The organism is Prevotella sp. P4-51 (assembly GCF_002251455.1).
Taxonomy (GTDB): Bacteria; Bacteroidota; Bacteroidia; order Bacteroidales; family Bacteroidaceae; genus Prevotella.
This window is the reverse complement of the sequence record NZ_NPJM01000049.1, coordinates 115,344-172,156: the sequence shown is the minus strand read 5'-3', so window position 1 is coordinate 172,156 and position 56,813 is coordinate 115,344. Positions and strand designations below refer to the sequence as shown.

Here is a 56,813-nt window from a genome sequence, read left to right as displayed (position 1 = left end):
TAACATCATTATAAATAAGCCTTTCGGGAGCCAATTCCTGAAAGGTTTTTTTTTATTCTTCTATTGTCGAATAAGCGTCGCGCTTTGCCCCTATCTTCTTCGCTTCTCGTGACAATAATGCCTCGATGGCAATAATCTTGTTTTCAGGGTTTGAAATTGTTGTTGCCAATCGCGCAACCTGTGATGCTAACCTTGATTTCCTGATTTCATGCTTTGCATTTACTTTATAACTGCCCACGGCATACTTTGATGTCTTTACGGTCATTGGCTTGCAGGCTTGCATGGTGTCGGCTATAGCCATATCCAGTCCAGTGGCAGGGGAAAAGCAAGCGAAGTCGGTCTTGCGCCGTCCACTATTTAGCATTTTAGTTGATACGTTTGAATATTAATTAGTTTTTTGTTTTGTTGTTATCTTCAAATATAGTAATTTTGCATGAAGAATTAATATATATCTTTATGTATAGAACAAAAACATGTGGCGAACTTCGTCTTGCCGATAATGGAGTCGAAGTTACCTTGGCTGGTTGGGTGCAGAAAGTACGCAAGATGGGTGGTATGACCTTTGTCGATTTGCGTGACCGTTATGGTATAACCCAGCTTGTTTTCAACGAATCTGTTAATGCTGCTTTGTGTGAGCAGGCCAATCGCTTGGGTCGTGAATACTGCATCCAGGCTAAGGGTGTTGTCGGTGAACGACAGAGCAAAAATGATAAGATTGCTACGGGTGATATCGAAATCCTCGTGTCTGAGCTTACTGTGCTTAGCCCCAGTGCTGTGCCTCCCTTCACCATCGAGGACAATACCGACGGTGGCGACGACCTGCGTATGAAGTACCGCTATCTCGACCTTCGACGCAATGTGGTGCGTAGCAATCTGGAGCTGCGTCACCGTATGACGATACTTATCCGCAACTTCCTCGATGCACAGCAGTTCATAGAGGTTGAAACTCCAATACTTATCGGTTCTACTCCTGAAGGCGCCCGCGACTTCGTGGTTCCCTCTCGTATGAATCCCGGTCAGTTCTATGCTCTCCCTCAGAGCCCTCAGACCCTGAAGCAGCTCCTTATGGTTGCAGGCTTCGACCGCTATTTCCAGATAGCCAAGTGCTTCCGCGACGAGGACCTGCGTGCCGACCGTCAGCCCGAGTTTACTCAGGTCGATTGTGAGATGAGTTTCGTAGACCAGGAAGATGTTATCTCTCTGTTCGAGGATATGTGCCGCATGCTGTTCAAGGAGGTTAGAGGTGTAGACCTTCCCGCCAAGTTGCAGCAGATGACATGGCATGAGGCCATGCGCCGCTTCGGTTCCGACAAGCCCGACCTGCGTTTCGGCATGGAATTTGTCGAGCTCAAGGATGTATTTGATGGCAAGGCAGACTTTGCCGTGTTCAACGAGGCTGCCTATATCGGTGCGATTTGTGTGCCCGGTTGTGCCAACTACACCCGCAAGCAGCTTGACGAACTCACCAACTTCGTAAAGCGTCCTCAGGTGGGTGCAAAGGGTCTTGTGTACATCAAGTACAACGAAGATGGCTCGGTAAAGAGCTCTGTAGACAAGTTCTATGGCGCAGAAGTGTTGGCAGAAGTCAAGGAAAAGACCGGTGCCAAGGATGGCGATTTGGTTCTGATACTGAGCGGCAGTCCTGCCAACAAGGTGCGCACACAGCTCTGCGCACTCCGTCTTGAGATGGGTGAGCGTCTTGGCTTGCGCGACAAGAATAAGTTTGAGTGTCTGTGGATAGTAGACTTCCCACTCTTTGAGTGGTCAGAAGAGGAGCAGCGTCTCATGGCAACCCACCATCCCTTCACGATGCCCAACCCTGATGATATTCCTCTCTTGGATGAACATCCCGAGCGCGTGCGTGCCAAGGCTTATGACTTCATCTGCAATGGTATCGAAGTCGGTGGCGGTTCGCTCCGTATCCATGACTCCAACCTTCAGGAGAAGATGTTCAAGATATTGGGCTTTACCAAGGAGAGTGCAGAGGCTCAGTTCGGCTTCCTGATGAACGCCTTCAAGTATGGTGCACCTCCCCACGCTGGTCTCGCTTTCGGTCTCGACCGCTTCGTCTCTATCATGGCTGGTCTCGATTCTATCCGCGATTGTATCGCCTTCCCCAAGAACAATTCTGGACGTGACGTGATGCTCGATGCGCCTTCCCAGCTGGCTTCCAAACAGTTGGAAGAACTTAAAATCTCCGTTGATTTGAGTCAAGATTGATAAAATAAAATTACAAAAGTTCTCGATTTTGTCATATTTTCGTACATATATTTGCTGGCAAGTCGATAAATTGTTATCTTTGCATTACAAAAAGTTACAAGATAGAAAGATTGAATGACGTAAGGTTAAATATTTACTAAATTATGACAGAAAAGAAAACAACAAAAGCTGTTGCAACCAAGAAGACTGCAACGACAAAAAAATCAACAGTTAAGAAGGTTGCTTCGAAGAGTGTAGTTGTACTGACAGCAGAGAACGTAGGTTTCAAGGCTGGTGATGTATATCAGGCTCTTGCAACAGCAGAGAAGGCGCTGACAATAGCAGAGATTGCCAAGTTGGCCAACATTACAGAGGATGAAGTCCTCGTAGGAATGGGATGGCTTTTCAAGGAAGGCAAAATCAAAGACGAGGACAACAAGGTTGCTCTTGCATAAATTTAAGTATATGAAGAAAGGGTCACACTTACTTTCAGTTAAGTGTGACCTTTTTTAATGATTTCACATGAATTACGAGAAAGTAATCATAGACCTTTTGTTTGCAGCCGGAGAGGATGGGCTTGCTGTCAAGGACATCTCACGCTATGTCTTCAATGCAAACAATTCCTTTTTTCAGCCTCTCGATTATAATCTCGTCCACAAACAGGTTTCCTCTTATCTCATACGCAACTCCAAAAAGACCGATTCTGTCATCAGAAAAGGTACGCAAAGAGGAACGTATTGTCTGAATCTCAATTCTGAAGTGTTCCGACAGTTGCAATTGCAGTTTGACGAACTCCAGCAAGAAGAAACCTCACCTGCCTCCGAAGAAGACACGTCGCTGTCTCTATTTTAGAAAATATTCACCCTTTTCTTTTTCCATTTGAAATTATTTTCATACATTTGTAAAGTTATACTAAATATGAAAATAATGAGTAAGAGTAGCAATCACCTTGTGATTATGGCTGGTGGCGTGGGTAGCAGATTCTGGCCAATGAGTACATCCGAGAGACCTAAACAGTTTATCGACGTGTTAGGTGTTGGCAAATCATTGCTTCAACTCACTTACGAACGTTTCAGTGGTTTCTCCCCAGAGAACATTTGGGTGGTTACCAATCAGAAATATGTAGAGCTGGTGCATCAGCAGCTTCCTGAAATCCCCTATGGGAATATCCTGCAAGAGCCATGTAGGCGAAATACAGCTCCGTGTATAGCCTATGTGAGCTGGCGCATCAAGTCAAAGGACCCCAAGGCCAATGTGGTGGTTACTCCCAGTGACCATATCGTGACCGATGTCGAAGAGTTCCGCCGCATCATCAAGCTCTGCATGGACTTCACCCAGGATTCTGATGCCATCGTAACCTTGGGCATGAAGCCCAATCGTCCGGAGACGGGTTATGGCTATATCAAGGCCGACCTGAGTGTCAGTTCTTTGCGTCAGAAGAAAATTTTCCGTGTTGACAAGTTCAAGGAGAAACCCAATCTTGAAACCGCTCAGGAATATATCAAAGAGAGCGACTACTTCTGGAATGCCGGTATCTTTATCTGGAGTGTCAGCACTATCGTCAACGCATTCAGAGTGTATCAGCCCGCAATAGCCAAGATATTTGAGAACCTGATGCCAGTCTACGGAACCGTAGATGAGCAGCAGATGATTAATGCAGTCTATCCAGAGTGCGAGAACATCTCTGTAGACTACGCCATCATGGAGCGTGTGGAGGAAATCTTCGTCTGCCCGGCCGACTTCGGTTGGAGTGACTTGGGCACGTGGGGAAGTCTGCAGATGCAGACCAAGCACGACCTCTATGGAAATACGCTCATTGGCGAGAAGATTGAGATGTATGAAAGTCACAACTGTGTGGTGCATACCTTGCAGCAGAAGCAAGTGGTTATCCAGGGGTTGGACAACTATATCGTAGCAGAGAAAGATGGTGTGCTGTTGATTTGTAAATTGTCAGAAGAACAGCGCATCCGCCAGTTTAGCGGCGAAGGATAATCAGGGCAGATACAGAGGCTTGATAAAATAGAAAAAGCATCAATCCAAGCGGGATTGATGCTTTTTCTATAGTTGATAGTGCTTATTTTCTTTTCTTAAGAAGCCATTTGGCGACGAAGTATACGATGGCAATGCCCACAAGGGCGATGATGCCCAACTTAATATACTCTCCATATTCCATAATCTTGTCGTTGAGTTCCTGCTCGGGAACCACAGAGTGCAGATACCATCCCAGCAGTGCCAGGATGCAGTTCCACAGACCGGCGCCGATGGTGGTGTAAAGGATGAACTTCCAGAATTTCATCTTGGAAAGACCGGCGGGGATAGAGATAAGGTGTCGTATGCCAGGGAGCAGTCTGCCGGTAAGTGTGGCGATGACTCCGTGGTCGTAGAAAAACTTCTCGCTCTTCTCTACCTTTTGCTGATTGAGCAGGCACATGCGTCCCCACTTGCTGTTGGCAAAGCGATAGATGATTGGACGCCCCAAGTAATAACCTGCAAAGTAATTGATAGTAGCACCGCAGTCGGCACCTATCGTTGCAAACAGTATGACAAGAAATACATTGAGGTTTCCTCCGGCTGCATGATAAGCTGCGGGCGATACAACCAGCTCTGACGGTACGGGGATAACGGTGCTCTCCAGCAACATCAGGAAGAATATCGTTCCGTAATTCAGGTTGCCTAATAGTGATGATAACCAGTTCATTTTATAAATTTGTTTTTGATGAATTCGTATAAATCAGTAAATGGTATATTGGGGTGCAGTATGTTGGAAAATACGATAGAGACTTCAGCAGGATTGACCTCGCATCCCTTGCGGAGGGCGTAGAGGAATTCATCCGCGCGTCCCATCTTGGCACAGCAGGCTGCGTAGTAAGCCCAGCCGTCGATGGGGTTGTCATCCTGGTTTTCTATCGTGATGCGCCTGAGGGCGTCGTAGGTCAGATCATACTCCCCATTGTCATAGCAGGCTGTGCCTATCTGATAGATGATGAAGGGGTCATTGTCGGACAGGGTAATGGCCGTCTCAAATTGCCGTAATCCTTCATCGGTTTCTCCAGCGTCCATATAGATATACCCCTTGATGACATGGAGGTCGGCGATATTGTTTTTGGCAGTGTTGATGCAGTCCTCAATGACCAAGAGAGCTTTGTCTCTTAGCCCCATAGAAGACAGGAGCAGTGCTTTCTGCTTGGAAATATCTATAAACAGCGAACGGTCACTATTTGCGAGAAGGATAGCCTTGTTGTAATGAATCAAAGCCTCTTCGAGATTGTTCATCTTGACGTAAGTTGAACCGATAAGTGACTCTACATATCCGTCATTGGGACGCAAAGCGCTGTAGCGATGATAGAAATCAAGCGCATCAGCAAGTTGGCCTAACGTGAATTGGCAGTTGGCCTTTGCCAACAAGGCATCTTCGCACTGGGAGTCAATCGCAAGGGCGAATTCGCTGCTTTGCAGGGCTTCAGAGATTTTTCCATTAAGATACTGGGAAGCCGTAAGCTGCGTCCAGTAATAAGCGGAGTAGGGGTCTTGGTCCACCAGCTGCATGTATAGCTCCTCTGCTTGGCTATACTCTTGGTTGAGTAGGTAGCAACGCGCCGATGTCTCGCGGTAGTCTTTACCTGATTTGTCGTCGATAAGCTCTATCCATTTCCGGGCACAGTCAAGAGCGTCGTAGTCCAAGAACAAATTGACTACGTCATAAACATAATCGGCTCTTTCGCGAGGAGATAAGTCGTCAACGCCCATGCGGAGATACTCGTCAGCCTCTTCGGGTTTGCCTTCATGGATAAGGATTTCGGCATGTAGATATTTGTAATCATAGTCAGACGTGTCTATGATTTGTTGGGCGTAATACTTAGCCTTTTCTACGTCGTTTTCTCTCAGAAGAGCGTATCGGGAACGGAAAAGGAGCGGCTCTACAGCACTGGGGAAAGTGTAGATCGCCCTGTCAATGGTGCTGAGCGCCTTCTCGTCACATTCGTGGTACTGGTAGTACTCGGCAATGTCCGTCAGGTCTTCTGGGTCAAGATAGAAAGGTTCTCCCTGACTCGTAGATTTCTCATAACGGTCAAGGAGAACCTTGAATTTGTCGGTTTTAAAATAAAGCTCTTTATTAAAATCGATCATTTACTTCTTGTTCTGTTTTGCCCAAGCATCCTTCAAGCCCACGGTCTTGTTGAATACAGGATGCTCTGCTGTCGTGTCGGCATCGGCCATGAAATAACCTATGCGCTGGAATTGCAGAAACTCTCCCGGCTGTTTGTTGGCTGCATATTCCTCTACGTAGCAATTGGTGCGTACGCGCAGAGAGTCTGGGTTGAGCAGCTCGTGGAAGTCGCGCTCGTCGGCAGAGGGGTTCTCTACAAAGAAGAGGCGGTCGTACTCTCTTACCTCTGCCTGGATGCAGTGATCGGCGCTAACCCAGTGGAGTGTACCCTTAACCTTGCGGTTGGCACCTTCCAATCCGCTCTTGCTAAGTGGGTCGTACTCTGCAAAGATTTCAGTGATATTGCCCTCTGCGTCCTTCTCACAGCCGGTGCATTTTACGATATATGCGTTCTTGAGACGTACCTCCTTGCCAGGAGTCATTCTGAAGAACTTCTTGGGAGCATCCTCCATGAAGTCTTCACGCTCAATCCACAGGTGCTTGGAGAAAGTGATGTTGTGTGTACCTTCCTCGATGTTCTCGGGATTGTTGACTGCTTCCATCTCTTCCTGCATGTCGTCAGGATAGTTGGTAATGGTCAGCTTGACGGGATCCAATACGGCAGAGACACGAGTGGACTTCTTGTTGAGGTCATCGCGAACAGCTGCCTCAAGCAAAGCGACGTCATTAAGGGCATCAAACTTGGTGTAACCGATTGAGTCTATGAAGTTGCGTATACTCTCAGGAGAGTAACCGCGACGGCGCATACCACAGACAGTAGGCATACGAGGGTCATCCCAACCATTTACGAGATGCTCGTCAACCAGGGTGTGCAGCTTGCGCTTGCTCATTACGGTATAGGTAAGGTTGAGACGGTTGAACTCAATCTGGCGTGGACGGTTGTCCTGCAGGTTGTCGTCGCTGCCGTCTTTCTCTTTGAGGAAGTCGATGAACTTGTCGTACAGAGGGCGATGGGGAACAAACTCAAGTGTACAGATGGAGTGGGTAACGCCCTCAAAGTAGTCGCTCTGACCATGAGCAAAGTCATACATGGGGTAGCAATACCACTTGGTGCCAGTGCGGTGGTGGGGAGTATGGATGATGCGATACATAATGGGGTCGCGGAAGTGCATATTGGGATTGGCCATGTCTAGTTTGGCACGCAATACCATGCTGCCTTCAGTGGCTTCTGGCGTATTCATGAACTCGAACAGACGGAGGTTTTCCTCTACGGGACGGTCGCGATATGGGCTGGCGATACCTGGGGTTGTAGGAGTGCCTTTCTGCTGGGCAATCTGCTCAGAGGACTGCTCGTCAACGTATGCCAAGCCTTTCTTTATCATCCAAACAGCAAATTCCCACAGCTTCTCAAAATAGTCGGAAGCGTAATAGATGTTGCCCCAATGGAAACCTAACCATTCAATGTCGTGGAGGATATTCTCAACGTATTCATTGTTCTCTTTGCTGGGGTTGGTGTCATCAAAACGGAGGTTGCAGACACCATTGTACTTCTCGGCGACACCAAAGTCCATGCAGATGGCTTTGGCGTGACCTATATGCAGATATCCGTTAGGCTCAGGGGGGAAACGAGTCTGGATACGGCCTCCGTTCTTACCTTCGGCCAAGTCCTGCTCGACGAGTTGTTCAACGAAACTTAAGCTCTTCTTCTCTTCAACTATATTTTCTTCTTTAGTTGTCATAGTGATAATTGTTTAATTTAATGCAAAGATACTGCAATTCAAGCATAATACAAAGGGTTCGACTTATTTTTTCATCCCTGCGGCTATACATATTTATATATAAGTGGCTGCGATGCTTTCTTTCTGGCGTCTGATGCATCTATGGCTTGTTAGCGCAGCCTGGGCGCGTCCCTTTATGCTCATTCATGTAATATATATCCCTGTCTGAAAGGTATTTCTTATTCAGACAGGGATATGAGAGGAAACTTCTGACATGATAATGTCTGCGTTTCGATTGGATTTAGTCTGTTTTTAATAGCTTCTGGCAATCAGCACACGGCACTTGCTGGGTTTGCCGGTAACCATATCCACGCCCGGAGTCTGCTCGTAATCGAAGGGCACGCAGCGTATGGTTGCCTGGGTGTCTTCCTTGATTTTGGCCTCGGTCTCGGCAGTGCCGTCCCAGTGGCTGAGGAAGAAGCCGCCATCTTTCACGCGGGTCTTGAACTCCTCATAGTCGTCACATACATATACGTGGGCGTCGCGGAATGTCTTGGCCTTGAGGAAGATGTGCTCCTGAATGTCCTCGAGCAACTGCATCACGTGTTCTACAATGCCGTCAAAGCTGACGGTCGCCTTTTCAAGTGTGTCGCGACGCATAACCTCGATAGTATTTTCTTCGTAGTCGCGTCCACCCATAACCAGACGCACGGGCACACCCTTCAATTCGTAGTCGGCAAACTTGAAGCCAGGGCGCTTGTTGTCGGAGTCATCATACTTGACGCTGACACCGAGTTCTCTCAACTTATTGATAACGGGGCTCAGCTTATCACTGATGGCCTGCAGCTGTTCGCCGCCTTTGCTGATAGGTATGATAACCACCTGGATAGGAGCGAGCTTCGGAGGAAGTACCAATCCGTTGTCGTCGCTGTGGGTCATGATGAGCGCACCGATAAGGCGGGTAGACACACCCCAGGAGGTAGCCCATACATACTCAGGCTTGTTATCCTTGTTCAGGAAGGTAACGTCAAACGACTTGGCGAAGTTCTGACCAAGGAAGTGGCTGGTTCCGCTCTGCAAAGCCTTGCCGTCCTGCATCATTGCTTCGATGGTATAGGTGTCCAATGCGCCTGCAAAGCGCTCGGTTTCGCTCTTTACGCCCTGGAATACAGGTACGCCCATCCACTTTTCTGCGAACTCGGCATATACATGCAGCATCTTCTGAGCCTCTTCTTCGGCCTCTTGGCGAGTGGCGTGGGCTGTATGTCCTTCTTGCCACAAGAATTCCGATGTGCGCAGGAATGGACGCGTGCGCATCTCCCATCTCATCACGTTACACCATTGGTTGCACATCAATGGTAAGTCACGGTAAGAGTGAATCCAGTTCTTGTAAGTATTCCAGATGATGGTCTCAGAGGTAGGACGGATGATGAGTTCTTCCTCCAGCTTGGCGTTGGGGTCCAATACTACGCTGTTTCCGTCGTCGCTTGACTTGAGTCGATAGTGGGTAACAACCGCACACTCTTTGGCGAATCCCTTTACGTGTTCAGCCTCACGAGAGAGGAATGATTTGGGGATAAGCAGAGGGAAGTAGGCATTCTGGGCACCAGTCTCTTTGAACATCTTGTCGAGCTGGGCCTGCATCTTCTCCCATATAGCATAGCCATATGGCTTGATAACCATACATCCGCGTACCGCTGATTGTTCTGCCAAATCGGCTTTTACCACTAAGTCATTGTACCACTGACTGTAATTGTCTGCTCTCTTGGTGAGCTCCTTCAGTTCTTTAGCCATTTTATATCTTTTGTTTGTTTCTTTGTGCTTGGGGTGCATCAGGTCAGACTTGTGCTGATTACCTTGATGCGCCTGATTATTGCCTCAAATGTATTTATATTCAACAATATTGTGCAAAATTACGAAAAAAACTCCTCAAAACGCATAGAAATTTAGAAAATCATTATATCTTTGCAGTAAATAATATAAGGTGGAAGGTCGCAGTGCGACTTTTTGATACCAGAAGTGATAAACAAATGTGTGGTCCATAAGGACTGATATGCTAAGACAAGGATAATAATTAAAATTGATGACAAGATGAGACTCAAGATTACAGCACTTTTATTGTGTGTACTTACTGTGCTTGGATGTGAGACCAAGCAGGGAACCGGAACTCTCGTTGGAACAGGTGGTGGTGCCGTGTTGGGTGCCATTATCGGTAAGATAGCTGGCAATACTGCCGTTGGTGCTGCCATTGGTGGAGTTGTTGGTGCAGGAGCCGGTGCAATCATTGGCCGACATATGGACAAGGTGGCCGAGCAGGCCAAGGCCCAGGTGGAAAATGCCAAGGTTGAGCAGGTGACCGACAAGAACGGTCTTTCCGCCGTCAAGGTGACTTTTGACAGTGGCATTCTGTTTGCTACCAATAAGTCTGACCTCAACGCCACATCCAAGAACGAGTTGGCAAAGTTCTCTAACGTGCTGAAGCAGAACACCGACTGCTATGTAGATATCTATGGACACACCGACTCTACAGGCAACGATGGTATCAATATCCCTCTTTCCAATTCTCGTGCACAGAGTGTGGCCACTTATCTGAGACAGTGCGGAATCAGCGATGCCCAGATGAAGAAGGTTGAAGGCTACGGCAGTTCTCAGCCCGTTGCCGACAACTCTACAGCCAGCGGACGCCAGCTCAATCGCCGTGTAGAGATTTATCTGTATGCTTCACAGGCAATGGTAGATTCTGCCAACGCCGGTAAACTCAATTAAATCAACATTATTATTAAGATAAGGGCACACCGGTTATGGGTTGTGCCCCTTTTTTTACTCACCAATGAAAATTCTGTTTAAGTACATCCGATGGATTGCCGGTCTGTTCTTCGCCTCCACCATCCTTGCGGTCGTTTTCTACCGTTTCGTTCCCGTCTATCTTACACCTCTAATGATAATAAGGTGCGTTGAAACCGGAACATTGACGATACACCATCACTGGGTGCCGTTGGACGAAATGTCTCCCCATATGCCTGTGGCGGTTATGGCCAGCGAAGACGGCCGTTTTCTGCTGCATCATGGCTTCGATTTCGATGCCATCGAGAAGGCTGCCGTCCATAATATGACCAACAAGCACGGTCGCAAGCACGGAGCAAGCACTATCACTCAGCAGACGGCCAAGAACGTCTTTTTATGGCCGGGAAGAAGCTGGGTGAGAAAAGGTTTCGAGGTCTATTTCACGGCTTTGATAGAATTGCTGTGGAGCAAGCAGCGCATTATGGAGGTCTACCTCAACTCCATAGAGATGGGCAGCTCCATCTATGGTCTGGATGCGTGTGCCGAGTACAACTTTGGCAAGACCGCGAGCGAGTTGACGCGCTCCGAATGTGCCCTCATCGCAGCCACATTGCCCAATCCGCGCAAGTTTAGTTCCAAATATCCGAGTGCATATATGCGTAAACGGCAATCCAGGATTAAGCACGAGATGCGGTATATACCCTCGTTTCCCAAAGAGGGCGAAGACTACAATCCGCAGACAAGTTCGGGTGGAATCTATTCTACCAAATAACTGAATTACATCATACTTATGGATAATCTTCTTGACAGTCTCAATGACAGCCAGCGCGAAGCGGTGGTTTACAGCGATGGTCCCTCATTGGTAATAGCTGGTGCAGGTTCGGGCAAGACACGTGTGCTCACCTACAAGATAGCGTATCTCCTGCAGCAGGGCTACGAGCCGTGGAGCATATTGGCTCTGACTTTTACCAATAAGGCTGCGCGTGAGATGAAAGAACGTATTGGCGCCTTGGTGGGTGCCGATAGGGCCAGGTATCTGAATATGGGAACTTTCCACTCTGTCTTTGCCCATATTCTGCGCCGCGAGGCAGAAGCCATCGGCTTCCAGCCCAACTTTACCATCTATGATACCAAGGACTCGCAGAGCCTGGTGAAAGCCATAGTCAAGGAAATGAAGCTGGATGATAAGCAATATGCCCCCGCGACCATCTTTTCCGCAATTTCAAGGGCCAAGAACCGCTTGATATTGCCCAAGCAATATGCCGACGATACCGAGTTGCGCGACAGGGACAAGTTTGCCAAAGTAGACCAGACTTATCAGATTTACGCTGCATATCAGGACCGTTTGCGCCAGGCCAACGCCATGGATTTCGACGATTTGCTCATCCATACCTACCTCTTGTTCAAAAACAACGAGGATATCTGCCGACGCTACGCCGACAGGTTCAGGTACGTGCTGGTTGACGAGTATCAGGATACCAATTCGGTGCAACAGCAGATAGTGCTGCTGCTCACCAGCGAGAACCAGAAGATATGCGTAGTGGGCGACGACTACCAGAGTATCTATGCCTTCCGAGGTGCACAGATTGACAATATACTTAATTTCCAGCGTATTTACAAAGACGTGCATATCTTCAAGTTGGAGCGCAACTACCGTTCGACGCCCGAGATAGTGAATGCAGCCAACAGTCTGATGAAGCACAATCAGCATCAGATTGACAAGGACGTCTTCAGCAGCAACGACAATGGCGACAAGGTCACTTATCGCCAGCTCTACAGTGATAGGGAAGAGGCTGCCGTGGTGGCCAAGACCATACGCAGCATTATGCGTGACGAGGGGTGTGACTACCGCGATTTTGCCATCCTGTATCGCACCAATTCGCAGAGCCGCATCTTCGAGGAGGAATTCCGTAACCACAATATGCCTTATCGTGTCGTGGGTAGTACCGAGTTTTTCCAACGCAAGGAAATCAAGGACGTCATCGCCTATTACCGTGTGGTAGTCAACCCTGACGATGAAGAAGCTGTCAAGCGTATCATCAATTATCCGACTCGCGGCATAGGCAATACCACGTTGCAGAAAATTATCTCTTGTGCCCAGAGTTATGGTGTGAGTCTTTGGACTGTGCTGGGCAATCCGTTCGCTTATCAACTTGATGTCAACCGGGGCACAATGGCCAAGCTCGGCGCTTTTGTCCAGCTTATCGAGGGCTTTATGGAGCACCTCGCCGATAAGGATGCCTATGAGTTGGGTGATATGATTGTAAGGCAGAGCGGCGTGTTCGATGACCTCTACCGTTCTACCGACATAGAAAGCCGCTCGCGTCAGGAGAATCTTGAAGAGTTGCTTGGCAGCATCAATGAGTTTGTCGCGTCGAGAAAGGAGGAAGGCCTGGACGACCGCGTGTCTTTGGCTGATTTCCTACAGCAGGTGTCGCTACAGACCGATGCCGATACCGACGACAACGATGATGACCGCATCAGTCTGATGACCATCCATGCCGCCAAGGGCTTGGAGTTTGCCACCGTCTTTGTCGTGGGCCTTGAGGAGAAACTGTTTCCCAGTCTGCGCTCGTCCAACTCGTTGAAGGAACTGGAGGAAGAGCGACGGCTGCTCTATGTCGCCATCACCCGTGCGCGGAAGCATTGCTATCTTTCCAGTGCCAAGAACCGCTGGATGTATTCACAGATGGAGATGACAACGCCCAGCCGCTTCATCCGCGACATATCGAGCGAGTTTCTTGATGTGGTCTCGTCGAGCCGAGGTGACTCTGGTGGCGGCGCTGCCTATCAGGGTCATGCCCGTAGTGGTTATGGTCGTAGGGATGATGATTCCTGGCAGAACTCCCGTCCGGTGGGAGGGCAGTTTGTGGCAGATCGGAAACCCAAGATTACCCGTCCGCATCAGCCCGAGACAGCTGTAGACCCCTTCTCCGAGGGCTTCAAGCAGAGGTATGTGGCGCGTGGCGGCAATCTGCGTCGACTCTCGTCGGCTCTGTCCAATGGCGGTCGAACCGTGGCCCCATCGGGTACTCCCCAGTCTGCCCCCGCGGCTCCCGATTGTGCTCTCAGCGTGGGCACAGTCATAGAGCATCAGCGTTTTGGCGTTGGTCGTGTCGTCCAGATTGATGGCACTGGCGAGAATACCAAGGCCACAGTAGATTTTGAGAACACGGGGCGCAAGCAGCTTCTGCTCAAGTTTGCCCGATATACCATCAAGTCATAATATGTATAATAACCAAATAAGCCTAAAGACTTTCGTCTTCAGGCTTATTTGGTTTATTGCTTAGCATGGGCAAGTGCTTCTTCTTGCGAAGCCATGCTTGTTTTCTTTTCTCGTATTCCTCTCGATGACGTTCCAGGAAGTTGTCAGCCATTCTTATTTGAATTTAGAGTAGATGATGCTTATCTTGACTGGCGAGTCTGCACCGTCTGTACCCTTGACCAGTCGTGTGCTGGTCAGCGACATGTCGTGTACCACGCTGGCTATCGTCTGTCCGCCTGTGGTGGCATCTGTTCTGTACGCAATCGACACCGGTATCAGCACCACCTTGTTCCAGTCGGCATTGTTGCGGTTCTGGTTGAGATGATTGATGAGGCCCGAGATGTTGTTGAACGTATAAGAGTTGGTAGACGATGTGTAAGTGGCCAGGAACGTCGACTTGTAGTCCACAATCTTGTTGTTCTCAAAGAAGGAGCGCATCTCCGACTTGGGAATGATGAGCAGTGTGGTCGGAGCACCAAGCGCATACTTGCTGGTAGTGGTGTTGTTGATGCGCTTCAGCGTAATCTTGGCAGAAGAGATATACTCTTTGTCGTGACCGGCGAATATCTGGTCTATGGGCAGGGTCATCTCGGTGAAGATTCCGGCAGGCGACTTCAGATAGGTGCAGCTGTTGTCGTTGGCCAGCTGTGCGATGTTCTGGCTGTTGGTGATGGTCGAAGTCTGCAGCACCTCTTCGGTACCGGCAAACGATACGACGCCTTTCATTACACTGTCGTTGTATACGTATTGGAAATATAGATTGAGCTGGCTGCTGCCGATATAGGCCATCGAGCCGAGACCACCGGTATTCTCAAAGAAGAAGCCGGGCACCACATTGTGGATGAACGTATAGTCGTTCTTGAAGTCGGCGGGATTGGCAAAGTACTTTCTCAGAATGTAGGTACCATAATTCTTGTATTGGTTGCCGTTGCGGTCGGTGTATTTGTCGTTGAGCAATACACGGATGTTGGTCTGGTAGTACTTGTTGTTTCTGATGCTGTCTACCTCACTCTGGTCGTAGATAGTATAGGGTCTGCTTACCGAATAAGCATTGGACGCGATGAGACCTTCGTTGTGGGGATTATAGTCAGAGTAGTAGTTCTTACCCTCGTTCATAGGCTTGTCCATTTCGTAGACACGCATCTTCATCGGTGTGATGGAGTCGCCGTAATAGCCTGAAGGGAACAGTCGGATTTCACAAGAGTCGGCAATGATTTCGCCGTTCTCAAGACTGCGGATGCTGTCTTTCTTGGGGAAGGAGAAACCTTCGAGGCAGTTGAACTGTATCATGCAGTCGCCGGTAACGTAGGAGCCGGTTTCGGGGTCTCTTACTTTTCCCAGGTATGCAGTGATGTTGCGCGAAAGTACCGAGCCGGCAAGTACCGAGCGGGTAGAAACAGAGAAGGTATCGGTCTTGATTGCAATGTCGGCGCCGCCGATGATGGTTTGGCCGATGTCGTCGGTGGTGTTGTCACAAGCGACGAATGTAATCAGCGAAATGAGCAGACCGAGAGTATATCCAATTTTTTTCATTGATTGTTACATGTAATTAGATGAGTGTGTCGAAGAAGTCAGTATATGCCTTGGCATAGTCTTCTCCGGGATAGCGGAGCAGGGGACGCTGCTTGTCCTCTGCATATTTGATGAGCGACTCGGTGATAGGTGTCTGGCCCTCGATTACTCCGTCGGAATAGTCGATGGCGAGTTTGCCTAACTCAATCAGGTCAAAGTGGTCATCGTATGGCTTCAGCAGTTCTTCGTTGGCCTCCTTGAACTCGAGGGTCTTCTTGAAGTGCTCGCCGAGTATGTTTTTGAGATCGTTGGGATACAAAGCCATGGCAACCTTGGTATTGGCGAAGGTGGGCTCGTCGTGGTAGGCGGTCTTCACATAGAAGGGAATGACGGCCGACATCCATCCCTGACAAACGATGAGGTCGGGCGACCAGCGGAGCTTCTTGACAGTCTCCAGCACACCACGGGCAAAGAAGATGGCACGCTGACCATTGTCGGTGTATTCATTGCCGCTTTCGTCCATGGCCATCTGGCGCTTGGCGAAATAGTCTTCGTTGTCAATGAAGTATACCTGTATTCTTGAAGTGGGTATTGACGCAACCTTTATAATCAGTGGATGGTCGGTGTCGTCGATGACCAAATTCATTCCAGACAGTCTGATAACCTCGTGGAGCTGGCCACGGCGCTCATTGATGACGCCCCACTTGGGCATAAATGTGCGTATCTCAAAGCCGGCGTCTTGAGTCATGCGAGGTAAGTCGCGGCCAATGACTGACATTGCGGACTCGGGGAGGTAAGGATTGATTTCCTGGTTGACGAATAGTACTTTCTTTGCCATAATATGTGTATTAATGCATTTTATGTGTTTCCACATTTGGCTGCAAAGGTACGAAAAAAAAACGGGAATAGACCCTTTTTCTTCTAAAATCAAACAAAAGCAACCCTAAAATTGGTTAATTTTCAGTTAATTGCTTGCTTTGGGCCGTTTTTGGTCGTTTCTGGAACATCAATTATAGTCGTGCGCTCCGCCTTTGCTTTCGGCATGGGAATTGTGTCAGTCAGTGCAAGCAGAGGCATCACTTCTGTGCCGGAATCCGGCGATTTTAGCGTCGTGAAGGCAGAGTGCTACTCCGAAGGACATAGCGTAGCGTCGTCAGCGGATGGCAGCTCTGCGAAAGGTCGTACAGGCAACATGCTCCTGATGGCTTTATAGTTTATTTCAAACTGTGATATGGTCATTTCGCGCTTTGCAATCATTGTTTCCAAACACGATTTCTCTATTTCCAACTTCGCTTCTTCTTTATACTTGATCGCTGTCATGATAGACTTTTCCGCCAGGCTTTCATGGTCGTCCTTCTATGCCTCGTCTATTGTGGCGAAATCTGCCGCACGCTTCATTGCGATGCTGTCTTTCTCGCCATAGTCTCTGGTTGTCGTGACGGTTTAGAGAAATGGCTTCAGGCTTCTCATAACCAATGATATTGCTATTGTCAATATAATCACGGAGTTTCTGAAAATAAATGAAAAAAGGCATGGACAGTCTGCTGACTCTCCATGCCTCTTGGCGGTAGTATTGTTGTTCTATTATTCTACGACAACCAGTGCGTCTTCTTCCAGTACGGCCTGTCCGGGCTTCACGCAGATGGCAGTAACCTTACCGTCGGCCTCGGCCTCGATGTTGTTGGCCATCTTCATAGCCTCAAGCACTACCAGTGTGTCACCGGCTTTTACTTCCTGACCCACCTCTACGCAAATCTGAGTGATGGTGCCAGGCAGTGGGGCCTTGATTGCATTGGAAGTGTTCACGTTGGTAGCTGCGGGTGCGTCGTCGGCAGCTGCCTCTACGGGCTGTCCCAGCACTACCTTCTTCTTCTCAGGCTCGGCTTCCTTCTCTATCTGTACCTTATAGCTCTCGCCGTTTACGGTAATGTCAGCCACATTGTTCTCGTCTATAGCGGCAATGGTAACTTCGTACTCTTTGCCTTCTATGGTATATTTGAATTCTTTCATTTTGTCTGTTATGGTTTTGGTGTTACACCTAAGAACTTCGCATTCCACAAAGTGTGACGTGGCTTGATGGTAATGATACCTGGCTCCTTGTCATGCACGTTGTTGCCGCTGTATTCATAGAGTGCCATGGCGATGGCTGCATAAGCATTTTTGTCCATATTCGTTTCTCCTTTGATTACATTGGCATACAGCCATGTTTCTTTGCTGGTAATGACTGCTTCTTGGTAGCCAGCTGAGCCAGACCGCGGCATATACGGAAGCGGGTGTTACGAGGCTCAATCACATCATCAATGTAACCATACTGGGCTGCCTGATACGGATTGGCAAACATCTCTGTGTATTCCTCTTCCTTCTCGGCCAAGAATGCGTTTACATCCTCGCCTGCCTCCTTCTTGGCTTTGGCCTCGCGGGCGCACAATACGGCTACTGCACCGCTGGCACCCATTACGGCTATCTCTGATGAAGGCCATGCGAAATTGAGGTCAGCACGCAGCTGCTTGCAACCCATTACGATGTGCGAACCACCATAGCTCTTGCGCAGTGTGATGGTAATCTTTGGCACTGTAGCTTCGCCGTAAGCGTAGAGCAACTGTGCTCCGTGCAGAATTACTGCATTATACTCCTGTCCTGTACCAGGAAGGAAACCGGGTACGTCTACCAGTGATACGATTGGAATGTTGAATGCGTCGCAGAAACGTACAAAGCGTGCACCCTTACGAGAAGCGTTTACATCGAGCACGCCAGCGTATGCAGAAGGCTGGTTGGCTACGATACCCACGCTCTGGCCGTTGAAGCGAGCAAAGCCGGTGATGATGTTCTTGGCGAACTTGGGCTGAACCTCAAAGAAATCTCCGTTGTCGGTAATGGCTGTGATGACCTTGTACATGTCGTAGGCCTGGTTGGGGTCCTCGGGGATAATCTCGTTGAGCAGGTCGGCCTTGCGGTCAATGGGGTCGTCGCACTCGCATCTAGGTGCTTCTTCCATGTTATTGGAAGGAATGTAAGATAGCAGTGTCTTAATCATATCCATGCACTCCTCCTCGGTCTTTGCGGTAAAGGTGGTCACACCGCTCTTGGTGGCATGTACGCTGGCACCTCCCAGATGCTCGGCGTCAATGTCCTCGCCTGTAACGGTCTTTACTACCTTCGGGCCGGTAAGGAACATATAGCTGGTCTGCTCCTTCATGATGATGAAGTCGGTAAGAGCGGGTGAATATACGGCTCCACCGGCGCAGGGACCAAGGATGGCGCTAATCTGGGGAACTACTCCTGATGCAAGGATGTTGCGCTCGAAAATCTCGCCATATCCGGCAAGCGCGCAGATACCCTCCTGGATGCGGGCGCCACCAGAGTCGTTCATGCAGATAACGGGGGCTCCCATAGTCATAGCCATATCCATCACCTTGCAAATCTTCTGTGCCATGGTCTCAGAGAGAGAACCGCCATTTACAGTGAAGTCCTGTGCATATACATACACCAAGCGACCGTCGATGGTTCCGCTTCCCGCAACCACGCCATCGCCCATATACTGCTTCTTGTCCATGCCGAAGTTGTGGCATCTGTGGAGCTTGAACATATCGTACTCCTCGAAGCTGCCTTCATCCAAGAGCATGTCTATACGCTCACGAGCTGTATATTTGCCACGTGCATGCTGCTTTTCGATTGCCTTTTCGCCACCTCCAAGACGTGCTTGCTCGCGCTTCGCAATCAGCTCTTTGATCTTTTCTACTTGTTTACTCATAATCGAATATCTTATGTTTTCTATTGTCTAAACTCGTGCAAAGTTACTAATAAACATTCAAATCAGAGAAAAAAAACATATTTTAATTCATTCCGTGGTTATTTTCTCTTATGATGAACGAGGTAAGGTTGGAGATAAGTGACGTATTCGCTTTCAAAGTTAGGAGTCAAGATGCCGTTACCGATGGCTTGCTCTATCTCATGGATGCTCCAGTATCTACCTCCGTCGAGCTCGTCGCGGTCAGGGACAATCGTGCCGCGATAATGGCACAAATAGACGTTGACCAACTCGTATTCGGTCGTGCTTTCGTATGCGTAGCGGGTGACGAACTCCGGCACAAAGTCGCTTATACCTATCTCTTCTTTTACCTCTCTGCGTAGGGCGTCTTCGATGTGTTCGCCCAAGTCAACATGACCTCCGCATGCGGTGTCCCATTTTCCAGGCTGGATATCCTTCCATTCGGGACGGCGCTGGAGGTATATGTCCCCGTTGTCATTGATTACGTGCAGATGGACCACTGGGTGGAGTATCTTGCAGCCATCGTGGGCGTGGCCTCTGGATATGGTGCCGAGGAAGTGGCCTTCTTCGTCAACGATGGGGAACAGTTCGTATCGATTGTCTTTCATTGTCGTGTCTCAGAGCTTGTCAAAGAAAGTGAACATGCCATCGAACGCACGACCGATGTCAACCTTGCGGTCGAAGATGCCAAAGAACGCACTGCCGCTGCCACTCATCTGTGCATAGATGGCTCCCTCCTGATACAGGCGTTGCTTGATGTCGGCAAGTTCGGGATGCAGGGCAAACAGCGGTTTCTCAAAATCGTTTGTGAGTTCGTCGCGCCAAGTCTCGATGGGCTGTCTGACAATGTCGCGACAACACTTGGCTGGCATTTGTGGGACAATGTGGGCAAAGGCTTCCTTCGTAGAGATGGCAATGTCTGGTTTGACGATACCTATGTAGTAGGTTTCAAGCGCATCCCATGGCCCGTCGGTCGGTTCGAGTATCTCTCCGATACCCGTGGCATACGACGGCTCGGCTGTGATGAAGAATGCGCAGTCGGCACCCAATCTGGCTGCATAGCGCTCCATCTCTGCGTTGCCCATATTCAACCTGAACCGCTCGTCCAGCAGACGTATCATGTAAGCAGCATCGCTCGAGCCACCTCCAAGTCCTGCCTGAGATGGTATCTGTTTGAAGAGGTGGGCGTGGATGCGTGGAAGGTCGTAGTCCTGGGCAATCAGATTGTATGCCTTGACTACCAGATTGTTTTGCTCGTTACAGGCAACGGGGATACCATAGATTTTGAGGTCGCATGCAGTGTCTATGGGAAATTCGTCATCCATGCGTTTGATTTCCAAGGTATCGGTGAGCTTAGTTGGGTAGAACACCGTCTGGAGCTCATGATACCCGTCGCTCCGCTTGTTTACAATATTGAGACCAAGATTAATCTTGGCGCAGGGGAATGTAATCATATCGCAATCATAATTATTAGCGTTGCAAATTTAGTTAAAAATAATTATTCGTACGCTTGATATGAGGAAAAAAGTGTTGATGGATACCCTAAAAAGTCATTTCTCCACCTCTTGCCCAGCATCCTCTGTGTATGTAATGGCGCTTATGAGGAGAGGGGATGTCAAAGAAAAGCCGCAATGTACGACCAGGGTACATTGCGGACATAATCTTGCGGCAGCCGAGGACTGCCCCCGGACTATAGAGCGGTCAACGCTCGCACTCGGGGCTATAAATCGCTACTTTTATCACGCCCTCTTCCTTGTTTTCGAATATCCGGTACGCCTCTTCTATCTCGCCGAGGGGGAAGCGATGAGTGATAAGCGGCGTGGTATCAATCTTGCCTTGCTCGATGAGACGGAGTATCTCTTCGCAGTCGCATCCGTCTACGCCACCGGTCTTGAAGGTGAGGTTTTTGCCATACATATCAGGTAGGGGCAGGGTCTGAGGTTCGTCGTAGAGTGCCACGACAGTGACAATGGCATTGGGACGAGCGCATTTCCAAGCCAGCGCGAAGGTATTCTTGCCTCCAGCCACTTCCAGCACTCTGTCGGCGCCACCGTTGTCGCTATGGACTCTGACGAAGTCCTCGCAGTCTTCGGGAACGGTAAGCAGCACATCGGGGTAATGCTCCTTAACAAAGGCGAGGCGCTCTTCCGACTTGTCGCACACGATGATGCGCTTGGGGTGCTTGAGCATGACGCAGAGCAGTGTGCAGATACCGGTTGGGCCGGCTCCGATGATGAGCACGGTGTCGTCTTCGGATATTTCGCTGATACGTGCAGCCCAGAAGCCAGTGGCAAGTATGTCGCCAGTGAATAATGCCTGTTCGTCTGATACGCCATCCAGAATACGGTTTAGCCCTTGGTCGGCCAGCGGAACGCGTACATATTCGGTCTGTCCGCCATCTATCCTGCATCCCAAGGCCCAACCGCCATTGGGTGAGGTGCAGTTGTTCACGTAGCCATGCTTGCAGTAGAAACACTCACCGCAGAACGTCTCTACGTTGACCGTGACGCGGTCGCCGACCTTTACTTTGTTCACATCCTTGCCCACATCCTCGACCACTCCCACCATCTCGTGGCCTACGGTGATGCCCGGAACGGCTCTCGGCACGCTACCGTGCTTGATGTGGAGGTCGCTGGTGCAGATGCTGCTCAGCGTTACTCTCACCAGAGCGTCGGTAGACTCCTGTATCGATGGTTTCGGTTTCTCGGTCAGGGCAAATCTGCCTTTTTCGATATATGTATATGCTTTCATTATTTAGTAGATGTTTGAGTTATCTGTTCTTCTATGTTGGTGGCATGGGTCTACAGCTCTCTGCTATACCTATTCATATATAGTAGCCACAATCCGTCGCGGCCCACCATAGTCTCTGAACTCGCAGAGATAGATGCCCTGCCACGTACCGAGGTTGAGCCTTCCGTCGGTGATGGGGATGCTGAGGCTGACGCCAAAGAGCGAACTCTTGGCATGGGCCGGCATGTCGTCGGCACCCTCCAGCACATGGTCGTAGTAAGGCTCGTTCTCCCTGACGATGTGGTTCATGATTTTCTCCATATCCGAGCGCACGTCGGGGTCGGCATTCTCATTGATACTTAGTGCGCAGGAGGTGTGCTTGACAAAGAGATTGAGCAGCCCAGCCTTGGGGAGCGGCTTGGGCAGCCTGTCGATGATTTCGCGGGTCACGAGGTGACATCCGCGGTGCTTGGCGGCGAGCGCAAATTCCACTTGTTGTATCATTACTATTCGCCCTCCACTTTGCATGATACGAAGTGCATGTCTCTTTCAGCCTTCTCGCGAGGGAAGGAGAAGTAGGTGCAAGTGGCTTCGGTGCAGATGTTGCCGGCTGAGTCGGTGAGCGTCGCGTCAATGACGACGATGTTGCGCCTCTGCTCGCGTATGTGAGCCCTGATGGTAAGCTCCGTGTCGTCTGTCGATATCGGCCGCTTGTAGCGGGTTTCCATTTTCGATGTCACACCGGTGGTCTGCAGCTTGCGCATGACTACCCAGCCGCATACTTCGTCGAGCAGCAACGCCTGTATGCCTCCATGCAGGGTGTTGAGCCACCCCTGATAGTTGGCTGATGGCTTCCACTTGCTTATGATGTCCTCTCCGTCCTCATAGAAACAGAGGTGTACGCCGAAGGGATTGTCTGGGGCACAGCCGATGCAGTTGTAGCCTTCCATACCCGTCCATGGGTTTATAATCTTCTTGATGTCCATAATGCTTTTTGTTAGAGTTGGTGACAGCGCCATTGTCTCAGCCGCTCGCATGACATGCAATATGCCCTCAAGGGTTTCGTTTGCCTTTCCGCTGCGCACGTTTGCGTTCGTCGAGATGGCTGCTCTCCTGTTTCCGCTCGCTTATGCTGCCACGGCGACGGACTTGGTCATGACGAAGGCTAACTCGCCATGCCCATTCAGGCAGACGATGACAGAAACCACCACCGACCGCCATCGCCGGACGATGCTACTCGGCGGCATTGATAGCGTCAAGTATCTGCTCGGCGTGTATCTTGGTCTTGATTTCCTTGGGAGTGAAAATCTTTTCGATGATGCCTTCTTCGTTTACGAGATACGTAGTACGCAGGATGCCGATGGTGTGGCGGCCACAAGCTACCTTCTCGCCCCAACAGCCGAGCTGCTGCAGCAGGGTGGTCTCAGTGTCGGCAATGAGAGGGAACTGCAGGCCGTGGGCATCGGCAAACTTCTTCTGGAGAGCTTGTTTGTCCTTGCTTATGCCGATAATCTCGTAGCCGGCGGCAGCCAGCTCTTCCTTGTGCGCTTGCAGCGAACAGGCTTCGGCTGTGCATCCGCTGGTGTTGGCTTTGGGATAGCTGTAAAGCACTATCTTGCGACCGCGATAGTCGCTCGCTTTAATTTCGTGTCCGTCTTGGTCTATGCCAAGAATCTCTGGAATTTTATCTCCTATAGTCATGGTTGTGGTGTATTGGGTTATAGTTCTCTGACGAAATGGGGGAAGGCCTCGTCGCCCATGTGGGGCGCGTATTCGAATCCTTCGTAACTGAATGTGGTCAATTCTGCAGGGCTGACCAGTTGGTTGTTCGCTATGTATCTTACCATTGCTCCACGGCACGACTTGGCCCACACGGCCTGCATCTTGAGACGGCCGTCTCGCTGTCGCACATAGAACAAGGGATGGATGACTCTTACCTCCTGGCAGACTCTCTTCCAGTCGAACAGATGCTCATATTCTTCGGTCGAGAGGTGTATCAGAATACCGTCGTCCCTCTTCACGCTGTCTATGATCACCTCTGTCAGCCTGTCTTTCCAAAACTGATTGACCGGCTTGTCATTGGTGGCATCTAATGATACACAATGCTCCATGCGATAGGGCACGATACCATCCATGGGACGAAGTATGCCATAGAGAAAGCATGTTATCCAGAGGTGTTTCTGCGCATATATCAGCGCTTCTTCGCCCAGTGAGGCAGCTCTGAGGTGCTTGTATGCCTGCCCGTTGTAGGCAAGTATCGCTGGGAGCTTGGTCGCCCTGGCATAGGCGTGATATCGCTTCAGGTTTTCGGCAGCTATCTTGTGGCTGCAGTCCAGTTGGCGTGCCAGTTCGTCCACGTCCATTCTCGCCATTTCGGCAGCCAGAGTGTCGGCGGTCGATTGGAAGAGTGGGGTAGTGAGAGGTGGTCTCTCCGCCTTATCAAACATGATTTTTGCATTGGCCAATAGTATCTGCATATTCTCTCGCGTGTTCTTTGGATTTTATTTGGGTATGCCCGAAGTCAGCCATACAGGGCTGCAAGTCATCGGTGCATGCACCGAAACTTCGTTCGTCAATACCTTTTTACAAAATTCTAAAAAATCCTTGAAATATGCAAGCAATATGGCCAAAAACTTGACCTATACCATGAAAGATGTATTCTGCGCCGTAAGGCAATTCCAGTCACAGCGCCGCCAATTCTATAGTATAGTCATCGTAAAATCAGTTTCATGATGCGAAACAATGAATTCAGACCCGGAACAGATTATTTCAAAGCCTGAAAGAAATAATTCCAACCCCCATTTCCCCACAAAAGCCATCGCGGTAAGTTTGGTTTAGTTTGGCAATAATTTATGGGTGATAAAAGACAATATGAGTTGGCATTTGCTTGGCGTCACAAGTATGGCTGCGTGAATGACTCTCGACGCTCCAACTCCAGTAGTTTCTTCTTGGCATCCAGTCCGCCGGCATAACCGGTCAGAGTATGGTTGCATCCGATTACTCTATGGCAAGGAACGAGGAAGGAGATGGCATTGGCTCCGATGGCCTGTGCCACCGCTCTCACGGCATTCGGTTGACCGATGCCTACAGCAATGTCCTTGTAGCTTCTGGTCTCTCCGTAAGGAATGTAGGGCAGTGACAGCCACACTCGCTTCTGAAACTCGGTTCCGCAGAGATGCAATGGGATGTCAAAGGTCATGCGGCTTCCTGTGAAGTATTCATCCAGTTGCCCCATGGCCCGTTGTATAACATCCGAACTGCGTCTTGTAAATTCTACACGCATCATCCGCATGACTCGTCTCATATTGCGCTCAGAACAAGGCATGTCGTTCCAGTCGCATAGGCACAATTCATCATCAACAGAAGCCAATACCATCTCTCCGCAAGGCGACTTATAATACTGTAAACAGGATACGCCTTTTTTCATATTAGTCATTTTATAGTTGTAGTTGGCTGCTAATAGTCTCAATGTACTCAAATAACGGAAAATATCAGCTAATCTTGATTTTATCATGTTAAAAAATGTTGGTATTCTAATCTGGCGATTAGCGATAAGCTGTAACGTTTACTTTGCTAAAAATCAAAAGTTGACGTACGATAATTGTAGTAATCAGCAACGAAAACATGCGTATAGCCATCATATTGACTCCACACGCAAGCTGCAGCAACGCAGAACAGATGGTCACCAGTGTTTCGCGGAAAGCCAAGCAGTCGCGTTTTATTAGTCATAGAAACGGCTTTGGTGGAAACCAGACACTTTTCGTGTAGATTTAACTACTGTTTATTTTAACTCCAGTATACGATAGAGTGAAGGCGGGCTTCTGGTTTACTACACAGATCGGTACTGCGTTTCTACTGCTCTGGGCTGTGGTCCTTGTCATCTTCATCGAAGGCTTGTCTGTTTATAATGTAGGCTTGATGACATTCGGTCTTTCTTCTTCTTGCAAGGCATAGTTGAATAAACCATATTCGGCTCTTGTTACGTGTGTCGGCAGGGTAATCTATAGCCTTAGCCATATTACCTCAAGAAATATGGCTCCACATAGGTATGTGCATATACGCTATCAGGGCAATCTGTATCAAAAGAATGACAGGAATGCCATATTTGAATTTCTTGTGCATCGTCTTATGGCGCCAAACTCGCATGGCGATCCATGCTCCGATGCTTCCACCGAGGACAGCCAGCATCAAAAGTGTGGCTTCCGAAATGCGCCACATCGCTTTCTTGGCCTCGTATTTGTCAATGCCGTATACTATGAACGTAACAGCATTGATGGCAAGAAGATAGTAGGAGAGGCAACTATGCAAAGTGTTCATTATAGTATTCAGAAAACTCTATGAGTATTTTGGTGGCAAGAGGAGCGTACCAGGTCTTCACTTCCTGTTCTGTAGGAGTGTGGCCGCCAGGAAAGTGGAAGGCGTTGCTGTAGTGCTCCAGAAAAAGAGGCGAGAAGTTAGCCAGTGTGTCCTTCTCACCAAAAAGTCCCCACACACGATTCTTGTAATATGGGTTGCAATGGGCAAACTGTATGGCTTCCAGCTCAGCAAACTCCGCAATTAGCGCCTCGTCAATCACCAGTCGCTGATTGCCGTCTCTTCGTGGCGCCTTGTATTCATGCTCGCCGATGCGCTCTTTCAGAAACTCCGTCATCTTGAAATGTGGGTTGCCGAGTAGGGCAGGGATGTCCACCACAGGTGCAAGCATCTGCGCAAGAAAAGCTCCGCAGCTGTTGCCCAAAAGCAAGTCGGGCTGCTCCCGGTCGATAATGGTGCTGATCGCTTTCAATGCCTCCCTGGGATGGAGTGGCAAGTCGGGAGTCAGCACCACCGCCTTCCCCACGAAAGCCTCTTGCAGGGCTTTCGCCATCGGGCAACTGCCTGTGGCAAAGAAACCGTGTAAGAATAGTATTTTCTTCATGCCCAAATCTTTAATTCCGACCATCTATAAATGCTTGAAAATGCAAATGCTGTGTGACTCTACTTGCCGATGCAGAGCATCTAACACATTGATAATCAGATATGAACACAATACAGGAACAGAGTTTGAACCGTTGTTAGAAACGGTGTTTTTGCTTCTGCAAATCGCTGATTCTCAACGCAATATGCCGTAGTGTTCCTATTTGTTTTCTCATGTTTTCACGTCCTACTTTCTAATACAAAGCGTGTAACAATCTGACTATCAGTGTATATAGTGTATAACGGTCGGTAATTGAGCCGTTGGTCATACTCTCTGTACTTCCCTGTTAATCCTTTGAATATCAGCGGTTTGCTATTTCGCCATGATTTGACCTTCCATTGGGGAGATGTCTTCTAATTAACATTTTCTACTTTCCGATGCAGGAAATAAACATCGCTGATTATCAGACAGTTAGTTGTTAAACGGTAGAAAACTGCGAAAACGCTCAAAATAATTTTCAAAAATCGCATTTTTAACGTAATTAACATTTGTTAAGGTGACAAAAGCCCCAGGTAGGCTCAAAATCGGCAAAAACATTGAGTTTAAGCTGCTTTTGAAGGGATGTGTCACCTTTCTTAAACTATAGGATAAGTTCTTTTGTTCTTTCATTCGGTTGAATATTTCGTTAAATATTGATATTTTATGCTCAATATATTGTGGCGAAAAAAGTAAGCGTTTTACACCCTATGACTTGTCCGTCTGGATGAATCGAGCAGATATTTCAGAGAACTGAGTGAACATATCATGGAGAATTTCATGGGGTGTTATGCTTCGATATATTTACCTGGCTCAAATGATTCATTCTCCCCATGAAATACATACCCCAACTGATTGGACACACATTTGGTATTGCCTATCTCGACATCCACGTTGTAGTGGGAGTGGCCATATATCCAGTAATCGATGCCGCTATCCTTGATGTAGTCTTCCAGTTCAACCGTGAAAGCTCCGTTAGCTTGGCTATCGGCAAACTTGGGGCATTGCATCTGGAAGGATGGGACATGATGGGTTACGACTATTTTTCTTCTGGCCTTGCTGCTTGATACAGCGTTCTTCAGGAAAGTCAGGCACCTTTCATGTTCGCGGTTGAAATCAGCAAAGGTGAGAATATCGCCATTGAAGATGATACGCCGGAAGTCGCTTACCACTTGTTCCGTATAATATGCCTCCTTCAGGGGAATCCTGGCCCACAATGTGGTTATGATGAAGTCAATGTCACCTATACTCACCATGGCGTTATAATAGCTATGGACATTAGGACGTATTTCAAGGCAATAGCCATCGTTCAGCTTTGCGATGTCGTAGAACTTGTAGAACTCATGGTTGCCCATACAGGCTATTACCTGCTGGTAGTTCTCCGATGCCCAGTCCCAGAAGGGATGTTTGGTATAGTTGTCATCCCCCAAGTAGCCGATGTCGCCAGCCAGAACGAGAATGTCCCCTGTCACTTGCAGGGGATTCTCCTTCAGGTATCGCCAGTTGTCGGCAAACTCCAGATGGAGGTCAGATGCATACTGTATCTTCATGACTGTTCTATGGCAAATAATCCATCTAATTGTTCAAGCAGAGCCTCGATGAACGAAGGATCCTGGTCAAGAGCCTTTGCAAGAGGCTCTGAGAGGTCATCCCAATCATTTCTGATTGAGGCGACAAATTCTTTTATGCAAGCGACGATTGGTTCTGGAGCCGTAATCTGACTGTCTTCCATGATGACCACGTTCTTCAGCACATCTGAACGATGCTTCTTGATGTCCTTGCTGTTGACATGCTTGCCATTGGTCTTGTCCTGCAAAAGATTGAGGTAGGCACGTGATTTTAGGGCGATGAGGGCAGCCGAGTCAGCATGGCGAAGCCCGTTGGTCAGTTTGCTGTGGTCGATGGTGAAGTGATAGAAATCATCATCCATGATGATGGCACTCAGGCTTGACGTTTCCTCGTCCACTGGCAGCGGTTCAATGGTCAGTCCCTTTGGCTCGCCAAGAATGTCTGGATGCCTAGACAGCAGTTCAATCATTTCGGGATAGTCAGGCTTGCCATTGACAAAGCGGTATAGCTCGTACTTAGGAACTTCCCCTTCAGACTGCTTGCGCTTTTCAGGGCGATAACCGCCTTCACGCACGAACTGCCAGAAGTGTTCGGCAAAGTCAGCAGTCATCTTTTCGACAATGACAATCATATCAATGTCGTGGGTTGCACGAGGACGTACTGCCGTCCCGGACATAGCGATGTCACAAGCCGTGCCACCGATGATAACGTAGTTCTCTGAGTAAGCTTCAAATGCTTCGCGGAATTTCTCTAATCCTTCCATTCTATATCATTAATTAAACGTTCAACTTCACCTTCCACTCGTGGGTCTGTATCCTCACGGAGTGAAACGGCCAATGATAGTCTGTCCACCCATTCGGTTCTTGTACCAATCTTGGTGACAGGCGGGTATTTCCATGCCTCAATGATGATGTTGCCGTCGAACTCATTAGGACGTACCAAGGTTCCAGAATTCCTGAAGTCACGGAGCTGTTTGACAGTCATCATAATGATTCTTTCCGGGTCAGGGTTGAGCCATGTATAATGTGCCAGGGCATTGATGCCACATGCAGGGTAGTGTTCATCTGAAAGCAGGTCATCACAGAAGATGCGTTCTTCAACAGGATTGATGAGGACGGATTGAGCCTGTTCCCACAGATCCTTCCCCATCTTATCGAAATGTATGACTTTCCGCTTGGAACCATCGGCTACCTTCTGGCACAGTCCCAGGTCTTCAAGGCAAGTAATGCCAAGCGTAATGCTTGCATATGAATAAGGCATCTTGTCTTGTAAGTCTCGTGCTGCCAGTCCTTCGATACTTTCTATCTGTAAATGGTAGAGCAGCAGGTATTGGGCTACTGGTGTCAGAACCTTTGCCTGTTTGGTCTTGCGAATACGCTCGTTAGCCAGAAGCATCGGCAGGTGAACGTATTTGTCAGATGCGATGAAATAAACATCCTTATCGATGAGCCTTTGCCGTTCATAGGCCGGACATGTCGGCAGCAAGAATACCGTGGGACGCTGTAACAACGAAGTAAGATTGCTGGCTGTGACAGATAGACTGCGTGGCGAAGCAATCTTGCCTTTGGGTTCTGCGAAAAGTAGTGACATTCCATGGAACTCGCCATCGTAGAACTTGTATGCAAGAGAGTCCCCGATGGTAACACCTTTCATCTGCGCTTTGTTTCGTTCTTGCAGCTGTAAGGGTCGTCCTAATATGACTATATCTTTCGTTTTAACCATTCTGCTTCATTTTAATATACCATTAAAACGATGCAAAAGTATTAAAAGAATCTTATATAACCAAAGGTTTTCCCATTTATTTTGCTTTGTGCATCAAAAATCGGATATTTTATGTTTTGAATGACTCTATAATCGCAACTTTTTCCTGTTTAGACCTCCGCCTCGTCCTCTACAACCTTGCCGAAATCACCGGCAAAGGACAAAGAACCCCACACAAAAATCTAAACAACATCTTTTCATTCAAAATTGCGTAAAAGGATGTATCGATGAGTAGCGGCGTTGAATAACAGTAAGTTACGATGATACAAGTCAATAATAGCATGTAGCGATAATGTAGCAATATGTAGCAAAGTGTAGCTATAGCTATTAAATGTAAATGGTGAATCCATGGTGATTTGATGGTGGAATGTATGGTGAAACGAATCACCATGCTTCCACCATAGGCGTTAATGTTAAAATAAAGGCCCGGTTTGTTAAATTTGACTTGGCAGAAATCGTTTTGTTTTTTGCCAAGAGTAAAACACGAAACTTGTTTGAGGTGAGTTGTCCTGGCAAATGTAAGCAGCCCTTCGAGTCATTTGCGATGTTCGAAGGGCTTTGGTTTATGCAGACTTCTTTCCAATCAGTCTGTTAAACTCGCTGGCATAGAATACCCCAACAAGGTATTGCTCCAGCTGCTCCAGAGGCAGATAGTCGGTGCATCTTGTCCCGAACTCTCCTGGCTTCTCTACCACATATACAGCATACCTTGCCCCACGTCGGGCATCGGCTGCACGGAGTATGGCTTTAGGGTTCAGCTGAGTAACCCATTGCTCAATCATTGTTTTTCTCTGCTTGTTGGTCATATCGCCTAATATTTAGTTAGATACCATTCGTTGATATTCCAGACCTCAATATCATAGTTGGTTTCATAGCCTTGCGTCTGGTAGGCAAACTCCAGTTCCTTGCGGAGCCTGCGCTTTGCCTCGGCTTCTAACACACGCTTTGAGGTCTTTTCAATCTCGTCCTCGTCAAAGAACTCATCCAGCTCTATGCGGTGGTTCTTCACGATGGCATTCACGGCAGCCCATTTGCTGGTGAACACACCTGCACATTCCCGATGGTTTGTGCTGTGCCATGCGTCAGTCTCGTAAACAACAAATATCTGTCTCATATTGCTTGTGTATTATTGGGAATAGGCAGCTCCCTTGCCACCTATTCCCGAAGTCGTTTAATCTCCAATCTCCGAAGTGATGAAGTCCATGTGTCCGGCAAAGATGTCATCTGCCTCAATCTCATGCTCATTTCCCCGGTCGTTCTTCTCGTCACCTATGATGGTGAGACCTCCATCCTTGTTCGCTCTGACGGAAAGGATTACCACGTCACAAGGCTCGTCATAGTCATAGGCTGCTACGATGGGACATTCACCCTCGAAGTGCCATTCATAGCCATCATCCACCTTCTCGCCATGAAGTTTAAGTGCTGCTGCAAGTTCTTCCTGCTCACGGTGCTTCACCTCCTGCACACTGTCATAGATGGAAAAGTCCTTCAGACGTCCGCTACGTGTGACGTGAACTTCTTCGCCGTTCTCCTTGTCGGTGTCATACTTATGGAACTGCACTGGCACAAAGTCGATGGGTGCTGCCATCCAAGAAATGTTGTTCAACGAATAGCCGTGCTTGGAAAGGAACAATTCTATTTCGTCCTCCAGCATGTGGTCGGCTACGTTCAAAACCTCGATGCGCACGTTGGCGCTGTTCATTACGATAATCTTCATAATCTGATATGTTTAAGGGTTATACATTAGTATTTATCATAGAGCCGTGAGAGGAATGCTTGCAGTTCTGCGTCCTCAATCTCTGCAAGGGTGCAAGGCTTGAAATCCTTGTCCTGCTCAATCCTCAAAGTGCCAAGTCCGTACTCGCTTGCATCATAGGTGATACTTGCCATTTCGGTTGCAGACTGGTAGCCGTATTCCGTCTCTTGCAGTCCAGTAACGATGCCATAGAGCGTGAAGTCATTGCCTTCCTGCTGTCCTTCCATGATGTACCAGCGGATATTGCCAAGGTAAAACACTGCGATGCAAAGAGCATCCTTCTTCTTCGCGTCCTGAGAATACAGGGGATAACTGCTCAGAGCCTCTGTCAGCTCTGGAGTAATCAGTCGGTTGTTGAATTGCGTTGTTGCCATATTGCTTGAAATTTTTATTTCCCTTTTATCAAAGCCTTTCGGCTGTGTAGCGGGAAGATTTTTCTGCTTTCAGAAGTGCGGATAGGGCAAATAAGGCAAGACTGTCGTGAAGAATACTCTTTAAGCAATATTTGCCTAAAGGAAGATTGTTCACGGAACACGCCTTGCAGTTTGCAAAATCCAAGGTAACTTCGCAGAAAAATGATTCCCCAGCTATACAAAGCCGATATGATAAATCGAAAGAAAATGGTAATGGAACTGAACGGCTGAATTGCAGGATGCAAATTTAGTCATACATGAATGACGGTGGGTAGCGGCAACGGTACGGCTGCCAGATGAACGTCAAAGCGAGTGAACAAAGACCATTTCGGAAAGGCCATCAAACTGAGCTGGCGAAGAATGTAGTCAGCCCTGTGGATGCCAGGGAGAAAGGTCTCTGTCCTCTCGCCGTTCATCCGTTCCGCTATCGTGCCATCGGCTCAATAGCAGAACCAGTCCTGCCGTTCCGCTTTCGGGTGGGCGTAGTTCTTTGATACCCTGAGGGCAGAAGCGAAGAATGAGGTCAATGGCATAGCAGGGCAAACAAAAGACGAATGGACGGGATTCAGATGAAGAGCATGTACTCCAACGGAGATCATCCTCGACTGATGACGCCTGTCGTTTCGTGTTTGTCCATCCCTCAGAAGGTGTCCTCAGTCAGTGCAGCCCTGCTTCACCGACTGAGGACGCTTTCTGAGGGATATGTGCCATGAGAGGAGAATGAAAAAGTCCTGCCTGGTTGGGCAGGACTCGCTGGCTTCAGCACAGTACGATGGTAGCCCAATCTATTGGTTTTCCTTCCTGCTTCATTTTTTCAATCAGAGCCTTAATTTGATCCTTTTTCTTGTCTGTCACACTATCCATAATCATAAAGAATTGTGGGCAGGTGGTTCTTGCTCTGGCAAGCGACCAGAGGTCGAGCGAGTCTGCCCGTTGCCTTTAGAATTTCTTGTTGACGTATTTCTCAAATTCAATGTCATTGAGTTTGAAGAACTCCTCTGCCGGTACATAGCAGTAGAACTTGTCTTCATCGGGGCTGCCTTCCTCTATATGTGCTTCAAAAACCTCTTCGGTCGTCACCTTGACTTCGGCATTCAGCTCCTTGATGAAGACGTTTCGATACAAGATGTTGCTTCCGTCAATCATCATGCCCAGCAGCGTCGGACCTTCTTCGAGGCACTTCATTTCCTCGAATACCAGTTCCACCAGTTTGCCTTGCTTCTCCCTCTGCAGGGAAGTGTAGATGATGTCACCCTCCATTTCCTTGCTGGAGATATGAACCATCAGACGATGCTCCGCTTTGTCATAGTAGATGCTCTCCACGTCAATAGCCATATCACCGAAATAGAGCGTTCCTATCTCCACCATGTCATAGTGGTTGATGACCTCTTGAATGAACCGCTCCCTGCGGGTGTCAAGAACTTCATCCGTGAGGTTGTTAAGAGCCTCGTGTTTTTCCAAGAGTCTTTTATACTCTTTGTTTTCAGTCTTTTGCTTTGCCATAATGATTAGAATTTATGGGCAGATGGTTAGTCTGCCCGTTACCTTTTACTTTGTCTGGAAGCACACTCTGCCTTTCCTGCGAAGTTGCAGCACAAGGTGATACTCCTTGTTCAAGTCTGCCAGCTTCTGTAGTTTCTGCCGGGTGTCCTCCGTGTTCTCCATCAGAGAAGCGTAAATCAGATTTCCGACTTGTCTTCCCTCGTTAACGTCAAAAGCCTTGAAGCCTTTGCATCCGTCAAACTTTGCATATACGATGTGCCAATCCATATTCACCTTTATTAGTCTACAAATTCAAATTCATCCCTATAGCAGGTTATTTCTGCTCCACTGCCTAATACGATGCAGGTGTACTGATAGCCATGATAGCCACCGTCTATGCTATCCAAATCCACGCTGATGTCCCAATATCCACGATAGGGAACAAATAGCCTTGCGTATCTCATTGCATCCTCCTTTCTTTGTTAGAATGGCATGTCCTTCTCGTCAGGTGCTGGAGCGTCCAGCGGTGGCTGGGGTGTGTTCTTCGCCTTAGCTCCTTTCTTGGCAGCCTTCTTCGGGTTGTCGTTCTGCTCCTCTTTCTTCCCTGCATTGACGAAAGCGATGCTGTCCGCATTGATGGAGATTTGTGTGTGGCTCTCGCCTTGGCGGTCTTTCCACTGGGATGTGGAGATAGTTCCCTCCACGAGAATGAGCCTTCCCTTGGTGAGATATTCAGCCAGACGGACATGGTTCTCTCTGCTGCTGCGTACCCTTACCCATGTAGTGATGTTCTGACCTTTGGAGTAATCATCAACGGCTATGTCAACCGCCATGAATGTTCCGTGCGTTCCTGTGATGACCTGGCAATCCTTGCCGATGCGTCCGATAGTGTGCGTGTAAAGCATAATCTAAAATGTTTGATGGTGAATAATCGAATGAAATCTAACTCTTTTCTTTTCCCTTTAATCAGGAAATCTGCTTTGCAGAGGGAAGAAGAAGGCTCACTTGGCCTTCTTCTTTGAAGTTTTCTTCTCCTCCGCAGGAGCTTCTTCCTCCTTGTCGGGAGTCTCATAGAACTTGGTGGCTACCAGCAGCACTCGCTGATGCTTGACACCTTCTTGATCGCTCCATTCCTCAGGCTTGAAGTAACCTTCCACGGTGAGCATTGCACCCTTGGTGAGCTTGTCGAATGACTCGGCGTTCTCGTTCTTACGCCATGCTTCCACGTTGACGAAAGCCGATACGCGGTTGTTCTCTTCGCCGTTCTTCTCGTTACGGCCGATAGCCAGTGAGAAACGTGCTACTGAAGCGGTTGTGAACTGACGGATTTCTGCATCCTTACCTACGAAACCTGTTACTGCGAAATTGTTCTCGATCTTTTTCATTGTTTTGAATTTTTAGAAGTGAAACATTTATTTTTTACGTTGCTATCAGAGTTGGCAAGGGAAGTATGGGAATGCAAGGAATTACCGAATTATTTCACCCTTGGGCCAGAAAAGTTTTTATTGGCTGGGACAGACAGCAAAAAGTTTTTGAAAAAATTCAGGGAATAAGGCACCTGGTACTTGCAGAATACGGCTTGCACTAACTTTGCGACGGAAAAAGTAAGTGTGACTCGCTTCGCCCGGAAAAGTCATCGATGAGGAAGTCGGAATAAGAACAATTCAGTGACAGATACGAAAAGGAGGATGCCCGGCTGTCCAACGCTCAGACAGGGGACGTTATGGCCATCGGACGGAGAAGGACACGGAATGAGCTGCGTATCATTCCGCTATAAGCAGGGAGCATATATAGAACGATGAATGTCCATTGGCAGGTAAAGGGGCTGTGACGTGGAATGAAATAAATGGAGGAATGGGAAAGAGATTGAGAATGTAGTAAAAGCAGTTTGTAAGGTATCAGGATGTGGACTACTACAGGGATGGAAAGGAGATTTTTTGAAAAGCAGAAGAAGGGTAAGTGAGCCATCATTCAAGAATGATAAGAAAAAGGGGATAACAGTGAGATACAATTCTTGTCTTTTGTGAAAAGGTGTAATAACTGGTAGTATTTGAAGAAATGAGACTTTTTTTTTGTTAATCTGATGAAGATTTTTCTGGACATTGATGGTTGTTACGAGATAATTTATTAAATTTGCATCAAAATTTAATTTTATTGTCCATGGAGAATTTAAATAGACTTAAAGCGGTACTCGCAGACGCTGGTCAAACCAACAAGTGGTTAGCAGAGCAGCTGGGCAAAGATCCAGTGACCATTTCGAAGTGGTGTACGAATACCACTCAGCCTGACTTGCAGACGTTATCTAGAATATCTGATTTATTGAATATCGATATTCGTGAACTTTTAGTTAGCAGGAATCAACCTGTTCAACCTCTAACGAAAGATATTAAATAATTTAAATAACATAATTTACTATGGGTAAATCAATTGGTATTGACCTCGGAACCACCAATTCCGTTGTAGCATTTAAGGATGCTACTGTGAGAGTTATTGCAACAGGCCCAAATAATGAGGACCTATGTCGTTCATGTGTAGCCATTGACAAAAGCGGAAGCTTTACTGTCGGTAATGCACCTTACAAGAATTGGAGAAGATATGCTCCTAATATTGTAGTGTCTGCAAAGCGTCTTATGGGAGCTTCAATTTCTGACCCTCAGGTACAAAAGATGAAAGCTGATAAGGACATGTATCCTTATGGAATTTCAAAGATGTCTGGAGGAACAGACGAGTCTGTTGTTGTCATTATGAATGGTAAGGAGTACACTCCTGAACAAATCAGTGCAGAGATTCTTCGCCAGTTAAAGAATGATGCTTCCGTGAAGCTTGGCGGTGATGTTACCCATGCAGTTATTACTGTTCCTGCTTATTTTAATGAAAAACAAAAATCAGCCACTCGTAAAGCTGCTGAATTAGCTGGTTTGAAAGTTCAAAGATTGCTGGCTGAGCCAACTGCTGCGGCTATTTCATATGGTGCTGACAAGATGGCTGCTGATGAAGATAAAATCTTCCTCGTTTATGACTTTGGAGGTGGTACATTTGACTTGTCAATTTTGGTTGCTTCTGGGGGCAACTTCATAGAGTCCGGTACAGGTGGTGATCGTTGGCTCGGCGGTGATGACATTGACCGTTTAATATCAGAATATGTTCTTTCTGAGGCCGGAAAAGCTAACAATGTAGACATTCATAAGCTTATAGAAGAACTTCCTGAAAGGAAAAAATATGCTTTCCAGGGTGAACTTAAAGACAATGTGGAGAGTGTTAAGAAAGCTCTCAGTCAGTCAGAGTCTGCAACAATCTCTATATTCGATCAATTAGAAGATGAGGATGGTTCGCCAATTGATATTGAGGTGAAGTTGACACGCGAAAAATTCGAAAGCATGATTCGTCCTCTTGTTCAACGCACCCTGGATTTGATTGATGATCTTCTGGAGAAGACGGCTTATCCAATAGACACGATTGACAATATTCTTTTGGTTGGTGGTTCTTCATGCATACCTCTCGTAAGGAAGATGCTTTGTGATAAGTATGGAAAGGATAAAATCCTCTCTTCTGAGAAACCTATGCTTGCAATTGCAGAAGGTGCTGCTATTTTATCGCATTCTCTTGGTACTGAAGTTGAGTGTCCACATTGTGGCAAAGCTATTCCTGCTGGTACTTCAGAATGTCCTCATTGCCATCAGTCTTTAGAGGCCATCCAACAGGTTTCTGTTGAAGAAGGAGGTGTTCAAGTAAGTCACACTACCAAGCATAAGTCATTCATCCAAGTATCAGATGATGCTGATAATATTCAGTATGAGAAGATTATTGACGAGAATACTCCATTGCCTTGTGAAGAAAACCGTAAATTCTACACATTGGTAGAGAATCAAAAAATTGTCGGTGTTAAACTGTTTAGTGATGCCGAAAATGATCAGATGGAGAAATTGGGCACAGGTTACTTTACTATCCCTGAAAACCTTCCGGTTCACAGTGAGCTGCAATTCACTTTCAGCTTAAATGAAGATGAAAACATGAATGTTAGGGTAAGGGTTCCTGCAACAGGTAAGACAACAAATGTTGTTTTGAGTAGAGGAGCTTTGGACGCTCATTGCCTTGAAGCTGTAGCTCCTGCTTTTGACAGGGTAATGAACGACCCGAATATCAGTGATTCAAAGAAAGCTGATTTCGTAGATAAGTTGCAGAAGGTTATTGACACTATATCTTCTTGCAACTATTCTCCAGAGAGTAGTGAATGGCAGAAGATAGAGGATTCTTTGAAGTCTGCAAGCCAAGTTGCAACAACCAAGGATGAAGATATTCCCGTACAGTTGATAATCGCCCAGATACAATTAGAGAATTTTGGTCGCTTTATCAAAGACGAAGATAAAACTGCAATGCGTAGAGAACTTGACCGCTACAAGAACGCTTCTTCACCAATGGAGAAAAACGATGCTGTAAACAAGTTGGATGACCTGACAGAGAAGTATGGATTGTTTACTCATGGATTCTTGCTAAATATAGCCGGCCATGACCAGGATGATCCAGTACGCGCTAATAAAGCTTTGGTTGCATTCAATCAGTTTATGGCTGCACTCAATGAAGGAAATGTACAGCGAGCAAGAGACATTCTCTCTGCAAATGAACATTTAATTGGTAATATAAATCTGCCTGCTACTGGTGCTACCACGGGCATAGGTGTTGGATAATATTATGGCTGAAAATACAAAATGTCCTGTGTGTGGGAAAACTGGTATTCCAGATTTCCTTAATGAAGATGTAAAGTGTCCTTGTTGCGGAAGCGATTTAAGCATATATCGTGTGATTGAACAGATTCCCGAAGAAGGACATAAAACAAATATATGGAAACCTATCTCCGCAGTCGCTATTATAGCGGCTGCGGGATTGGGCGTAATGCTTTTAACTCAAAAGCCCTCTGTCCCGTCGTCCGTAACAGAAGAATTGTCTCAATTAAAGGATTCTGTTGAGGTCTTAAATACCCAGTTGGCTCAGAGTAAGACTGTAAGTGAGCAACCAAGTTCTAACTATAAGTATGTTGTGCTGCGAGGTGATTCATATTGGTCTGTAAGTAAAAAGTTCTATGGAACGGGAACCCGTGCAGATGAAATTGCCAAGCAAAATAACAGAACTATTGAAACTCCATTAAATGTTGGTGATACTTTGATAATAAAATAAAATGGGATTAATAAGCTGGATAAAAGGCAAATACTATGATAGTCGCTTGGATAAGGCAGACCGTCTGGTATCAGAAAATAGCTTAGACCAGGCCGAAGAAATATACCGGTCTCTTTTAGGCAATCAGGATCTTGCAATAGTCCATCTGGCCGACATGTTTGTTTCACATTCACAAGGCGTGGAAGGAAAGTTGAAGGCCCTTAAAGACATTGTCGATTTACAAGGTTACTCAAATGAGCAGAATAGGCAAGACTATGAGAGGTGTCTGACTACTCACTTGAATAACATAGAATCATTCGCTAATGATAGATTTAGGGGTCAAAGCTATCATGATGCGGTTTTGTTGATTGATGCAATTCAGACATATCGGAAAAATAATCGTGCTTATGATGAGAAACGTCATAGATACCATGCTTATCTGGCTTTTTCTAAATCTCAGCAAACTTCTTCTTATGACCTGCTAATCAATGAAACAATTGCCGAATTGAATCAGTATGAGCAGAGCCGTACATCAGATATAAGGGCATTTGTTGATTTGTTGAAGTCTAAGAATCGATATTCTCGCATCATAAAGCTATTGATACCTTTCTTGTCTTTGGATAAAGACTTTAAAAAGCTTGCGATTGATGGTGTCGTAAATGTCGTTTTAAAGAAGGACGATGATGTAAAGATTCCAAAGAAAATATCTGAGTTCTGTTCTGATTCGTCGTTGTGCAATGATGCTGCTAATGAACTGGTTTCATTGTCGGCTTCCTCTGCAAAGAAATCAGATTATAAGACTTCTGTTTTATTTGATTCTTTTGCATCTGAATATTTCTCATCAGACAATCAGTTTAACAATACAAGGTGTGTTCATGTACTTGAAGAATTAAGTGCCAGGGCAAATGCTACAGAAATAAAGCAGTTGCTTAAAATGGCTAAAGACTTGAAGCTTACTGACGCTCAGATTGATTCTTTAAAAATGCGAATAGCAAAGATTGCAGAAAAGGCTGATCCTGAGTCTGCAATCAATATTTGCCGTTTGTTTATTTCTGAGAAAACATTTGACTTTATCTACATCAATCAAGCTGAAAACCTTATTTCAAATGGTAATCAGTCAAAGATTAATGAAAGTGAGCTGAAACAGCTTATTCATGATAATACAGATGAAGATACCATTGTAGATGTACTGTCTCCATTTGTTGGTATATCGTCGTTTGAAAAACTATTCTATGATTCTGCTATATCTAAGATAAAAAGACATAAGAGTATGTCTTTCTTGGAAAAATACTGGGATGTCAAAGAAAGTACTCTCTTTTTTGCCAATTTGATTTCACCATCTTCGGATATTGCGAAAGAAGTAGTCAAGTTTGTTTCGGATAAGCATAAGAAGTTTTTGCATACAAAAGAATTAAGGACGGCATTCAGCAAGTCACTGGATTCTTTGAATGACAATGCTTATGCATATACGGCCTCTGAGTATTTGATTCAAAAAAAGTGCGACGTGAATAGTTATTATGTAACTGTTTCACTTAATGAATCTAAGAATAAGAAATCGCCTGATGCACTATCCATTATCAATCATTCAATATCTGTTTTATCTGATAAACAGTTGTTTGAGAGGAAAAAACAGATAATTCGGCAGTTGATAAAAGAACAGGATTTTGAGCTTTCTGAGAAAGAAGCAAAATCACTGGTGGGTGTTGATAATGAAGCAGAAACACTACTTGCAGAAGTTTATTGTAATAAAGGTAAATATACATCCGAAACTTCGGAGAAAAAAGAGTGCTATTATCTCGTTTTAGGTCTATGTGAAGATGGTAAGGTCGATTCGTCTTTCAAGTCATCAAAAGAAGATGCTTTAAAGGAACTTGTCCTCCTTTCCAGAAATGCTTATGATGGTGGCAAAGAACAAGAAGCGTATGAAATCTTAGATAGAATAAAAGGTTATCAGACGTATTGGCTGCCACTTTTCATAGAATTGCGTAACCGCGACTTTTCTAAAGTTAGTTCCCTGGGGCAAAAAATAAAGTTTGAGGAAGATACTATTTCTCAAATTTCAGAAAGTATAGAGAAGACAAAAGACATTAAGGATTCTTCATATTATGCACTGTGGGACAGCTATATAGATTTGCTGTACAATAAAGCAAAGGCACAGCCAAAGGAAAAGGCAATTGACAGCTTTATTAAAGTAAGAACCTTATTAAACGCCCAGTGCAATTCGGATTATGCGAAAGAAAAAGTTGACATTTTAACGAAAGATATTGTTAAGTTAGAATGGTCTTGTGCCACCGAACTGGAGTCTGATATTGAATACGAAAAGGCGATTGCACTCTATGAAACCATTAAATCAGAGAATCTTCCTTCATATAAAGGTCGCGCCGAATTGCGTTCTCTAATTTGTAATGTCAAATCGGGTACTATCGACTCGTCAAAGGAGCAGCGTATAGTCAATGCGTTGGATTTGAAATCGCATGAATCGCTTAAGGATGATTTGGCTTACCGCTATGCTTGTTATTTGTTACAGTCTACTCGGCCAGCTGATGCAGAAAAACTGTTGAAGAAGTATCTTCCTAATGAAACGTCTCTCTTGGCTTTATGTGAAAATATTTACATAAAGGAGTCCGAGAAGTATCTTTTAGAGTTCAATAAGAAGATAAAGTCTGTTATTGAAGGGACAATGACGGTCGCAGAGGCAACCTCTTTCTTACAAGAGATTGACCAATATAAGACTAAAATATCTAGTAAGTTGACTGATACCTCTTCAAAATTCAACTCTTACAAGAGCAAATTGGAGTCATATATATTAAGGGGAATGTTTAATGAGGAACAGTATGACAAGGCTTTCGACAAGCTCATAGCAATGTACCCTGCATATATTGAGAATGACAACCAGTTCCGTAATGTTGCCATTGCAGCTTTAGGTGTCGTCGAGTCGGGAAAAGCTAAGGAGAAAATGCTGAAATATGCTATATCAATTTGGCTTTCTGCTGTATATACCGACAGGTTGTTTGTGAAGAGTTTGGATTATACTTCTTGGGATGATGATTTCACCTTTACCCTTCAAGGCAGTTTAGGTCAAACAAGTGATTATGATTATGACAATCTGCCAGATAACATTAATTTTGATGATCCGGTAGATAATCACAATATTGCCATTAAGGATGTTCAAGTTTCATTGTCTTCTAGAATGGAAACTTTCATTCGTGACAATTATCCTAAATATGAGCAGTTCTTCACTGATGAAAAGGAAGCTTTGGATGATTTGATGGAACTTAACTTGGATCAGGACTGTATTACGGCATCACCATATTTGGCAAATCAGTTGTCAACTGTCAGAAAATCCATAAAGGAGGCTTTGGACTATGATATAGCGCAAGGTTATGATAATGAAGAAAACGCTTTAGACCTTGGTGTGAGATACGGATTTTCGGGTAATGATTATTCTTCTTATAGTGATGCTCAACAGAAAGTTGAAAAATGCAAGTCTGCTATGTCCGGGAGTGTTACGACTATCCGTTCTGCTTTTTCTTCTTTGCCTCAGATTAAGAATTACTCCAAGTTGTATGCCTCATTAAAGTCTTTTGCTTCAAGTCGCATGAATGAAGATATTAAGTCCAAAATGGATTATAAGAAATTCATTGATGTGTACGAGATTGTCTGTAAGTCGTTCAATGAAGCTCCATTGTCCTTGGCTTTCTCCAATTATGCAAATGGCGAAATCGTTCAACGCTTGAACGATGACAGGATGCAATTACGCGATGGTGTTGGGTATATGGTTCGTGTTTACACAATTGCTCCGTCAAGCATTCAGGTAAAACAGAACTTGGAAGGTATGTTAGCGGCATTGGCAGTCCAGGCTGAACAAAATAACAGTAGTGCTGATAGAACTGCTGTTGATAATGCAGTAAGAAATACAGGCAATGCCTTTAAGTCTGCAGTTGAAGATGCTCGTGTTCAAGCTACTCTTTCTGTTATTGTCGACAAGGTTAATAGTGGCTCTATGTCGAAAGACAAAGCTTTAAAAGAGGTTTATGAACTTTATGAGAAGAATCCAAATAATGACCGTATTTGTCAAAATTTGGTTACTTTGTGCGATATGTGCATCATGGAGTATGTAATTGCTGATAAATGGGGAGTCTCTTCTGTAAAGTCAATTCTTGATTCACTTAACAATAATAAGAGTGCTGCATTTAATAGACACAAGGATAAATTGGCTCAGTCATATTCCAATATTTGGAACCAACTCGATATAGATAACCGTATGCTTCTAATGGGACGAAGCGTTCCAGGAAAATCTCTTAATGAAAAAGGTTGGGCACTTAAAGCCGGACTGGATTATTATAAAAAACTAGGCGATGTACGCAGCTCTAGTTCTAGTAGACTTAGCGGGCTTGCTGGTCTTGGTCTTTTTGATGATCTTGATCTCCCATTCTAACGTAATAAAAGTGTAAGTATGAAGAATCCATATAAAGTATTAGGGTTAAAGCAAGATGCTAGTAACTCAGACATTGTTAAATCGCAAATTAAAGCTCTGAAGTCGAAAAAATATACGATGAAAGAGATAACCGAAGCACAGGCGACCCTCAGAAAGCCAGCCCAGCGATTGGCCGCAGACTTTACTTTCCCGATTTTGGATGAAGAGAAAGTAATTCCGTTAGCGTCTTCTGTTAAAAGTGAAGAGGTTAATTTAGAAGCGTTGGATTTGAATAAGTATAACTCGTTAAAATAGAATCCTATGAGTGTAAGAAGTGAAATAGCTAATAAAGTTTCTGAACTATCAAGAGAGAATCTTACATTAAGAAATCAACTTGAAGAGTTTGAAAAAAGTCAAGATAAGAGAATTGACGAGATTTTCTGTGAGTTTTTGACTGTCCTGGACACGTTCGAAAGAGCAGAACAAACTATTAAAGAGCGTGAATTGGACAAGGATGAGACTACAAAGAAAGCTATCAATAGACTTCTTAATGCAAAGAAAAAAGCATTGGGAGTTTTGGAGAAATTTAATGTGCAGAAAATTGAATTCGAGAATAATAAATCCATTGAGGAACTATGTGAAGTAGCAGATACTGAACCGGATCCTGGTAGAGAGACTGGTGATATAGTATCTATAGAAAAGCAAGGCTATACAAGACAGGGACATTTGATTCGTCCTGCTGAAGTTATTATTGTAAAAAATTAGAAATCGTTATTATGTTCCTATTCAAGAAAAACGACAACATCGGAAAGTATGTAGTTGTCTTCCCGCATAAGGAAGGCAGCTATGCTCAGACATATCGTGTTAAGGATGAAAATGGAAAAGTAAAGTTCCTGAAATTGATTTTCATGGAGGAACTTGAAGTGTATCAGTATGACAAGGATGGGCAAGTTATCGAGGTTGAGTTAGCCAGTAGTCTAAATCACATGAATTTATGTTCATTTGTTGACTCTGGAAAGCTTGAAAGGGACGGTCATCAATTGTTGTATGTTGTCACCGAGTATGTCAAGGGAGAGAATCTTAATGACAGATTGTATAGAGGTGGAACCCTTAGCCCGATGGAGATCCGACAGGTTATGTCTGCACTCCTCTCTGCCATCAACTTTATCCACACTCTTGAACGTCCGGTGATTCATAATGAAATAACCGTTGAGAACATAATGCTTGATACTGTGGGTAATCTAAATAACCTTAAGCTCATAGATTTTGGTGCAGCAAGATATGCCGATTTAAAGCCTGATACAAAATCTTGGCATGGTCAGAACTTATATTATGTAGCCTCAGAACGCTTCTTTGGTGATGGTAGTGTTCGTTCTGATTTGTTCTCTGCAGGAGTTGTACTTTACAAGCTTATTTTCGGAATTATGCCTTGGGAAACAAATCTTGCAGGATTAACCTTGCAAGAACAGGTTCAGGCTATAGTGGAAAAACGAAATGGGCCTTTATCATTACCAAATATACAAATAATGGAGATGGATAATGATCTGTTGAAAGTTATGGTCAAGGCATTAGCTCCAGATCCAAACCAACGTTTTGCATCTGCCAAGGAGTTCTTGGATGCAATAGAACGTAAGATTGAAATCGATGCCCCGCCTATTTCTATGACTCGTGTAAATCAGACAGAAGAGAAAAGCAAGATTCAACCAAAGCATGGTAATGGGTTCGCTGATGTTGCTGGTATGAATGAGATAAAATCTATCATGCAGAAGAAGATTATAAACATCTTGAAAGACCCACAGAAAGCGGAACGCTTCAAGATACAAATTCCAAATGGAATGCTGCTTTATGGCCCTCCTGGATGCGGAAAATCTTTTATTGCTGAGAAATTTGCTGAAGAAGCAGGCTACAATTATGTGTTTGTCAAGTCATCTGACCTTGCAAGCATATACGTACATGGTTCACAGGAAAAGATAGGTGCTTTATTTGATGAAGCAAGGAAAAATGCGCCCACGATACTGAATTTTGACGAATTTGAAGCCTTGGTTCCAAATCGTAGTAAAATCAATAATTCAAGTGAATCAGGAGAGGTGAATGAATTCCTTTCGCAAATGAACAATTGTGGCAAAGACCGTATATTTGTGATTGCCAGTTCAAATCGTCCAGATTTGATAGATCCGGCAATTCTTCGTAAAGGACGTATGGATAAAGTTATCTTTATTCCTGTTCCAGATAAAGAAGCCAGACAGGGAATCTTTAAAATCCACATGAAGGATCGACCAGCATCAGACGATATTGACTATGCTCGTCTTGCAGATATGACAGAAAACTTCGTGGCTTCTGATATAGCATATATAGTCAACGATGCTGCGACCAGAGCTTTTGAGGATGATGTGGATATTACTCAGTCTCTTCTCGAAGAGGTTATCAAAGAGAATAATCCATCAGTCAGTTCAAGTGATTTGCAATCTTATGAACAGATGAGAAAGAAGATGGAGTCTTCTGGTGTTGAGCCAGAGCGTCGCCGAATCGGATTTGTTCAGTAGTATAAGTCTCGTATAAAAATAATAGATGTATTATGAGTAAACTGGTTAAAATCGCTATAGAATGTCCTAAGTGCTCTCATCAGTACTCGGGTGATTTCTTTAGGACTATATGGGGAGAGAATGAGGCGAACCGCAGTATGGTAATGGAAGACAGAATCAATATTGCGAAATGCCCATCATGTGGCCACCAATTCCATTTGCCTTTGGCAATGATGTATGTAGATGTGCAGAAAGGTTTTGCTGTATGGTGGGAACCTAACCATGATCCAGGTATTGATTCTGACTCTGCTTCTTATGCAAAAATGTTTGGTGTAAACAGTTATTATGCAAAAGCTCCTAGAATATCTGATTGGGAAGAGTTTAAACGTGTCGTTAAAGAGTATGACGATGGAATTAGAGTTGGCAGTCCGATAGAGAAGATGGACTTCAAAGCATTAAAAGGAACGATGAATCAATCAAAGAAAAGCGGATGTGCTGGAATCTTGCTTGCATTGATTATAGTATCTGGAGCTCTTGTTTTATTGTAAAATCATTAATAGAATAAAAAGTTGTTAGACACTTTAAGTTTTAATCAAAAGAAGGCTCTTGCTCATGTTGGACTGAGTATATTGAGTATTTCATATGGTGGAAGAATCAAAACCAATGAGCCTGATGTATTCGCTTTGTTTGTGGATTTTTTCTATGTTGACTCACAAGAAGAAATTCTTCCAATCCTTCAAGACATAATAGCAATGAGTCAAGAGGAGGCAACGGAGATAGCTAAACAGTTGAGTAATCGCGAGAAGGATGAGTTCCGTACTTATATGGTAGATGCAGCAGGTGGGGATAGTAGAAGACTCCTTGCCCTGGCTACTTTCATGCAAAATATTGGATTTAATTCAAGCTATTTTGATTAGTAAAGATATGATGAGACTGATTTCAAACGGTGAACCGTATGTCTATACTCACCGCTGCACGGGGAGTGAGAATAGAGGCGATATAATGACAATGGAGGGCGTACATCGCTTCCTAGTTGAAACTCTATATGAGAGTTTTCTTCATTGCGGCTCCAAAATAAAAAAAGTTGAGGATTCTTGGAAATATCGTAGTGTAGAAAAGACAGGAATCTTTCAAGGGTTGTTCTCTTCGCTTAAACAACAACCTGATCTGTTTTATAGAATGGATGGTGACTCTCATGACACATGGTTTTACGTTATGCCCAGCAGGGATGACATATCTCTAATTGATATGAAATTTCTTGGAAAATCCGTGGAAAAACGTGGGATTCTACCAGTTTTGGTTGTAGGTGATTTGTGGTGTTTTGACACCAATGGCCAAAAGAATATCTGTGGCGCTGCGTATGCAGCAAAGTTTGAGACAATCTCATTGCTAAGGGACAAAAACAATCCATTACCGCAAGTTCTATCTCAAAAACAACTCATAGAGAAAGTCGCTTTATGTTGGCAAAACCTTGATGGTGATATTATTGAAACATACCTTGACAAAGATTTTCATTATACATCTGATGCTGTTTTCTATGAAATGTCGAGCAGACGTGAATATATGAACTATTTACGTGGCAAGTTCGAAAGATTGAAAGATGGTTCCAATCCAATTGGTGTCCAGATTGGACGGATGGATGGTACAAATGATTTTGCACTACTTTTGCATCAAAGTGCCTATAATCAATCTTTGTTAGTTACCATTAAGGTTAATGAGGGACGTATTACATCAATGAGGATGAGTGAATACGAGGTGTAATTATTATAGGATAGGATTTATAATGAATATAAAACTTCTTTATTTGTTGTTGTCGGCATTACTTTTACTATGCCTTGCCCCGATGCCTTATGGTTATTATCAATTGGTGAGATTTATCTCAATGGTATTATTTGCGCTTTTTGCGTATAACTATTGGATAAAGGAGATTAAACCATTGGCGATAACCTTTGGCGCATTGGCACTGTTGTTTCAGCCTTTTGTTAAAGTCGCTCTTGGCAGGGCGATGTGGAATGTCACAGATGTTGTTGTTGCACTTGGACTGATTGGGTTATACCTATATGAGAATAATAAGGCTGGCAACTAAAGGCTGTTTAAAGATAGCCCTGGTATCTATTCCCCTTTTTCGTAAGTTGCAGGTTCTTTGCCTGTGAGTATGTCAACAAAAACTTTAACCCTTGCAAAATATTCGCGGACATATGTCATAAGTGCCATTTTTGATGTGGGGTCAGCGGCATTGTAGCCCTGAATGCCATGTACTTCATGGCCAAGATGTTCAGTAAGGTAAATCGCTCTTTCGTTATGGAATCTTTATGATATAACCACAAAGCTGTCAAGATAACCACATAAATAATTCTCTTCATATTGCTTCCTAATTTAAGTTGATGATGGCATATATTAGTTCGATGTAAACAAGAATGGGTATTACAACACAGATAATGACGGAACTGACGACATAGTTCCAGCCAATCTTCTTGAACCATAGTAGAAAATCTACGGATTTTTTGAATGCCCAGTCGCATCGATTTCTGAAGCTCATTTTGTCTTTCCAGATAAAGATAATCCATGCTGACATGAACATAGGTGTTAGAAATGGCATTCTTGTGATGTAGTCAAGCATTAACGTCCATGACAATGGGATGACAAGATAATATACAATAATATTAACTTCATTATATGTCGCTCCAGTCATTCTGGCTATAAGATGTTCTGCTCCTGCTACTATTGCAAAGATTGGCAGTGCTATTGCCATTGCAATCTTTCCAAACAGAGAGCGTGAATCCCAATATGCTCTTAGTTTACTCATCTTTAGATAATTGTTCTATTATTTCAGTCGCATTCTTCATATATTTTTCTTGCACAGGATGGCTTTCAAGTCCTTTTTCCATTGATTTCTTGAATATGCTGTCATTTTCCAACGGGTTTACTACTCTTTTGAGCTTGATAGTACCTATAATCAAGTCGCCAAGTTCTTGTGCTTCTTCCCAATCCTGGACATAGAAGTTCTCATTGAAGTAAATGACTATGTGAGAATCCTGGAGATAGGTGACAAACTGTTTCTGAATAATGGTGTCATTATCCACGTAATTTGCAAAGTATAGGATACTCGTTGGATAACCTCCGACCTCTACACTATCTATTTCATGTATAAGTTCCATGTCATCGCCACTTATAGCCCTTGCAGTCTTGGCCATTTCTTTTGCTTCGTCAATGTTCTTCCATTTGAAGGGCATGAAAGTTTTAACAAAGTGGAACCATACAACACTGCCATTAGGGTTGAATATCTCTACCACATTCTGTAAGGAGTCCAATCCTTTCCATCCTGATGAGTCGCACACCCAACCTTTGGGGAGGTTAATGGAAAACAGTTCGTTCTCATAAGCCATGGGGAAAGGGTCGTCTTTTATTGAACGACTTGGTGTTGGCTTACTGCAAGACACCATTCCGGCTATTGTTATCCCAAGTAATACTATTCCTAAAGCTCTCATGATGTTTGCACTTTGAAAACTTGACAATTATTGACCTCTAATCTTTCTTTTATGCCGGTGACAATACGTTTGAGGAATTCATCTTCAACTGTAATGGAGTCAAGGATGCTTTTAGCTGTGTCTATTTCGCCAATTTCCCGGTAGAACTCAGCTTTCATCACACTATCTGTGATCAGATTGTTTATCAACCACAGGCCGTTTTCATGGAAAAGGGTCTTGTCTTCTTCGCTGCTGACTTTCTTTTCATCTGTCCTATAGTAATAGTCATTATACGCGTGATGAAGCATCATGCGCACATTGATTTCCTCTTTCTCGTTCAAGAAACCCTCCTCTGATAATTGTGTGAATGCTTCTTTCATTTCAGGGTAGGTTAGGAGGCCTTTCTCAAATGAATAGCCATCCTTGGCATACTTCACCTCTTGTCTTCCCGTAATGTAGTATTTTCCACAATGGGGACATTTCTGGACATACGAGATTTCTGGCAGCATGGGAGCAATTTGTTTGTTATCTGACCACAACTCAGTTCCAAAGGTATTGCCTGAGATGAGTGACATGATTTGTTTCTCAGTGCCACAGAATGGGCAGATGAGAATTCGCGGATTACCTGGCATCATAATTGTACTCTTTTTAATTGTTTATAATTGAACTAATTTTGCAATAGTCTTATTGTGTTATCTTAATCACATTTTTTGCATTATCAATCTCGATTTTCCCAAGTCGTGCCAAAACGCTTTGGCCAAGTAGTAGGGGAGCCTTTTGGTTTCTTACAACAGAAGCGCGGATATTATTCAGATCCAAACCGCCAAAATTGACATTCTTGATGTTGATGACTGTTCCTACATTGACATCGCCATTCGCATCCATATACCTTTGGTTGCCGATGACATCGTTCTTTGATAGATAGCCGTTTTTCATCATGAAAGTGGCTTCCACCATTGAAAGAGTCACATCGCTTGCCCCTGTGTCAAAGACAAAGTGCAGTGGAAGACCGTTTATGTGGCATTTCACCTTGCAGATACCGTCTTCCTTGGTAAAAGGGATCTCTGTAATAATCAGTTCTTTATTTGTTACATGATTGCTTTGTTCCCTGTAGGTTGATACTTTCGCAGACTTATACTTTGAGACAAGTGCCTTGAATTCTTCTGTATCACGTAGGAAGTCCATGTCAAAATCCCGTTCGACATGAGCAAACCGGTTGTACCCAAGTTCAAACGATTTCTCCAGACAACGTAAAGCGTTTGTCTTATCCTGCATTCGTGAGTAGAGACAAGCAGCATCATAGTAACTTCCGGCATCTGTTGAATCTCTTGCTATGATGCTATCGATAGCTGCTATTGCCTTGTCATAATCACCCATCCCTTGGTATGCGTAATGAATACAGTCGTATTTTTCAGGAGAGTTCTCTATTTCAATTACTTTTGTAAAATCAGCTTCAGCTAATTCTTTCTTGCCTTGTTTCATATAGACGTCTCCTCTGCTTACGTATGCATAAGAATATTCAGGGTCTAAGACTATAGACATTGAAAGGTCTTCTATTGCTCCTTCCATATCTCCAGCCAGTTCCTTAAACCATCCCCGTCGATAGTAGCCGAAACCATATTCAGGCTGTGCTTCCAGTACGTTGTCCCATTCGGCAATTGCAGATTTCACATCGCCCATCTCGTAATATATGTTGGCTTTTCGTGCTTTATATGAGAGGTCTGTGCTGTCCAGGTTTAGAGCTTGATTGATACTATTAAGAGCATCCTCATAGTCACCAAGTTCATAATGGCATTCAGAAATCCTTTGGTGTATAACTGGCGAAACGTCTTTACTGTTCGCTGTTTCATAGTACTCTATGGCTTTCGTATATTGTTTGCTCTGTTCGTACATCGTTCCTATGATATACGGCCATGTGGCTTCATTCGGCGACTTTGCCGATTGAACTTTGATTTTGGAAACCAACATTGTAAATGCCGGTTCTTTAAGCGTGTTTGCCAGATAGAGCGCTTTCCTGTCCCAATCAAGGCTTAGTGCCTTCACAATATCATCCGTAGCTTCTGCCCATTTTTCTTTGCCAATATATGATTCAGCCCTGAAGGAATAGCCAGATGAGTAGTCGCTTGCCAGTTTGGTTACATAGTCAAATTGTTTAATGGCATCGCCCCATCTTTTCTGAGCATTTGCATTACGTCCTATACCCATGTAGCCCATTGTCTCACCTGGCTTTAATTCTATCATCTTTTGATAGTCTGCATCGGCAAGATCATATCGTTCCTGTTCATAATAAATCTGAGCACGTTTTTCGTATAAGCTGTTCTCGTCTGGCTTTATCTTGATAGCTGTGGTAAGGTCAGCTATGGCCTTAACTGTATCTTCGAGATTCAGATATACATCTGCTCGTGTAGAGTAAGCAAAGATGACATATTCAGCATCCTTCTTGGGAAGTAACTTGATTGCCATATCAGCAGCAGTCAAAGCTCGTCCATATTCTTCTCCGTGCGCTCTTAACATGGCAATCCATGAATAAGAATACCCGTTCTTAGGATTCTCCTGTATATCTTTGTTGAAGAATTCAAGAGCTTCCTCCGTCTTCTCATTCTGAACCGATTCAACACCTCTCATGTAGTTGTATGATGTCGGGCGGTTGTTCTTCTTATCTTGCGCATTTGCGCTTAGAGCCACCGATAACAGTAGCAAGGCCAATAGTTTCTTCATGTGAGATTCCTTTTTATTTGTGAATACTAAGATTATGTAGTCGTTGCCTAATACATTTTTAGTCCGAGAACGTCCCAGAAGTCAGAAGGCAAAGCTACATTTTCCAATGGAACACATTCCTTGAATAGAGGGGCTATCTGACTGACAGAATAACCAGCGACTCCACAACCAACTCTCGTAACCAGAAAACGTAATTCAGGATGTTCAGCTGCAAATGATGTGAATCTTCTGATGGCCTCACTCATTTCTGCAATGCCCTCCATTGTCGGGATAGCGTAACTTTTCCCTTGTAATCCTTCACCTTGTCCCCAAATGGCTCCGAATTTGCGCATTGCATAGGCAGCAGCTCCTCCTCCGTGGTAGCCGCTTGCGTTGCTGCCAAATACGAATATCTCATTTTCTTCAAGATGGTCAATACGATCACTTGATACTCTTGGCCCATAATACTCCTTTGCATATTGACGCTTTCTTTCAAGTATTTCCTCTCTTGACATTTCCCTTTCTTCCTCGTACATCCTGTTCATTTTTTCATAGTAAGCACGTCTGGATGACCGTTCACGTCCCCAAGTACTGCCAGCTCCAAGATTGTTGTGGCTGAATTCGACGACATTTTCAATGGAAAGCAAATCTGTCACTTCTTTCACGTTATGTGCTGAACCCATATATGCAAAAGACCAGCCTTCTGACTTCAGTTGTTCTATCAGCCGACGTAATCCGGCTGCATCCCATTCTCTGGATGCGTTTTCCAAACCGTCCGTTAAAACCGTAACAACAGCTGTTGCGTCTTTGTCATCTTTTATTCGGTCGTGAAGGTGTGTCAATGACTGTCCCATAGCATCGTATAACGGAGTACATCCATTGGGCATGTAGTCCTTGAAGTCTTTCACTTCAGAGATTGGCTGGTTGTCAATCATTGTGCGTACATCAGGTCTATTTGAGCCTGAGTCAAAAGTGACAAGAGTCAATGTGTGCTCCTGTGTTGTCTCAAACTCTTCCTGGGCACTACGAATTGTACTTATTGTTTCATTGATACCTGAAAGTGTGGCTTCTCGGAGGTGACTCATAGAACCACTCTCGTCAACTATAATCAAATTATAGATTTTTGCTTTACCGTTGTTCATTTTGGCATCTTTTGTATTTTGCGTATTTTCACTATGTTCTGATTCTTCCTCTTTGGTTGGCTGAGGGGATTCAGTAGTGGCCTGTGGCGTTTCACTATTCTCCTCTGTGACCGTTTTGTGGTTGCTATCCTTGTTGAACAGCTTCCAGAATTTATTTATCTTCTTCATGTCTTTCTGTTTTTATTTGTTTCCAAACTTGTTCTCGAACTCTGATATAATGCTTTGAAACTCCTCTGGGAGATAGTTCATGGCAGAATTTCTCAAATCAGCAGGAACCCCAAAGTATGCTTCAGCAATGCTTCCTGTTATGCAGCCGATAGTATCGCTATCACCTCCTATGGAAATTGCATTTCTTATTGAATCCTCATAGTCTTCTCCATCGAGAAATGCAACAATGGCTTGTGGAACGCTGTCTTGACATGTTCCTCCCCATGTGTAGGTCGGCCTAATTTGTTCACATGTAAACTGAAGGTCGTATTCAAAGCGTTTTTCTATCTCTGAACGTATCTCGTTTTTGTCGCATCCATGCCTTGCCATCATTATGGCTAATGCAGTGGCCTGTGCGCCTTTAATTCCTTCTGGATGGTTATGCGTACATTCCGCGCTCTCCTTTGCTTTGGCAAGAATTTCTTCAATGGTGTCGAACGCCCATCCGACAGGCCCTACTCGCATGGCTGACCCGTTTCCGCAACTATTGTACGGTCGATAATCCTGTTGCCTGATGGAGCGGACGAGCCAAAGTTTGAATCCCCCTCCATATCCACCCATCGGCCATGGGTATTTCTCTCCATACTTACTATAATAATGTGCAACCTCGCCACCATGAAGAAGCCAGTCCGCTGTTGCAAAAGTCAGAATGCTGTCGTCAGTATAACTTCCATTTGGGTTGAAGAACTCAAATTGTTTTGTTTTGATGTTGTTGGGAGTGAACTCATATACACTTCCAACTATATCTCCAATAATGCTGCCAATCATATTTGTCCGTATTTAAGTTGTTAATCAATGTTCCAATAGGCATCTGGGTCGCCATCGAAAGCATCGTCAATTACATCGTCGCTATACCCAGCAACATCCTGTGCATAGGTTCCTGCGTACTTTCCATAATGTGTTCCATATTCCTCTTCGTAGGAATCATCCTGGAGCACTTCATAATCTTCATACTCGTCCATAATGAATTTGTTTTTAAAGGTTATCCTAACATGTTTTAAAGTAATAGCCTGTAAGAAGCGGTTACAGCATTATATCCGAAACCGTTTACATATTCTGTTCCTGCCAGCATCCTTACGTGTTCACCATTGATCTTATAGAACCTTTCTCCTTCGATGATTTTGACGTAAAGTGTTTGCGATACAATGGAGTTGTCACATATCCGCTGTACGGAAACGTCTGCAATATTGTGCCATTCGGGGATGGCCTTTTCGTTATTCTCATTCATATCTTCTTTATTTAGTTGATACTATATTATTTATTTCTCATTGTGTATTATTGACGCTTTGGAAAATTGAGACCATTAAAACCTCCCAGTTTGGGAGGCTAATGTTGTTCAAGACGATTAGAATTCCAGTCTCATCCCAATTTTCTTGGCATCCTTATATGCTTCTTCGTCAAAGGTGTATAACTTTGGAGAGCGATATGGGTTACCTGTGACTTTCTTTCCCGTTTCTTTGATATATCCGAGCTTCAGCATCTTCTTGGGGAAATTCCTTCTGTCTCGAATTGTATTGTCTTCTTCTGGTGGATTAAGAATAGCAATATATATGTTCTGCAGCTGCGGCATCGTGAATTCCTTGTCAAGTAGATTGAATCCGATGGGTTCAAAGTGTATTCTTTCGCGTAGTCTTTCTACTGCATCTTGTATTATCTGGGCATGATCAAATGCAAGTTTCAGTTCAGATAATTCATTAACGGAAAACCACTTGGCTTCAGCAGCATCATCACCGCCTTTGATTACATACTTATCTCTTTTAACCAGTGCATAATATGCTACAGTTACCACAAACTCGCGTGGGTCTCTTCCTCGTGCCGAATACGTTTTAAGTTGTTCAATGAACTCAGGCTTTATGCCTTTGTCATTATTAAAGAGCTTCATTGATGATTCCTCAAATAGTTCCCGATGAACACACTCATCGGTTGGCTCGTCTTTCTGAATGAAGCCGCCAGGTAATGCCCAATAGCCCTCGAAGGCTGGAACTTCACCTGGTTTTGCTTTGCCTCGTTTGATTAAGAGAACTTGCAAAGAACCATCTTCTTTGTCGAAACCGAAAACTACAGCGTCGGTTGTCAATGCCGGATGCCAGTACTTGGACTCCCATTTGCCTGTTTTTTCATTATATTCCATACTCTTAATGCTTCTTTGTGTATTATTTACGCTGCAAATTTACAAAACGATTTTATTCCTACCAAACATTATTGCGTAAAAATTACGCATTAGTCTAAAATTTCAGGAGAATTAACATTTACAATGTATTTTACGGGTATAAAACCTTTGATTAAGACTTCTGCTTGTCTTTGCCAATAGTCGTTGTCTTCAGGTTTTGATACTTCCTTTTGAGTAGCACTGAGATTAACCTTTTTAAGGTCATCGAAATCTGCCCCATATTTCATACCTGGTTGCGTAGCTTCCATGTCGGTATATAGGGTAGCTTCAAAAAGTGCTACGTCAAGATCAATCTTTAGCAATACCAGTTCAGCGCCTTCGGCTTGTCTTTCTTTTATTTTAGGCAATCGGGAACAAAAGCTGGTTCTAACATAATCTTCCAATCCTAATTTTGCATCAATGTCTCGTGTGAGAGCCATATCCTCCCTAACGGGCATGGCAATACTCTCATCAAACGCTCGCTTATATGAGAATAAGCCACCATATTTGATGATTGATTGAATCTTCTGCTTTTCTGTGAAGTGATATAGATACTGAATACCATTCGCTTGCAGATATTTCCTTATTTCGTCTTTGTCTGATTTGTATGCAGGTGAGAAGTTGTCTTTCTGCAAATAGGAGATAGGTTCATTGCTCTCCAATGCTATTTTCTGTTCGTTCTTGAAATATGTTCTTAGGAATAGAACAAATTCTGAAACTTCTTTTTGCGGAAGACTATATTTCCCTTCCTTGTATTTTTTATGTATAGCCATCGCAAGCTCATCGTTCATACGGAAACCGTCTTCAGATGCCTTCTCTGGTGTGCAATGTTGGAATATTCCTTTTAGGTGAAACACTCTATCCGCTTCTCTTTTAAAAATAGAGTTCCTGCCAACTATTTTGTGAATGTATGCCATAAAGTGAGCAGAAGTGTAATCTGCATAGCTCATCTTATTTGCATCCGTATTTTCGATATTTGAAACAAGCAGTTCTCCATAGTGTTCCATGAGGTACCCTCTTAACTTATATGCCCGAAGCTTATGTTGGACATTGATGGGTAAA

Annotated in this window: 62 protein-coding genes (1 of these 62 only partly in view); 19 read left to right on the top strand and 43 right to left on the bottom strand. The window is 45.0% G+C overall.

The features are described 5' to 3' along the window. Positions 1–52: 52 nt before the first annotated feature. The gene (locus CIK94_RS07030) at positions 53–301 is read right to left on the bottom strand and encodes a hypothetical protein (RefSeq protein ID WP_144008334.1); all 249 of its coding nucleotides are present in this window, start codon (positions 299–301) and stop codon (positions 53–55) included. 155 nt (positions 302–456) lie between these two features. Here CIK94_RS07030 and aspS point away from each other — a divergent pair, with 155 nt between their 5' ends. The 4 genes from aspS to CIK94_RS07010 all read left to right on the top strand — a co-directional run bounded on the left by aspS (position 457) and on the right by CIK94_RS07010 (position 4,191). Continuing rightward, positions 457–2,220 carry an aspartate--tRNA ligase gene (gene aspS, locus CIK94_RS07025; RefSeq protein WP_022311098.1) on the top strand — a complete coding sequence of 588 codons (1,764 nt, stop codon included), beginning with the start codon at positions 457–459 and terminating at the stop codon, positions 2,218–2,220. A 143-nt stretch (positions 2,221–2,363) separates the two neighbouring features. Then, on the top strand, positions 2,364–2,654 hold the full coding sequence (locus tag CIK94_RS07020; RefSeq protein WP_022311097.1) for a winged helix-turn-helix domain-containing protein: 291 nt from the start codon (positions 2,364–2,366) through the stop codon (positions 2,652–2,654). Between the two features lie 67 nt (positions 2,655–2,721). Then, entirely contained in the window at positions 2,722–3,051 is a 330-nt protein-coding gene (locus CIK94_RS07015; protein WP_022311096.1) for a hypothetical protein, read from the top strand. 75 nt (positions 3,052–3,126) lie between these two features. Next, positions 3,127–4,191: a mannose-1-phosphate guanylyltransferase gene (locus tag CIK94_RS07010; protein ID WP_094422195.1), complete on the top strand. Its 1,065-nt coding sequence runs from the start codon at positions 3,127–3,129 to the stop codon at positions 4,189–4,191. Between the two features lie 82 nt (positions 4,192–4,273). On the opposite strand, the gene CIK94_RS07005 is transcribed toward CIK94_RS07010, so the two are convergent. The 4 genes from CIK94_RS07005 to proS form a co-directional block, all read right to left on the bottom strand. Then, the gene (locus tag CIK94_RS07005; RefSeq protein WP_022311094.1) at positions 4,274–4,897 is read right to left on the bottom strand and encodes a DedA family protein; all 624 of its coding nucleotides are present in this window, start codon (positions 4,895–4,897) and stop codon (positions 4,274–4,276) included. Beyond that, positions 4,894–6,327, bottom strand: coding sequence for a tetratricopeptide repeat protein (locus CIK94_RS07000; RefSeq protein WP_094422193.1), 1,434 nt, complete (start codon positions 6,325–6,327; stop codon positions 4,894–4,896). Before CIK94_RS07000 ends, CIK94_RS07005 begins: the two co-directional genes overlap by 4 nt. Continuing rightward, a complete protein-coding gene (locus CIK94_RS06995; protein ID WP_094422191.1) occupies positions 6,328–8,046 on the bottom strand; it encodes a glutamine--tRNA ligase/YqeY domain fusion protein in 1,719 nt (572 codons plus the stop codon). It abuts the gene before it with no gap. A 291-nt stretch (positions 8,047–8,337) separates the two neighbouring features. Next, on the bottom strand, positions 8,338–9,819 hold the full coding sequence (gene proS / locus CIK94_RS06990) for a proline--tRNA ligase (RefSeq protein ID WP_094422327.1): 1,482 nt from the start codon (positions 9,817–9,819) through the stop codon (positions 8,338–8,340). Positions 9,820–10,116: 297 nt separating this feature from the next. Between proS and CIK94_RS06985 the strand changes: the two genes are divergently transcribed. From CIK94_RS06985 to CIK94_RS06975, 3 genes are all read left to right on the top strand, one after another. Next, positions 10,117–10,791 (top strand): OmpA family protein, encoded by a 675-nt coding sequence (locus CIK94_RS06985; RefSeq protein WP_094422188.1) that lies wholly within the window; start codon positions 10,117–10,119, stop codon positions 10,789–10,791. Between the two features lie 64 nt (positions 10,792–10,855). Then, positions 10,856–11,581: a monofunctional biosynthetic peptidoglycan transglycosylase gene (gene mtgA, locus CIK94_RS06980; RefSeq protein WP_094388264.1), complete on the top strand. Its 726-nt coding sequence runs from the start codon at positions 10,856–10,858 to the stop codon at positions 11,579–11,581. A gap of 18 nt (positions 11,582–11,599) precedes the next feature. Then, positions 11,600–14,035 (top strand): ATP-dependent helicase, encoded by a 2,436-nt coding sequence (locus tag CIK94_RS06975; protein ID WP_094422186.1) that lies wholly within the window; start codon positions 11,600–11,602, stop codon positions 14,033–14,035. Between the two features lie 153 nt (positions 14,036–14,188). Here CIK94_RS06975 and CIK94_RS06965 read toward each other — a convergent pair whose 3' ends face one another. The 28 genes from CIK94_RS06965 to CIK94_RS06835 all read right to left on the bottom strand — a co-directional run bounded on the left by CIK94_RS06965 (position 14,189) and on the right by CIK94_RS06835 (position 35,384). Next, positions 14,189–15,607: a DUF4270 domain-containing protein gene (locus CIK94_RS06965; RefSeq protein ID WP_094386100.1), complete on the bottom strand. Its 1,419-nt coding sequence runs from the start codon at positions 15,605–15,607 to the stop codon at positions 14,189–14,191. A gap of 16 nt (positions 15,608–15,623) precedes the next feature. Then, positions 15,624–16,424 (bottom strand): glycogen/starch synthase, encoded by an 801-nt coding sequence (locus tag CIK94_RS06960; protein ID WP_094422325.1) that lies wholly within the window; start codon positions 16,422–16,424, stop codon positions 15,624–15,626. Between the two features lie 746 nt (positions 16,425–17,170). Further along, complete coding sequence (locus tag CIK94_RS06950) at positions 17,171–17,596, bottom strand: biotin/lipoyl-containing protein (RefSeq protein ID WP_022311084.1); 426 nt, start codon at positions 17,594–17,596, stop codon at positions 17,171–17,173. 8 nt (positions 17,597–17,604) lie between these two features. Next, on the bottom strand, positions 17,605–17,754 hold the full coding sequence (locus CIK94_RS14570; protein ID WP_022311083.1) for a hypothetical protein: 150 nt from the start codon (positions 17,752–17,754) through the stop codon (positions 17,605–17,607). A 17-nt stretch (positions 17,755–17,771) separates the two neighbouring features. Further along, positions 17,772–19,337, bottom strand: coding sequence for an acyl-CoA carboxylase subunit beta (locus tag CIK94_RS06945; protein ID WP_094422182.1), 1,566 nt, complete (start codon positions 19,335–19,337; stop codon positions 17,772–17,774). A gap of 98 nt (positions 19,338–19,435) precedes the next feature. After that, the gene (locus CIK94_RS06940) at positions 19,436–19,963 is read right to left on the bottom strand and encodes an NUDIX domain-containing protein (protein WP_094386098.1); all 528 of its coding nucleotides are present in this window, start codon (positions 19,961–19,963) and stop codon (positions 19,436–19,438) included. A gap of 9 nt (positions 19,964–19,972) precedes the next feature. After that, a complete protein-coding gene (ispE, locus tag CIK94_RS06935) occupies positions 19,973–20,809 on the bottom strand; it encodes a 4-(cytidine 5'-diphospho)-2-C-methyl-D-erythritol kinase (RefSeq protein ID WP_094386096.1) in 837 nt (278 codons plus the stop codon). A 247-nt stretch (positions 20,810–21,056) separates the two neighbouring features. Beyond that, complete coding sequence (locus tag CIK94_RS06930) at positions 21,057–22,106, bottom strand: alcohol dehydrogenase (RefSeq protein ID WP_094422180.1); 1,050 nt, start codon at positions 22,104–22,106, stop codon at positions 21,057–21,059. 69 nt (positions 22,107–22,175) lie between these two features. Beyond that, positions 22,176–22,589, bottom strand: a complete 414-nt coding sequence (locus tag CIK94_RS06925; RefSeq protein ID WP_022311077.1) for a secondary thiamine-phosphate synthase enzyme YjbQ — start codon at positions 22,587–22,589, stop codon at positions 22,176–22,178. 2 nt (positions 22,590–22,591) lie between these two features. Then, positions 22,592–23,065, bottom strand: coding sequence for a PaaI family thioesterase (locus CIK94_RS06920; RefSeq protein ID WP_094422323.1), 474 nt, complete (start codon positions 23,063–23,065; stop codon positions 22,592–22,594). A gap of 253 nt (positions 23,066–23,318) precedes the next feature. Continuing rightward, entirely contained in the window at positions 23,319–23,786 is a 468-nt protein-coding gene (locus CIK94_RS06915) for a peroxiredoxin (RefSeq protein WP_094422178.1), read from the bottom strand. A 17-nt stretch (positions 23,787–23,803) separates the two neighbouring features. Beyond that, positions 23,804–24,562, bottom strand: coding sequence for a YaaA family protein (locus CIK94_RS06910; RefSeq protein WP_022311074.1), 759 nt, complete (start codon positions 24,560–24,562; stop codon positions 23,804–23,806). Positions 24,563–24,978: 416 nt separating this feature from the next. Next, positions 24,979–25,512, bottom strand: a complete 534-nt coding sequence (locus CIK94_RS06900; protein WP_094422321.1) for a methylated-DNA--[protein]-cysteine S-methyltransferase — start codon at positions 25,510–25,512, stop codon at positions 24,979–24,981. A 425-nt stretch (positions 25,513–25,937) separates the two neighbouring features. After that, a complete protein-coding gene (locus tag CIK94_RS14380) occupies positions 25,938–26,102 on the bottom strand; it encodes a hypothetical protein (RefSeq protein WP_158214728.1) in 165 nt (54 codons plus the stop codon). A gap of 6 nt (positions 26,103–26,108) precedes the next feature. Then, on the bottom strand, positions 26,109–26,402 hold the full coding sequence (locus CIK94_RS06895; RefSeq protein ID WP_094388271.1) for a DUF1294 domain-containing protein: 294 nt from the start codon (positions 26,400–26,402) through the stop codon (positions 26,109–26,111). Continuing rightward, entirely contained in the window at positions 26,386–27,003 is a 618-nt protein-coding gene (locus CIK94_RS06890; protein ID WP_094386646.1) for a YqiA/YcfP family alpha/beta fold hydrolase, read from the bottom strand. Before CIK94_RS06890 ends, CIK94_RS06895 begins: the two co-directional genes overlap by 17 nt. An 803-nt stretch (positions 27,004–27,806) precedes the next feature. After that, positions 27,807–28,568 (bottom strand): metallophosphoesterase, encoded by a 762-nt coding sequence (locus tag CIK94_RS06885; RefSeq protein WP_094422174.1) that lies wholly within the window; start codon positions 28,566–28,568, stop codon positions 27,807–27,809. Beyond that, complete coding sequence (locus tag CIK94_RS06880; RefSeq protein WP_094422172.1) at positions 28,565–29,350, bottom strand: hypothetical protein; 786 nt, start codon at positions 29,348–29,350, stop codon at positions 28,565–28,567. The genes CIK94_RS06885 and CIK94_RS06880 overlap by 4 nt, the downstream gene beginning before the upstream one ends. After that, the gene (locus CIK94_RS06875) at positions 29,338–30,240 is read right to left on the bottom strand and encodes a hypothetical protein (protein WP_254046159.1); all 903 of its coding nucleotides are present in this window, start codon (positions 30,238–30,240) and stop codon (positions 29,338–29,340) included. Before CIK94_RS06875 ends, CIK94_RS06880 begins: the two co-directional genes overlap by 13 nt. 671 nt (positions 30,241–30,911) lie before the next feature. Next, positions 30,912–31,154 (bottom strand): hypothetical protein, encoded by a 243-nt coding sequence (locus tag CIK94_RS06870; protein WP_094422168.1) that lies wholly within the window; start codon positions 31,152–31,154, stop codon positions 30,912–30,914. A 5-nt stretch (positions 31,155–31,159) separates the two neighbouring features. Next, on the bottom strand, positions 31,160–31,462 hold the full coding sequence (locus CIK94_RS06865; protein WP_144008333.1) for a hypothetical protein: 303 nt from the start codon (positions 31,460–31,462) through the stop codon (positions 31,160–31,162). Positions 31,463–31,519: 57 nt separating this feature from the next. Continuing rightward, positions 31,520–32,065 carry a hypothetical protein gene (locus CIK94_RS06860; protein ID WP_094422164.1) on the bottom strand — a complete coding sequence of 182 codons (546 nt, stop codon included), beginning with the start codon at positions 32,063–32,065 and terminating at the stop codon, positions 31,520–31,522. A 26-nt stretch (positions 32,066–32,091) separates the two neighbouring features. Beyond that, the gene (locus tag CIK94_RS06855) at positions 32,092–32,478 is read right to left on the bottom strand and encodes a hypothetical protein (RefSeq protein WP_094422162.1); all 387 of its coding nucleotides are present in this window, start codon (positions 32,476–32,478) and stop codon (positions 32,092–32,094) included. Between the two features lie 978 nt (positions 32,479–33,456). Next, positions 33,457–34,020 (bottom strand): hypothetical protein, encoded by a 564-nt coding sequence (locus CIK94_RS06850; protein ID WP_094422160.1) that lies wholly within the window; start codon positions 34,018–34,020, stop codon positions 33,457–33,459. A gap of 45 nt (positions 34,021–34,065) precedes the next feature. Next, complete coding sequence (locus CIK94_RS06845) at positions 34,066–34,287, bottom strand: hypothetical protein (RefSeq protein WP_022149283.1); 222 nt, start codon at positions 34,285–34,287, stop codon at positions 34,066–34,068. Between the two features lie 11 nt (positions 34,288–34,298). After that, positions 34,299–34,463, bottom strand: a complete 165-nt coding sequence (locus CIK94_RS14375; protein WP_158216533.1) for a hypothetical protein — start codon at positions 34,461–34,463, stop codon at positions 34,299–34,301. A gap of 18 nt (positions 34,464–34,481) precedes the next feature. After that, complete coding sequence (locus CIK94_RS06840) at positions 34,482–34,904, bottom strand: single-stranded DNA-binding protein (RefSeq protein ID WP_094422158.1); 423 nt, start codon at positions 34,902–34,904, stop codon at positions 34,482–34,484. A gap of 96 nt (positions 34,905–35,000) precedes the next feature. Continuing rightward, positions 35,001–35,384: a single-stranded DNA-binding protein gene (locus tag CIK94_RS06835; protein ID WP_094422156.1), complete on the bottom strand. Its 384-nt coding sequence runs from the start codon at positions 35,382–35,384 to the stop codon at positions 35,001–35,003. Between the two features lie 65 nt (positions 35,385–35,449). Between CIK94_RS06835 and CIK94_RS14630 the strand changes: the two genes are divergently transcribed. From CIK94_RS14630 to CIK94_RS06780, 12 genes are all read left to right on the top strand, one after another. After that, on the top strand, positions 35,450–35,587 hold the full coding sequence (locus CIK94_RS14630) for a hypothetical protein (RefSeq protein WP_216821932.1): 138 nt from the start codon (positions 35,450–35,452) through the stop codon (positions 35,585–35,587). Positions 35,588–36,159: 572 nt separating this feature from the next. Next, the gene (locus tag CIK94_RS06830) at positions 36,160–36,393 is read left to right on the top strand and encodes a helix-turn-helix transcriptional regulator (protein WP_094422154.1); all 234 of its coding nucleotides are present in this window, start codon (positions 36,160–36,162) and stop codon (positions 36,391–36,393) included. Between the two features lie 20 nt (positions 36,394–36,413). Continuing rightward, on the top strand, positions 36,414–38,684 hold the full coding sequence (locus CIK94_RS06825) for an Hsp70 family protein (protein ID WP_094422152.1): 2,271 nt from the start codon (positions 36,414–36,416) through the stop codon (positions 38,682–38,684). 4 nt (positions 38,685–38,688) lie between these two features. Then, complete coding sequence (locus CIK94_RS06820; protein WP_144008332.1) at positions 38,689–39,171, top strand: LysM peptidoglycan-binding domain-containing protein; 483 nt, start codon at positions 38,689–38,691, stop codon at positions 39,169–39,171. 1 nt (position 39,172) lies between these two features. After that, positions 39,173–43,588 (top strand): hypothetical protein, encoded by a 4,416-nt coding sequence (locus CIK94_RS06815; protein ID WP_094422147.1) that lies wholly within the window; start codon positions 39,173–39,175, stop codon positions 43,586–43,588. Between the two features lie 18 nt (positions 43,589–43,606). Beyond that, entirely contained in the window at positions 43,607–43,882 is a 276-nt protein-coding gene (locus CIK94_RS06810) for a hypothetical protein (RefSeq protein WP_094422145.1), read from the top strand. Positions 43,883–43,888: 6 nt separating this feature from the next. Then, complete coding sequence (gene grpE / locus CIK94_RS06805; protein ID WP_094422143.1) at positions 43,889–44,332, top strand: nucleotide exchange factor GrpE; 444 nt, start codon at positions 43,889–43,891, stop codon at positions 44,330–44,332. An 11-nt stretch (positions 44,333–44,343) separates the two neighbouring features. Further along, positions 44,344–46,110: an AAA family ATPase gene (locus tag CIK94_RS06800; protein ID WP_094422141.1), complete on the top strand. Its 1,767-nt coding sequence runs from the start codon at positions 44,344–44,346 to the stop codon at positions 46,108–46,110. A 32-nt stretch (positions 46,111–46,142) separates the two neighbouring features. Further along, positions 46,143–46,637: a CpXC domain-containing protein gene (locus CIK94_RS06795; RefSeq protein WP_094422139.1), complete on the top strand. Its 495-nt coding sequence runs from the start codon at positions 46,143–46,145 to the stop codon at positions 46,635–46,637. Between the two features lie 21 nt (positions 46,638–46,658). Next, on the top strand, positions 46,659–47,006 hold the full coding sequence (locus CIK94_RS06790) for a hypothetical protein (RefSeq protein ID WP_094422137.1): 348 nt from the start codon (positions 46,659–46,661) through the stop codon (positions 47,004–47,006). 7 nt (positions 47,007–47,013) lie between these two features. Further along, on the top strand, positions 47,014–47,850 hold the full coding sequence (locus tag CIK94_RS06785) for a hypothetical protein (RefSeq protein ID WP_094422135.1): 837 nt from the start codon (positions 47,014–47,016) through the stop codon (positions 47,848–47,850). Between the two features lie 22 nt (positions 47,851–47,872). After that, positions 47,873–48,175, top strand: a complete 303-nt coding sequence (locus tag CIK94_RS06780) for a DUF6804 family protein (protein ID WP_173845679.1) — start codon at positions 47,873–47,875, stop codon at positions 48,173–48,175. Positions 48,176–48,460: 285 nt separating this feature from the next. On the opposite strand, the gene CIK94_RS06775 is transcribed toward CIK94_RS06780, so the two are convergent. From CIK94_RS06775 to CIK94_RS06730, 10 genes are all read right to left on the bottom strand, one after another. Continuing rightward, positions 48,461–48,895 carry a hypothetical protein gene (locus CIK94_RS06775; RefSeq protein WP_144008331.1) on the bottom strand — a complete coding sequence of 145 codons (435 nt, stop codon included), beginning with the start codon at positions 48,893–48,895 and terminating at the stop codon, positions 48,461–48,463. Beyond that, a complete protein-coding gene (locus tag CIK94_RS06770; protein WP_094422131.1) occupies positions 48,888–49,577 on the bottom strand; it encodes a hypothetical protein in 690 nt (229 codons plus the stop codon). Before CIK94_RS06770 ends, CIK94_RS06775 begins: the two co-directional genes overlap by 8 nt. After that, positions 49,574–50,191 carry a hypothetical protein gene (locus CIK94_RS06765; RefSeq protein WP_094422129.1) on the bottom strand — a complete coding sequence of 206 codons (618 nt, stop codon included), beginning with the start codon at positions 50,189–50,191 and terminating at the stop codon, positions 49,574–49,576. The genes CIK94_RS06770 and CIK94_RS06765 overlap by 4 nt, the downstream gene beginning before the upstream one ends. Positions 50,192–50,240: 49 nt before the next feature. Beyond that, positions 50,241–52,274, bottom strand: coding sequence for a tetratricopeptide repeat protein (locus CIK94_RS06760; protein ID WP_094422127.1), 2,034 nt, complete (start codon positions 52,272–52,274; stop codon positions 50,241–50,243). A gap of 47 nt (positions 52,275–52,321) precedes the next feature. Next, on the bottom strand, positions 52,322–52,768 hold the full coding sequence (locus CIK94_RS06755) for a hypothetical protein (protein ID WP_094422317.1): 447 nt from the start codon (positions 52,766–52,768) through the stop codon (positions 52,322–52,324). 807 nt (positions 52,769–53,575) lie between these two features. Continuing rightward, positions 53,576–54,370 carry an ADP-ribosylglycohydrolase family protein gene (locus CIK94_RS06750; protein ID WP_094422124.1) on the bottom strand — a complete coding sequence of 265 codons (795 nt, stop codon included), beginning with the start codon at positions 54,368–54,370 and terminating at the stop codon, positions 53,576–53,578. 20 nt (positions 54,371–54,390) lie between these two features. After that, positions 54,391–54,564, bottom strand: a complete 174-nt coding sequence (locus CIK94_RS06745) for a hypothetical protein (protein ID WP_254046158.1) — start codon at positions 54,562–54,564, stop codon at positions 54,391–54,393. 35 nt (positions 54,565–54,599) lie between these two features. Then, positions 54,600–54,830: a hypothetical protein gene (locus CIK94_RS06740; protein ID WP_094422122.1), complete on the bottom strand. Its 231-nt coding sequence runs from the start codon at positions 54,828–54,830 to the stop codon at positions 54,600–54,602. A 117-nt stretch (positions 54,831–54,947) separates the two neighbouring features. Continuing rightward, the gene (locus CIK94_RS06735; protein WP_094422120.1) at positions 54,948–55,733 is read right to left on the bottom strand and encodes an NUDIX domain-containing protein; all 786 of its coding nucleotides are present in this window, start codon (positions 55,731–55,733) and stop codon (positions 54,948–54,950) included. An 89-nt stretch (positions 55,734–55,822) separates the two neighbouring features. Then, on the bottom strand, positions 55,823–56,813 hold the 3' portion of the coding sequence (locus tag CIK94_RS06730) for a DarT ssDNA thymidine ADP-ribosyltransferase family protein (protein ID WP_158216532.1). The gene runs 875 nt beyond the window's last position; only the last 991 of its 1,866 coding nucleotides appear in the window; the start codon falls outside the window, past its right edge; it ends in the stop codon at positions 55,823–55,825.

Bases quoted from the DNA above. Each gene is read 5' to 3' on its own strand.
- CIK94_RS06910 (WP_022311074.1), bottom strand. From the start codon at position 24,562: ATGCAGATACTATTGGCCAATGCAAAAATCATGTTTGATAAGGCGGAG.
- CIK94_RS06930 (WP_094422180.1), bottom strand. From the start codon at position 22,106: ATGAAAGCATATACATATATCGAAAAAGGCAGATTTGCCCTGACCGAG.
- CIK94_RS06985 (WP_094422188.1), top strand. From the start codon at position 10,117: ATGAGACTCAAGATTACAGCACTTTTATTGTGTGTACTTACTGTGCTT.
- CIK94_RS07010 (WP_094422195.1), top strand. From the start codon at position 3,127: ATGAGTAAGAGTAGCAATCACCTTGTGATTATGGCTGGTGGCGTGGGT.
- CIK94_RS06860 (WP_094422164.1), bottom strand. From the start codon at position 32,065: ATGAAGATTATCGTAATGAACAGCGCCAACGTGCGCATCGAGGTTTTG.
- CIK94_RS06780 (WP_173845679.1), top strand. From the start codon at position 47,873: ATGAATATAAAACTTCTTTATTTGTTGTTGTCGGCATTACTTTTACTA.
- CIK94_RS06745 (WP_254046158.1), bottom strand. From the start codon at position 54,564: ATGGACGAGTATGAAGATTATGAAGTGCTCCAGGATGATTCCTACGAA.
- CIK94_RS06835 (WP_094422156.1), bottom strand. From the start codon at position 35,384: ATGAAAAAGATCGAGAACAATTTCGCAGTAACAGGTTTCGTAGGTAAG.
- CIK94_RS06770 (WP_094422131.1), bottom strand. From the start codon at position 49,577: ATGAGAGCTTTAGGAATAGTATTACTTGGGATAACAATAGCCGGAATG.
- CIK94_RS06875 (WP_254046159.1), bottom strand. From the start codon at position 30,240: ATGAAAGGTGTTACCATCGGGGACTCTCTTGCATACAAGTTCTACGAT.
- CIK94_RS06995 (WP_094422191.1), bottom strand. From the start codon at position 8,046: ATGACAACTAAAGAAGAAAATATAGTTGAAGAGAAGAAGAGCTTAAGT.
- CIK94_RS06870 (WP_094422168.1), bottom strand. From the start codon at position 31,154: ATGACCAACAAGCAGAGAAAAACAATGATTGAGCAATGGGTTACTCAG.
- CIK94_RS06940 (WP_094386098.1), bottom strand. From the start codon at position 19,963: ATGAAAGACAATCGATACGAACTGTTCCCCATCGTTGACGAAGAAGGC.
- CIK94_RS06965 (WP_094386100.1), bottom strand. From the start codon at position 15,607: ATGAAAAAAATTGGATATACTCTCGGTCTGCTCATTTCGCTGATTACA.
- CIK94_RS14570 (WP_022311083.1), bottom strand. From the start codon at position 17,754: ATGGACAAAAATGCTTATGCAGCCATCGCCATGGCACTCTATGAATAC.
- CIK94_RS06775 (WP_144008331.1), bottom strand. From the start codon at position 48,895: ATGAGTAAACTAAGAGCATATTGGGATTCACGCTCTCTGTTTGGAAAG.
- CIK94_RS06865 (WP_144008333.1), bottom strand. From the start codon at position 31,462: ATGAGACAGATATTTGTTGTTTACGAGACTGACGCATGGCACAGCACA.
- CIK94_RS07000 (WP_094422193.1), bottom strand. From the start codon at position 6,327: ATGATCGATTTTAATAAAGAGCTTTATTTTAAAACCGACAAATTCAAG.
- CIK94_RS06915 (WP_094422178.1), bottom strand. From the start codon at position 23,786: ATGACTATAGGAGATAAAATTCCAGAGATTCTTGGCATAGACCAAGAC.
- mtgA (WP_094388264.1), top strand. From the start codon at position 10,856: ATGAAAATTCTGTTTAAGTACATCCGATGGATTGCCGGTCTGTTCTTC.
- proS (WP_094422327.1), bottom strand. From the start codon at position 9,819: ATGGCTAAAGAACTGAAGGAGCTCACCAAGAGAGCAGACAATTACAGT.
- CIK94_RS07030 (WP_144008334.1), bottom strand. From the start codon at position 301: ATGGCTATAGCCGACACCATGCAAGCCTGCAAGCCAATGACCGTAAAG.
- CIK94_RS14375 (WP_158216533.1), bottom strand. From the start codon at position 34,463: ATGAGATACGCAAGGCTATTTGTTCCCTATCGTGGATATTGGGACATC.
- CIK94_RS07015 (WP_022311096.1), top strand. From the start codon at position 2,722: ATGAATTACGAGAAAGTAATCATAGACCTTTTGTTTGCAGCCGGAGAG.
- CIK94_RS06810 (WP_094422145.1), top strand. From the start codon at position 43,607: ATGAAGAATCCATATAAAGTATTAGGGTTAAAGCAAGATGCTAGTAAC.
- CIK94_RS14630 (WP_216821932.1), top strand. From the start codon at position 35,450: ATGGGAATGCAAGGAATTACCGAATTATTTCACCCTTGGGCCAGAAAA.
- CIK94_RS06855 (WP_094422162.1), bottom strand. From the start codon at position 32,478: ATGGCAACAACGCAATTCAACAACCGACTGATTACTCCAGAGCTGACA.
- CIK94_RS06785 (WP_094422135.1), top strand. From the start codon at position 47,014: ATGATGAGACTGATTTCAAACGGTGAACCGTATGTCTATACTCACCGC.
- CIK94_RS14380 (WP_158214728.1), bottom strand. From the start codon at position 26,102: ATGGCTAAGGCTATAGATTACCCTGCCGACACACGTAACAAGAGCCGA.
- CIK94_RS06830 (WP_094422154.1), top strand. From the start codon at position 36,160: ATGGAGAATTTAAATAGACTTAAAGCGGTACTCGCAGACGCTGGTCAA.
- CIK94_RS06765 (WP_094422129.1), bottom strand. From the start codon at position 50,191: ATGATGCCAGGTAATCCGCGAATTCTCATCTGCCCATTCTGTGGCACT.
- CIK94_RS06735 (WP_094422120.1), bottom strand. From the start codon at position 55,733: ATGGAATATAATGAAAAAACAGGCAAATGGGAGTCCAAGTACTGGCAT.
- CIK94_RS06925 (WP_022311077.1), bottom strand. From the start codon at position 22,589: ATGATACAACAAGTGGAATTTGCGCTCGCCGCCAAGCACCGCGGATGT.
- CIK94_RS06880 (WP_094422172.1), bottom strand. From the start codon at position 29,350: ATGGAAGGATTAGAGAAATTCCGCGAAGCATTTGAAGCTTACTCAGAG.
- ispE (WP_094386096.1), bottom strand. From the start codon at position 20,809: ATGATTACATTCCCCTGCGCCAAGATTAATCTTGGTCTCAATATTGTA.
- CIK94_RS06960 (WP_094422325.1), bottom strand. From the start codon at position 16,424: ATGGCAAAGAAAGTACTATTCGTCAACCAGGAAATCAATCCTTACCTC.
- CIK94_RS06890 (WP_094386646.1), bottom strand. From the start codon at position 27,003: ATGAAGAAAATACTATTCTTACACGGTTTCTTTGCCACAGGCAGTTGC.
- CIK94_RS06750 (WP_094422124.1), bottom strand. From the start codon at position 54,370: ATGATTGGCAGCATTATTGGAGATATAGTTGGAAGTGTATATGAGTTC.
- CIK94_RS06895 (WP_094388271.1), bottom strand. From the start codon at position 26,402: ATGAACACTTTGCATAGTTGCCTCTCCTACTATCTTCTTGCCATCAAT.
- CIK94_RS06850 (WP_094422160.1), bottom strand. From the start codon at position 34,020: ATGGCAAAGCAAAAGACTGAAAACAAAGAGTATAAAAGACTCTTGGAA.
- CIK94_RS06945 (WP_094422182.1), bottom strand. From the start codon at position 19,337: ATGAGTAAACAAGTAGAAAAGATCAAAGAGCTGATTGCGAAGCGCGAG.
- CIK94_RS06900 (WP_094422321.1), bottom strand. From the start codon at position 25,512: ATGAAAAAAGGCGTATCCTGTTTACAGTATTATAAGTCGCCTTGCGGA.
- CIK94_RS06815 (WP_094422147.1), top strand. From the start codon at position 39,173: ATGGGATTAATAAGCTGGATAAAAGGCAAATACTATGATAGTCGCTTG.
- CIK94_RS06795 (WP_094422139.1), top strand. From the start codon at position 46,143: ATGAGTAAACTGGTTAAAATCGCTATAGAATGTCCTAAGTGCTCTCAT.
- CIK94_RS06845 (WP_022149283.1), bottom strand. From the start codon at position 34,287: ATGGATTGGCACATCGTATATGCAAAGTTTGACGGATGCAAAGGCTTC.
- CIK94_RS07005 (WP_022311094.1), bottom strand. From the start codon at position 4,897: ATGAACTGGTTATCATCACTATTAGGCAACCTGAATTACGGAACGATA.
- CIK94_RS06820 (WP_144008332.1), top strand. From the start codon at position 38,689: ATGGCTGAAAATACAAAATGTCCTGTGTGTGGGAAAACTGGTATTCCA.
- CIK94_RS06800 (WP_094422141.1), top strand. From the start codon at position 44,344: ATGTTCCTATTCAAGAAAAACGACAACATCGGAAAGTATGTAGTTGTC.
- CIK94_RS06760 (WP_094422127.1), bottom strand. From the start codon at position 52,274: ATGAAGAAACTATTGGCCTTGCTACTGTTATCGGTGGCTCTAAGCGCA.
- grpE (WP_094422143.1), top strand. From the start codon at position 43,889: ATGAGTGTAAGAAGTGAAATAGCTAATAAAGTTTCTGAACTATCAAGA.
- CIK94_RS06740 (WP_094422122.1), bottom strand. From the start codon at position 54,830: ATGAATGAGAATAACGAAAAGGCCATCCCCGAATGGCACAATATTGCA.
- CIK94_RS06825 (WP_094422152.1), top strand. From the start codon at position 36,414: ATGGGTAAATCAATTGGTATTGACCTCGGAACCACCAATTCCGTTGTA.
- CIK94_RS06840 (WP_094422158.1), bottom strand. From the start codon at position 34,904: ATGCTTTACACGCACACTATCGGACGCATCGGCAAGGATTGCCAGGTC.
- CIK94_RS06755 (WP_094422317.1), bottom strand. From the start codon at position 52,768: ATGTCAAGAGAGGAAATACTTGAAAGAAAGCGTCAATATGCAAAGGAG.
- CIK94_RS06975 (WP_094422186.1), top strand. From the start codon at position 11,600: ATGGATAATCTTCTTGACAGTCTCAATGACAGCCAGCGCGAAGCGGTG.
- aspS (WP_022311098.1), top strand. From the start codon at position 457: ATGTATAGAACAAAAACATGTGGCGAACTTCGTCTTGCCGATAATGGA.
- CIK94_RS07020 (WP_022311097.1), top strand. From the start codon at position 2,364: ATGACAGAAAAGAAAACAACAAAAGCTGTTGCAACCAAGAAGACTGCA.
- CIK94_RS06885 (WP_094422174.1), bottom strand. From the start codon at position 28,568: ATGAAGATACAGTATGCATCTGACCTCCATCTGGAGTTTGCCGACAAC.
- CIK94_RS06950 (WP_022311084.1), bottom strand. From the start codon at position 17,596: ATGAAAGAATTCAAATATACCATAGAAGGCAAAGAGTACGAAGTTACC.